Here is a 57,173-nt window from a genome sequence, read left to right on the forward strand (position 1 = left end):
GGAGGAGGGCTTTTTCTTCCCCTCAACCACTTCACCGGTGGCGATGCTCACCACCACCATATCGTCGGCAGTCATTACCCGGTAGTCGACGCCGGACGGTTTAATGACGAACACCCCTGCTTCGCGGTCCACGGCACTGACGTTGCCCCAGGTCAGGGTAACGAGATTATGTTCCGGCAGGGCGAGGTTGGCTTCAAGCACCTGACGTTTGAGATCTTCCAGCATGTATCCTCCAGGAAAAAAGGCCCGCCCTGCGGCAGGCCAAAGGTTCCCCTGTTAACGTTTTGAACCGTAGTAGACTTCGTTCCAGCGCAGCGCTTCTTTAAAGGCTGGCAGACGGGTGTCGTTATCAATGACCGTCAGTTCGATATCGTGCAGTTCCGCGAACTGACGCATGTCGTTGAGATCCAGCGCATGGCTGAAGACGGTATGGTGCGCGCCACCTGCTACGATCCAGGCTTCGGAAGCGGTTGCCAGATCCGGCTGGGCTTTCCACAGGGCGTTCGCCACCGGCAGTTTCGGCAGGGAATGCGGCGTTTCAACGGCGTCGACGCAGTTCACCAGCAGGCGGAAGCGATCGCCCAGATCGATCAGGCTGGCGTTAATGGCCGGACCGGTACGGGTGTTGAAGATCAGACGCGCTGGATCGGCTTTGCCGCCGATGCCGAGATGCTGAACGTCGAGGATTGGTTTTTCATCCACGGCGATCGACGGGCAGACTTCCAGCATGTGCGAACCCAGCACCAGATCGTTGCCGTCCTCGAAGTGGTAGGTGTAATCCTCCATAAAGGAGGTGCCGCCCTGCAGACCGGTCGACATCACTTTCATGATGCGTAGCAGAGCGGCAGTTTTCCAGTCGCCTTCACCGGCAAAGCCGTAGCCCTGCTGCATCAGACGTTGTACCGCCAGGCCCGGAAGCTGCTTCAGGCCGTGAAGATCTTCAAAGGTGGTAGTAAAGGCATGGAAGCCGCCCTGTTCCAGGAAGCGTTTCATGCCCAGCTCAATACGGGCTGCATCCAGCACGTTCTGGCGCTTATCACCATTCACCTGTGCCGCCGCCGTCAGGCGATAGCTGCTTTCGTACTCATCCACCAGCGCATTGACGTCGCCATCGCTGATTTCATTGACGACCTGCACCAGATCGCCCACCGCCCAGGTGTTGACGGAAAAACCAAATTTGATCTGCGCGGCCACTTTATCGCCGTCCGTTACCGCCACTTCACGCATGTTGTCGCCGAAGCGCACCACTTTCAGCTGGCGGGTATCCTGCTTCGATACGGCCTGGCGCATCCAGGAACCAATCCGCTGGTGCGCCTGCTTGTCCTGCCAGTGGCCAGTGACGACAGCATGCTGCTGGCGCATACGCGCGCCGATGAAGCCGAACTCACGGCCGCCGTGCGCGGTCTGGTTCAGGTTCATAAAGTCCATATCAATGCTGTCCCACGGCAGCGCCGCGTTGAACTGGGTATGGAACTGCAGCAGCGGTTTGTTGAGGATGGAGAGGCCGTTGATCCACATCTTGGCCGGAGAGAAGGTGTGCAGCCACACCACCAGACCCGCGCATTTATCGTCGTAGTTAGCATCGCGACAGATATGGGTAATTTCATCCGGGGAGGTGCCCAGCGGCTTCAGCACCAGCTTGCACGGCAATTTTGCTTCCGCATTCAGGGCGTTTACGACATGTTCTGCGTGTTGAGTCACCTGGCGCAGGGCTTCCGGCCCATAAAGATGCTGGCTACCAATCACAAACCACACTTCATAATTATTAAAAATCGTCATTATCGTGTCCTTAATGTGTCAGGGTTGCCGTAGATTCCGGGATGTTCTTAACCGGGGCGGCGACAGGGAGATAGTGCTGCTCAGCGCTCTTCGCCCACTGCTGGTAGCGCTGATAAAGCTGTTCAAAACGTTGCGCCTGCTGCGCGCGCGGCTGCAGGGTACTTTCCACCTTGCTCGCCATATGCTGCTGCGCTGTCGGAATGTCGGTGTGTACGCCCGCCGCCACCGCCGCGAAGATCGCCGCGCCCAGGGCACAGCACTGATCCGAGGCGACAATCTGCAGCGGACGGTTCAGCACGTCGCAGCAGGCCTGCATGATCACCGGGTTCTTACGGGCGATACCGCCCAGCGCCATCACCTCATTGACGGCGATCCCCTGTTCGGTAAAGCACTCCATAATGGCGCGCGCGCCAAAGGCGGTAGCCGCTACCAGCCCGCCAAACAGCGCCGGGGCGTCGGTGGCGAGATTCAGATCGGTAATCACCCCTTTCAGGCGCTGGTTGGCATTCGGCGTACGGCGGCCGTTAAACCAGTCGAGAACGACCGGAAGATGATCGAGGGAAGGATTCTTCGCCCAGGCGTCGGTCAGCTGCGGCAGGAGCTGTTTTTTGCTCTCTGCGATCTGGGTTTTCAGTTCCGGATGGGCGGCGGTCAGTTGATCCAGCGGCCAGCCCAGCAAGCGGCCAAACCAGGCGTAGATGTCGCCAAAGGCGGACTGACCCGCTTCCAATCCGATAAAGTCCGGTACCACGCTGCCGTCAACCTGGCCGCAGATACCTTTTACGGCGCGATCCCCGACGCTGGCTTTATCCGCTGTCAGGATGTCGCAGGTGGAGGTGCCGATCACTTTCACCAGTGTGTTGGGCTGTGCGCCCGCGCCGACTGCGCCCATGTGGCAGTCAAAAGCGCCGCCGGAAATGGCCACCGTCTGGGGCAGGCCCAGGCGTTCCGCCCACTCGGCGCAGAGCGTGCCGACCGGGATATCAGCGGTCCAGGTATCGGTAAAGAGCGGGTAGTCGAGGTTCTGGTTGATGATCGGGTCGAGTTCGTCAAAGAAGGCGGCAGGCGGCAGGCCACCCCAGCTTTCATGCCAGAGGGATTTGTGCCCGGCGCTACAGCGACCGCGACGGATATCCTGCGGACGGGTAGTGCCGGAGAGCAGGGCCGGAACCCAGTCACACAGCTCAATCCAGGAGACTGCCGCTTTTGCCACCTGCGGATCCTGACGGGTAACGTGCAGGATCTTCGCCCAGAACCACTCGCTGGAGTAAATGCCGCCGATGTAGCGGGAGTAGTCGTTTTTGCCTGGCTGATGGCACAAACGGGTGATGGCTTCGGCTTCTTCCACCGCGGTATGGTCTTTCCACAGCACAAACATGGCGTTCGGGTTATCGGCGAATGCCGGATGCAGTGCCAGAACGTGACCATCGGCGTCAATCGGCGCCGGGGTAGAGCCGGTGCTGTCCACGCCAATCCCGACGATCTGAGCGCGCTGCGCCTCGCTTAACTCTGCCAGCACGGTTTTGATTGCCGCTTCCATCGACTCGATATAGTCACGTGGATGATGGCGGAACTGATTGTTTGGCGCATCGCAATAGCGCCCCTCTTGCCAGCGCGGATACCACTCGACGCTGGTTGCTATCTCCTGACCCGTAGTGCATTCCACTGCCAGGGCGCGTACTGAGTCACTGCCAAAATCGAGGCCAATCGCAATTGCCATGGTGTTGCTCCATCAAAAAACAGATATGAATGAACATTAGAGAGTGAGGGGGAAAATCGTCAGGCGGGATCCGCTAATCTTATGGATGATTTTGCTGTGACATGGGAAAGTGTGACGCCGAGCAAATAATCCATGTGGACATTTCTGCCGTGGTTATAGACACTTTTGTTACCGCCGACCCGCTCGATGTTACGGATAAATCGCAACGGAAGCGTTATGATGGCGGATCTGAAAGCGGGCTGATACCTTTTCGATCTTTGTGTAGCCCGTTTTTATGCCGCTTTTGATGATATGGACAAATGGTTTCCTTCAGGACTGCCAGGAGGACTGAAAATATGGCTGAAACGCAAAGCGATCCGCTGCTGCCGGGCTACTCGTTTAACGCGCATCTGGTGGCGGGACTGACGCCCATTGAGGCTGACGGCTATCTCGATTTTTACGTTGACCGACCGCTGGGGATGAAGGGCTATATCCTCAACCTGACCGTGCGCGGAGAGGGGGTGATCAAGAATGGCGATCAGACCTTCGTCTGCCGTCCGGGCGATATTCTGCTCTTCCCGCCGGGTGAAATTCATCACTATGGCCGTCATCCCGATGCCCGGGAGTGGTATCACCAGTGGGTCTACTTCCGCCCGCGCGCTTACTGGCAGGAGTGGCTGGCCTGGCCGTCGATGTTTGCCCATACCGGCTTTTATCGCCCGGATGAAGCGCATCAGCCGCAGTTTCGGGAGCTGTTTGCCCAGATCATCGAGGCCGGGAAGGGCGGGGGGCGCTATGCCGAGCTGCTGGCCATCAACCTGCTGGAACAGCTGCTGCTGCGCCGGATGGAGGCGATCAATGAATCGCTCAACCCGCCGCTGGATCACCGGGTGCGCGAAGCCTGCCAGTACATCAGCGACCACCTGGCGGACAGCCAGTTTGATATCGCCAGCGTCGCCCAGCATGTCTGCCTGTCGCCGTCGCGTCTGTCGCACCTGTTCCGCCAGCAACTGGGGGTGAGCGTACTGAGCTGGCGCGAGGATCAGCGCATCAGCCAGGCCAAGCTGCTGCTCAGCACCACCCGCATGCCAATTGCCACCGTCGGGCGCAACGTGGGCTTTGAGGATCAGCTCTACTTTTCCCGGGTCTTTAAAAAATGCACCGGCGCCAGCCCCAGCGAATTTCGCGCAGGGTGTGAATAGAAAGTAAATAAAACTAAACAAGTTCGCTGGATCCTGTTCACACCCGGTAAACTATTCAGACAATTGTTGTCTTGACGCAGCAGGGCGCTCTTCGCAGAATCCCTGCTTCGTCACCTGACCGGAACTGTTATGCAGGCATTGCTGGAACATTTTATTACCCAGTCCGTTACCTATTCGCTCGTCGCCGTCGCGCTCGTGGCCTTCCTGGAATCTCTGGCGCTGGTTGGACTGATCCTGCCCGGCACGGTGATGATGGCCGGGCTCGGCGCGCTGATTGGCAGTGGCGAGGTTAACTTCTGGCAGGCGTGGCTGGCGGGGATCGTCGGCTGTCTGCTGGGCGACTGGATCTCATTCTGGCTGGGCTGGCGCTTTAAAAAGCCGCTGCACCGCTGGTCATTCATGAAAAAGAACAAAGCCCTGCTCGATAAAACCGAGCATGCCCTGCATCAACACAGCATGTTCACCATTCTGGTGGGGCGATTTGTTGGCCCGACGCGCCCCCTGGTGCCGATGGTGGCGGGGATGCTGGATCTGCCGGTGGCGAAATTTATCGTGCCGAACCTGATTGGCTGTCTGTTCTGGCCGCCAATTTACTTCCTGCCGGGCATCCTGGCCGGCGCGGCAATCGATATTCCTGCCGGTGTACAGAGCGGGGGCTTCCGCTGGCTGCTGCTGGCGACCGCGCTGCTGCTGTGGCTGGCGGCCTGGCTCTGCTGGCGGCTGTGGCGCAGCGGGAAAGCGTCCTCGGATCGCCTCAGCCGCTATCTGCCGCGTGGACGCTTATTCTGGCTGGCTCCCGTCACCCTGGGCGTGGCGCTGGTGGCACTGGTGATGCTGGTCCGTCACCCGATGATGCCGGTGTATGGCGAGATCCTGCTTAAGGTTGTCAGCCGCTGATCGGCATCAGTGGATCCCCAGCAGGCGCGACGCGCTCGCGTTTCCGCTTGCCAGCTGTTCCGTATCGCCATCCCAGGCGATACGGCCATCGGCAATCACCACCGACCGGGGGGCGATCCTGAGCGCATCTTCCACACTGTGCGATACCATCAGCATCGTCAGCTGCTGGCGCCCGCACACCTCTTTGACCAGCAGCAGCATCTCCTGGCGTAAGGCGGGATCGAGTGCCGAAAAGGGCTCGTCCAGCAGCAGGACAGGCTGCTCACGCACCAGACAGCGCGCGAGCGCGACGCGCTGACGCTGACCGCCCGAAAGCTCACCAGGCAGACGTTCCAGCAGATCGCCGATCCCCATCTGCAGCGCGATGTCGCTTAGCTTCTGCTGTTGCACTGCGTTGAGCCTGAGGCCGGGATGCATGCCCAGGCCAATGTTCTGGCGCACGTTCAGATGAGTGAAGAGATTGTTTTCCTGAAACAGCATCGACACCGGGCGCGCAGCAGGCGGCGTGCGGGTGTGATCGTGACCATTAAGGATGATGCTGCCGTTGGCCGGTTGCAGAAAACCGGCGATCAGATTGAGAAGGGTGCTTTTCCCGGCGCCGCTGGGGCCGAGCACGGCGATAAGTTCGCCCCGGCGCACGGACAAGTTGAAGCGCATCGGCAGGTGCTGATAAAGCCAGGTTACATCAGTCAGTTTTAACATCACGCCCCGGTAGTTTTTCGATAACGGTAAATAACGCAAAGCAGAGCAGCAGCAGCAGTAGCGCTGTGACGGCCCCGTCCTGGCTGCGATACGAGCCGATCTGCTGATAGAGCCAGAACGGCAGGGTGCGGAAATCATCATTGCCAAACAGCGCCACCACGCCGAAATCGCCGATCGACAGTACGCAGGCAAAGGCCAGCGCCTGGGCCAGCGGGCGCTTCAGGGCGCGCAGCTCTACCACCTTCAGCCGCTGCCAGCCGTGCATCCCCAGCGAGTCGCAAAGCAGGGTATAGCGGGCGCTGAGGTCGCGCATCGGATTTTCCAGCACTTTCAGCGCGTAGGGGATCGCCATCAGGGCGTTGGTGAAGATGACAATGCCATCGGCCGATTCGGGCAGGCCAATGGTGCTGTTGAACAGCAGGAAAAAGCCGCTCGCCAGCACGATGCCGGGCATCGCCAGGATCAGCATGCCGCTGAGATCCAGCGCCTGTCCGGCCACAATCGCCTGACGGGCATAGAGCTCCCGGCTGCTCCACAGCAACATCATGGTCAGCAGCACGCAAAGCAGCCCGGCGCCCAGGGCAATGCGCAGCGAAGTGCCCAGCGCCTGCCACAGCACCGGCTGTTGCAGCACCGACAGCAAATTCAGGTTCAGACCATCGACCACCACCGCCAGCAGCGGCGGGAGCAACAGCAGCAGGGCGAGGGTGATGAGCAGGCCATCGGTCAGACGGCTGCGCAGGCTATCCTGCGGATCGCGCCAGCCGGCAAGCTGGCTGGCGCCGATGGGGATCGCTTTTCCCAACCGCTGGCTCAGCATCACCAGCCCCAGACAGCAGACCATCTGCACCATCGCCAGTAGCGCCGCGCGGCCCGGATCGTAGTCGTAACTCAGGGCCTGATAGATGGCGAGCTCGATGGTGGTGGCCTGCGGCCCGCCGCCGAGTGAGAGCACGGTGGCGAAGCTGGCAAAGCAGAGCATAAAGATCAGCGCGGCGACGGGGGGGATCTGGCGGCGCAGCCATGGCCATTCGACAAAACGGAAAAATGACCCGCCGCGCATCCCGAGCTGGGCGGCAAGCTGGCGCTGTTCGCCGGGGATATTTTCCAGCGCCTGTAAGAGCAGGCGCGTTGCCATCGGCATGTTGAAAAAGAGGTGCGCCAGCAGTATCCCCTGCAGGCCATAGGGCGAGAAATTCCACTCCAGCCCGAGCGCCTGGAATAGCGCGGCCAGCCAGCCCTGACGCCCGTAAACGCTGAGAATGCCAAATACCGCCACCAGTACCGGCAGGATCAGGGTCATGGCGCACAGGCGTAGCAGCGCCTGCCTGCCAGGGAAGCGACGCCGGTAGAGCGCGCGGGCAAGAAATATCGCGGGCACGACGGAGAGCAGGGCGGAGAGAAACGCCTGCCAGAACGAGAAGCGGATAACGTGCCACAGATAGCTGTCGTGCAGAAGCGCCGCGACGTCGGTGGCTGGCGCGTTAAACCACAGCGCCAGAAATGCGCCCAGGGCGACGGCCACCATCAGCGTGGCGGCCAGCAGCCCCGGCAGCAACCAGCCGGCGATTAACGGCTGACGGCGCGTTGCCATTCACTGACCCATGCTGCACGTTTCCCGGCCACTTCCTGCGGGGTAAATTCCAGCGTGGTTTGCGGTTTCACCAGGGTGTCAAAACCTGCCGGTAACGTCACATTGGTCACCGGGTACATCCAGTTGCCGGTCGGGATGGCGTTCTGGAACGACGGAGAAACCATAAATTTCAGGAACTTCTCAGCCAGCTCCGGCTGTTTGCTGGCTGCGGTCCGGGCGGCGACCTCAACCTGCAGATAGTGACCTTCAGCAAAGTCAGCGGCGGCATAGTTCTCTTTTTTCTCGGCGATGATGTGGTACGCCGGGGAGGTGGTATAGCTCAGCACCAGATCGCTTTCCCCTTTCAGGAACAGACCATAGGCTTCGCTCCAGCCTTTGGTCACGGTGACCGTTTTGGCGGCCAGTTTCTGCCAGGCTTCCGGGGTCTTGTCGCCGTAGACCTTTTGCATCCACAGCAGCAGACCCAGCCCCGGGGTGCTGGTGCGGGGATCTTCGTAGATCACCCGCCACTTCTGGTCGCTCTCAACCAGCTCTTTCAGGCTCTTTGGCGGATTTTTCAGCTTGTTTTTGTCGTAGACGAAGGCGAAATAGCCGTAATCGAAAGGCACAAAGGTGTCGTTCTTCCAGCCGCCAGGGACGTTAACCGCCTCGGCCGCCACACCGCTTTTGGCGAACAGCCCGGTCTGGGTGGCTGCTTCCAGCAGATTGTTATCCAGCCCCAGCACCACGTCGGCTTTGCTGTTTTTGCCTTCCATGCGCAGGCGGTTCAGCAGCGAGACGCCATCCTCCAGCGCCACGAACTTCAGCTCGCACTTGCAGTCGGCCTCAAAGGCTTTTTTGACCGCCGGGCCCGGGCCCCAGTCGGCAGCGAAAGAGTCATAGGTGTAGACCGTCAGGACAGGACTGGCAACGGCAGGCAGCGCAACCAGCGCCAACAGGGGAAGAACAGTTTTGAACACTTTGCACCTCATTGTTTGAGAGTGGCAAAGGATTTTGAGCAACAGCCTCAAATCCCTTCGCCGGCGTTATCCGGATCAGGTTCGACGGGTATTTTCTCAGCACACGCTTTCACGCAGCACCCCGTTGAGAACGGCAGTATTGTAATGATTTGGTGAATATTACGAAAGTGTTATGGTTCCGGCGGCGCAAACCACGCCGATTTAAAATCAAACCACCCCAGCGTATTCATACGCAAGCCGCGCATACTGCGCTGCCCCTGGATCATCAGCCAGTGGTGGATCAGCGGGACGATCGCCTGCTGGGCGAGCAGCTGCTGGCACCAGACCGCAAGATTCATCTCACCCGCGCGCCACTCGGCGGCGTCCTGTTGCCAGTCCCGCTCAATACAGTTTTGCAGAAGCGGCACCTCATAGAGATGTGAGAACAGCGAGAAATCCAGCGGCAGGGTGAAGTTGACGCTGTTGAGCCAGATGTCGCTCACGATCTCGCCGCGATGCCACTCCTCATAGCTGACCTCCTGAATGTTCAGCGTCACCTGTTCGGCGGCGAGCAGCTCGCTCATCATTCTGGCGATCACCCGATGTTCGATATGTTCGCGGTAGAAGGTCAGGGTGAGGCTCTCCAGCCCGGCCGGTTGGTCGCCGCGTCCCGGACGGGCATGGTGCCAGCGCGGCAGCAGGCCATACGCCGGGAACCAGTAGGACTGATATACTTCCTCAGCCTGATAGATCAGGTTCGCCGGGGAGAGGATCCGGCTTACCCACTGGCGCACCTCGGCGCTGGCCCCGAGGTGGGAGCGGGCGTCAAACAGCAGATAGTAACAGCCCTCTTCGAGGCGGCTCTCCACTGCCTTTTCCCCCTCGGTTGGCCCCTCCAGGGTCAGGCCGACGCTAAGCTCTTCGTTGATATCCGGCAACACCCAGACGTTCACCTCGTCAATCAGCGCCCGGTAGCCGAAGTAATCATCGAAGGCGCGGATCTTCAGCTGGTTATTGTTATTACGGGAAACCGCATACGGCCCGGTGCCCACCGGCAGGCTGGCAAAGTTGTGCATGGTTTCCCACTCCCGCGGCAGGATCATAGATGGCACATACCCCAGCAGCCACGGCAGCCAGCGGTCGGGCTGCGTAAGCTGAATATCGAGCGTCCAGGCGGTGGGCGACTGGACCCGGCTGATGTGTGAATAGAGGGGCAATTCGCGGGCGCGCTGTAGCGAGGCGATAACATCAGCCATCTCCAGCTCGCGGCCATGATGGAAATGGATACCAGGCCGCAAAAAAAATCGCCAGTGCAGAGGAGAAAGCTGCTGCCAGTGGTGGGCAATGTCGGCTTCCAGTTCCCCATTTTCCTCATTTATGCGCGTCAGCCCGCTAAAGATTTGCCGCGCCATATGGGTTTCGGAGCGCCGTAATGCACTCCCCGGCAACAGGTTTTTCATCGGGCGATAATAGAGTACCCGCAGGATGTGCTTGCCCTGGCGGAAGCTGCGCCCGAGGTGGGAGACCAGCATCTGGCGCACCGCGGCTTTATCGCCGACCAGCTGCACCAGCTGCTCGATGCGATCCTGCTCCAGCAGATCCTCCGCCCGCTGCTGCTGAAGCGCCAGGCCGGTATACAAAAAGGTGAGACGCGAGCGCTTGCCGCGCCCGGCCTCCGCTTCCCAGCTCAGCCACCCCTGCTGCTGCATGGTGTTGAGCAGGGTGCGCATATGGCGGCGTGAACAGCTGAGCAGGTCGGCCAGTTCGCTGAGCGTGGTCTCCCGGGTCTGGCCGTCACAGCACTGCCACAGGCGAATGAATTGTTGTTGCAGACGACCAGAGGGCATAAAAGAGGAACTCCTGACAAAAAATCAGCAATTTATTAATCCCTATATTAAGCCAATAATTCACTTCGATGAAGCGAGGAGGTAAATATGAAGAGGTCTGCCACAAATCAGTTTTACCAACAGTACTTCTCAGCGACAAAGGGAGTGTCCTGGCTGGCCCGCCGGTGCGCAGAGCAGCGGCTGAAAATACTGGAAGAGCTGATGCAGTGGGAGGTGACAACGTCGACCTCGGAACGCTGAATTGCTTCGATCATGTGTGACTGAGTATTGGTGCTAATCACCACGCCAGCAGGTATCATCTGCTGGCTTTTTTCGTTTTCTCGTGCGCTAAAGGAACAGTGATGCTCTGGTTAATGACGATGGGACGCCGTCTCAACGGTGTGTATGCCGCTTTTTTGATGGTGGCGTTTATGATGGGCGTAGCCGGGGCACTGCAGGCGCCGACCCTGAGTCTGTTCCTGAGCCGCGAGGTGGGCGCCCAACCGTTCTGGGTGGGGCTGTTCTATACCGTCAACGCCGTCGCCGGGATCCTGGTCAGCCTGTGGCTGGCGAAGCGTTCAGACAGCCAGGGCGATCGCCGCAAGCTGATCCTCTTTTGCTGCGCGATGGCGATTGGCAACGCGCTGCTGTTTGCTTTTAACCGCCACTATCTGACCTTATTAACCTGCGGTGTGCTGTTGGCCTCGATTGCCAACACCGCCATGCCGCAGCTGTTTGCTCTGGCGCGGGAATATGCCGACAGCTCTGCGCGTGAGGTGGTGATGTTCAGCTCGGTGATGCGTGCGCAGCTTTCGCTGGCGTGGGTCATCGGTCCGCCGCTGGCGTTTATGCTGGCGCTGAATTACGGCTTTACCACCATGTTCTCTATTGCGGCGGCCATTTTTGCCATCAGCCTGGCGCTGATCGCCTTCGCGCTGCCCTCTGTGGCCAGGGTGGATTCAGCGGCCGCCGTTCCGGTGACGGAGGTCAGCGGCTGGAAAGATAAAAATGTCCGCAGGCTGTTTATCGCGTCCACGCTAATGTGGACCTGCAACACCATGTATATCATCGATATGCCGTTATGGATCAGCAGCGATCTGGGGCTGCCGGACAAGCTGGCCGGGATCTTAATGGGGACTGCCGCCGGGCTGGAGATCCCGGCAATGATCCTTGCGGGATATTACGTCAAACACGTTGGTAAACGGCGGATGATGGTGATGGCGGTGGCGGCAGGGGTGCTCTTTTATCTGGGGCTGATCCTCTTCCATAGCCGCGAGGCCTTGCTTGGCCTGCAACTCTTTAACGCGATTTTTATTGGCATCATCGCCGGGATTGGGATGCTCTGGTTCCAGGATTTGATGCCGGGCAGGGCAGGATCGGCGACCACGCTCTTTACCAACAGTATCTCTACCGGCGTGATCCTGGCGGGGGTGATTCAGGGCGCGCTGGCACAAAGCTACGGCCACTCTGCGGTTTACATGGCTATTGCGGGGATTTCGCTGGTGACGCTGGTGCTCACCTGGCGAGTTAAAGATGTCTGAATAAAAAAGAGTCCATTGACTGTGCAATGGACTCTTTAGCGTGAGGGCTAAGCCATTAGCCCATAAAGGCTGGCTGCTTGCTCTCGTAGGCGGCAATGGCCTCTTCGTGCTGCAGGGTCAGTCCGATGCTGTCAAGGCCGTTAATCATGCAGTGGCGGCGGAACGCGTCGATGTTAAAGCTGTAGATTTTATCCCCGGCTTTTACGACCTGCGCTTCCAGATCCACTTCAAAGGTCATGCCCGGGTTGCCCTGCACCAGGGTAAACAGCTCGTCGACCTGTTCATCACTCAGCGTGACCGGCAGCAGCTGGTTGTTGAAGCTGTTGCCGTAGAAGATGTCGGCAAAGCTCGGGGCAATTACCACTTTGAAACCGTAATCGGTCAGCGCCCACGGCGCATGCTCGCGCGATGAGCCACAGCCGAAGTTTTCCCGCGCCAGCAGGATAGATGCGCCTTTGTACTCAGGAAAGTTCAGCACGAACTCCGGGTTCGGCTGCTGGCCTTTGTCATCCAGAAAACGCCAGTCGTTAAACAGGTGCGCGCCAAAACCGGTGCGGGTTACCTTCTGCAAAAACTGCTTTGGAATGATGGCGTCGGTGTCGACGTTAGCCGCGTCCAGAGGGACCACCAGGCCAGTATGTTGGGTAAATTTCTCTGCCATGATGGTCTCCTTATTTCAGGCTGCGAATATCGGCGAAGTGGCCGGTCACTGCGGCTGCCGCGGCCATCGCCGGGCTGACCAGATGCGTGCGTCCACCGCGCCCCTGACGACCTTCAAAGTTACGGTTACTGGTGGAAGCGCAGCGCTCGCCCGGGTTCAGGCGGTCGTTGTTCATCGCCAGACACATGGAGCAGCCCGGCAGACGCCATTCAAAGCCTGCTTCAATGAAAATCTTATCCAGACCTTCAGCTTCCGCCTGCGCTTTGACCGGGCCGGAGCCTGGAACCACCAGCGCCTGCACACCCGGCGCCACTTTACGGCCTTTCGCCACTTCTGCCGCGGCGCGCAGATCTTCGATGCGCGAGTTGGTGCAGGAGCCAATAAAAACTTTATCAATGCTCACGTCGGTCAACGGTACGCCCGGCTTCAGCCCCATATAGGCCAGCGCTTTCTCTGCGCTGGCGCGCTCAACCGGATCGGCGAACGAGGCCGGATCGGGAACGCTGTCGTTAACGGAGATGACCTGCCCCGGATTCGTGCCCCAGGTGACCTGCGGCGCAATCGCTTCGGCCCGCAGGGTGACCACGGTGTCGAATACCGCACCCTCGTCGGTTTTCAGGGTTTTCCAGTACGCGACCGCGTCGTCAAAATCCTGGCCTTTCGGGGCGTGCAAACGCCCCTTCACATAGTTGAAGGTCGTTTCGTCAGGCGCAACCAGACCAGCTTTCGCACCCATTTCAATCGCCATGTTGCACAGGGTCATACGGCCTTCCATGCTCAGGGCCTGGATTGCGCTGCCGCAGAACTCCACCACATGTCCGGTGCCGCCTGCGCTACCGGTTTTACCGATGATCGCCAGCACGATGTCTTTGGCAGTGATGCCCGGTGCGGCCTCGCCGGTCACCTCAATTTTCATGGTCTTCGCACGGCCCTGTTTCAGGGTCTGGGTCGCCAGCACATGTTCCACTTCGGAGGTGCCGATACCAAAGGCCAGGGCACCAAACGCGCCGTGGGTCGCGGTGTGGGAGTCGCCGCAAACGATGGTCATGCCCGGCAGGGTGATACCCTGTTCAGGGCCCATCACATGGACGATGCCCTGGTAAGGGTGGTTCAGATCGTACAGCTCAACGCCAAACTCGTTGCAGTTCTTGATCAGCTCCTGCATCTGAATGCGCGCCATCTCACCGGAGGCGTTGATGTCTTTAGTCTGGGTTGAGACGTTATGGTCCATCGTCGCGAAGGTTTTGCCCGGCTGGCGCACCGGACGCTTGTGCGCGCGCAGGCCATCGAACGCCTGCGGCGAGGTCACTTCGTGCACCAGATGGCGATCGATATAGAGCAGCGGGGTTTCGTTCTGCGCTTCATAGACCACGTGAGCATCATAAATTTTTTCGTACAACGTCTTCGCCATGATTACACCCCTTCAGCGACATAGCGGGCAATGATATCGCCCATTTCTTCAGTACTGACCGCCGCGTTGCCGCGGGCTAAATCGCCGGTGCGCACACCCTCTTCCAGGGCGCGGTTGATGGCGTTTTCGATCGCGGTAGCTGCCTCGTTAGCATCCAGGCTGTAGCGCAAAAGCAGCGCCAGAGAGAGGATCTGCGCGATCGGGTTGGCGATGTTTTTACCCGCGATATCCGGTGCGGATCCGCCAGCCGGTTCGTACAGGCCAAAACCTTCTTCGTTCAGGCTGGCGGACGGCAGCATCCCCATGGAGCCGGTGATCATCGCGCACTCGTCAGAGAGAATGTCCCCGAACAGGTTGGAACAGAGCAGGACGTCAAACTGGGACGGATCTTTAATCAGCTGCATGGTGGCATTGTCGATGTACATATGCGCCAGCTGAACGTCCGGATACGCCTGAGCAATCTCGTTAACGATTTCGCGCCACAGGATGGAGGATTGCAGCACGTTAGCTTTATCGATCGAGGTCACTTTATGGCCGCGTTTGCGGGCAGATTCGAACGCGATACGGGCGATACGTTCAATCTCAAAACGGTGATACACCTCGGTATCGAACGCTTTTTCGTGCTGACCGCTGCCTTCGCGGCCTTTCGGCTGACCAAAGTAGATACCGCCGGTCAACTCACGGACGCACAGAATGTCGAAGCCGTTGGCGGCGATATCGGCGCGCAGCGGACAGAACTCTTCCAGCCCCTGATAGAGTTTGGCCGGACGCAGGTTGCTGAACAGCTTGAAGTGTTTACGCAGTGGCAGCAGCGCCCCGCGCTCTGGCTGCTCGGCCGGTGGCAGATGTTCCCATTTCGGGCCGCCTACGGAGCCGAACAGGACCGCGTCGGCATTCTCACAGCCGGTCACGGTTGCCTGCGGCAAGGGCGTACCGTGGTTATCGATCGCGATACCGCCTACATCGTAGTGGCTGGTGGTAATTTTCATCGCAAAACGGGTGCGGACAGCGTCCAGCACCTTCAGCGCCTGTGCCATAACTTCGGGGCCAATTCCGTCGCCCGGTAACACAGCAATATGGTAATTCTTCGACATTACACGGTTTCCTTATTGTTCTCTTTATTCTGAGCTTTGCGTTGCAACTCTTTTTCGACTTCCGCGGCGCGCCAGATATTGTTCAGGACGTGAACCATCGCTTTGGCGGAGGATTCGACGATATCGGTCGCCAGGCCCACGCCGTGGAAGCGGCGGCCGTTATAGTTGACCACGATGTCTACCTGGCCCAGCGCGTTTTTACCCTGGCCTTTCGCCGTCAGGTCATATTTCACCAGCTCAACGTCATATTCCGTGACGCGGTTAATGGCCTGGTAGATGGCATCTACCGGACCGTTGCCGTTGGCCGCTTCGGCTTTGATCTCGTCGCCGCAGGCCAGCTTGACGGAGGCGGTCGCGATGTCGCTTGAACCCGACTGCACGCTGAAGTAGTCCAGACGGAAATGCTCTGGCTCTTCCTGCTGCTTGTTGATAAACGCCAGCGCTTCCAGGTCGTAGTCAAATACCTGGCCTTTTTTATCGGCCAGCTTCAGGAAGGCGTCGTACAGATGATCCATGTTGTAGTCGGTCTCTTTATAGCCCATCTCTTCCATGCGGTGTTTAACCGCCGCGCGGCCAGAGCGGGAGGTCAGGTTCAGCTGCACCTGATTCAGACCGATCGATTCCGGGGTCATGATTTCGTAGTTTTCGCGGTTCTTCAGCACGCCGTCCTGGTGAATACCGGAGGAGTGAGCGAAGGCACCGGTGCCGACAATCGCTTTGTTCGCTGGGATCGGCATGTTGCAGATCTGGCTCACGGTCTGGCTGGTGCGCCAGATCTCCTGGTGATTGATGCGGGTATGCACATCCATGATGTCCTTGCGCACCTTGATCGCCATGATCACCTCTTCCAGTGAACAGTTGCCGGCGCGCTCACCGATACCGTTCATGGCACCTTCAACCTGACGCGCCCCGGCGTGGACCGCGGCAATGGCATTGCCGACAGCCAGGCCTAAATCGTCGTGGGTGTGAACGGAGATAATCGCTTTATCAATATTCGGCACACGCTCATACAGACCAGTAATGATCCTGGAGAACTCGAACGGCATGGTGTAGCCGACGGTGTCCGGGATGTTGATAGTGGTGGCACCAGCACGGATGGCCGCTTCAACCACACGGGCCAGATCCTCAATCGGCGTGCGGCCTGCATCTTCACAGGAGAACTCAACGTCGTCAGTATAATTGCGGGCGCGTTTCACCATATAAATGGCGCGCTCGATCACCTCATCCAGGGTGCTGCGCAGCTTGGTGGCGATATGCATCGGCGAGGTAGCAATAAAGGTGTGAATACGGAAGGCTTCGGCGACCTTCAGCGACTCGGCGGCCACATCGATATCTTTCTCGACGCAGCGAGCCAGGGCGCACACACGGCTGTTTTTTACGCTGCGGGCGATGGTCTGAACGGATTCAAAATCCCCCGGGGAAGAGACCGGGAAGCCCACTTCCATTACGTCTACGCCCATACGTTCAAGGGCCAGAGCAATCTGCAATTTCTCTTTAACGCTCAGGCTTGCCTGTAATGCTTGTTCACCGTCACGTAAGGTCGTATCGAAAATAATGACTTGCTGGCTCATGGGTTAGGTCCTTGTCTGAATTTGGGCGCCTTGCTACGAGCATAAAAAAACCCGCGCAGTGGCGCGGGTTTTTTGTCTTAACCAGAGAACGATTCAACGCTGAATTTCGCCCGCCAGTCTACCGCGCACAGTGGATGCGTTTAGTAGTAGTAGACCTGTGAAACGAATGCTGCGAATCATGAATCAAGCTCCAGATAAATAAGATATGCTTTTAGTGGTACTGGATACGCGGAATGATGTCAACCCCTGCCAAGCGAAAACACCTCTTCGCCTTCGCGACCCGGGCAGAAAGAATTAGCTTATTGTGCTGGTTTTTCCCTTTTTTGCCATTTTCTTATTCTGAGTTATGTGTGCGAATTTATCAGTTGAATCGTTTGCATATACTTTATTGCAATTGTTTAAAATCCAGGAATAATAAGCCAGCGTTTTGAATTCCTTAACTTTCATCACGTTACCATAATAATTTGGGTGTTGCAGGTTAGAAGGTGATTGGTCTGATAAGAGAATGTTAACTAATTTAATTAAGTCACTGTTAATATTTCATTAAAACTTAAATAGGCCTTAACGAAATGCCATATTGTTTATTTATGAAATCTATGGTTTCATTCGCAATATAAACTAATCGATATGCTTTCTCGCTTTTTTAAGCATGTTTTCTTATCTTATGCCTGAGCTCTGTCACGGCTGGCGGGTATTTATATATTCCTAATTTGTAACATTTCTCTTTAGCTTGTTTTATATGCGTGATAAATCATATTTTCTAAATTTATTGTTACACACGAGGAAAGGAGTTCAGCGTGACAGTGGAGCAGGGTATGTGTGAAGAAAGTAGCGAAAAATCGTCTGTGTCAGAGGGGGCAAAACCACAGCTCCGTACGGTGGACCTGAATCTTTTAACGGTTTTCGATGCGGTCATGCAGGAACAAAATATTACGCGTGCCGCCCAGTCGCTGGGAATGTCTCAGCCCGCTGTCAGTAATGCCGTTGCAAGACTCAAGGTTATGTTTAATGACGAGTTATTCGTTCGTTATGGCCGCGGTATCCAGCCTACTGCCCGTGCCTATCAGCTGTTTGCATCGGTACGTCAGGCGCTTCAGCTTGTGCAGAATGAACTTCCGGGCTCCGGGTTTGATTCAAGCAGCAGCGAGCGTGTTTTCCATCTGTGCGTTTGCAGCCCTCTGGATAATTATCTGACCTCACTTATTTATAATAAAGTCGAGGAAGTTGCGCCCAATATACATTTGGTTTTCAAGTCATCCCTTAACCAGAATACGGAACATCAGCTGCGATATCAGGAGACGGAGTTTGTTATTGGCTACGAAGAATTTCGTCGCCCCGAATTTTCTTGCGTACCATTATTTAAGGACGAAATGGTACTGGTTACCAGCAAAGCGCATCCGCGCCTTAATGGTATGTTGCAGGAGAGCGATATTTATCGCGAACAGCATGCGGTTGTTGCCCTCGATCGCTACGCCTCTTTTAGCCAGCCGTGGTACGACACGCCAGATAAGCAGGCCTGTGTAGCCTATCAGGGGATGGCAATGGTCAGCGTATTAAATGTTGTCTCGCAAACTCACCTGGTTGCCATCGCCCCGCGCTGGCTGGCTGAAGAGTTTGCCGATCCGTTGAACCTGCGAATTATGGTGTTGCCGCTGAACCTTAACTCACGCACCTGCTATCTCTCATGGCATGAAGCAGCCGGTCGCGATAAAGGCCATCAGTGGATGGAAGAGCTGCTGGTTAACGTCTGCCGGCGATAAATGCGGTCAGGATAAATTTCAGTGTTATTGCTATTTATCCTGACTTTCTTATCGTTTCTGAAATATTATTCTGCTGAAGATATTTTCATTGCCTTTTCCTGGCCGTAAAAATGGATGAATTACTGTGGCGCCGCCTTTTTAAATGATGAACGCTCACTCCCTCCCGTTCTCGCAGTAGATTTATCCATAACAATTATTAATACCTTATCTTTCTTCTTTTGGGATCCCGCGCCAGCCGAGGTTTGCTAATTGCCTGCCTCACGGCTAGCGGTTATGGTAACTGTCACTCTGCACAATAAAAATCGCCAGGGGTAACCCTGACAAAAAAGACGGCGCAGTGCATATTTCTCCTGTCCGTCTGAAACGATAAGCCTGGAGGCAAATCATGGAGATGTTGTCTGGCGCCGAAATGGTCGTCCGATCGTTAATCGATCAGGGCGTGAAGCAAGTGTTCGGTTACCCGGGAGGCGCGGTCCTCGATATTTATGACGCACTACATACCGTTGGCGGTATCGATCACGTCCTGGTGCGTCATGAGCAAGCTGCCGTGCATATGGCTGATGGACTGGCACGCGCGACAGGTGAGGTGGGGGTCGTGCTTGTAACATCCGGTCCTGGCGCGACGAACGCCATTACGGGTATCGCCACCGCCTATATGGACTCCATTCCAATGGTGGTGCTCTCCGGTCAGGTTGCAACCTCGCTGATTGGCTATGATGCCTTTCAGGAGTGTGACATGGTCGGCATCTCCCGTCCGGTAGTGAAACACAGTTTCCTGGTCAAGCAGACGGAAGATATTCCGGGCGTGCTCAAAAAGGCCTTCTGGCTGGCGGCCAGCGGGCGTCCCGGGCCGGTGGTAGTTGACCTTCCGAAAGATATTCTCAACCCGGCCAATAAATTGCCTTATGTCTGGCCGGAGTCGGTCAGCATGCGTTCGTATAACCCCACGACCCAGGGACATAAGGGACAGATTAAGCGCGCCCTGCAAACCCTGATGGCGGCTAAAAAGCCGGTGGTCTATGTTGGCGGCGGGGCGGTGAACGCCCAGTGTGAAGCACAGCTGCGCGCGCTTATCGAAAAGCTGAACCTGCCGGTGGCCTCTTCATTAATGGGGCTCGGGGCGTTTCCTGCCACCCATCGACAGGCGCTTGGCATGCTCGGTATGCACGGCACATATGAAGCCAATATGACGATGCATAACTCCGATGTCATTTTTGCCGTTGGGGTGCGCTTTGACGATCGCACCACCAATAACCTGGCGAAATATTGCCCTGATGCCACGGTGCTGCACATTGATATCGATCCCACCTCGATTTCCAAAACCGTGCCGGCGGATGTGCCCATTGTGGGCGATGCGCGTCATGTGCTGGATCAGATGCTGGAGCTGCTGGCGCAGGAAAATTATGCTCAGCCGCTGGATGAGATTCGTGACTGGTGGCTGCAGATTGAGCAGTGGCGTGCGCGTCAGTGCCTGAAATACGATACCCAAAGTGAGAACATTAAGCCGCAGGCGGTGATCGAAACGCTCTGGCAGCTGACCAAAGGCGACGCTTATGTGACCTCGGATGTCGGCCAGCACCAGATGTTTGCCGCCCTCTATTACCCGTTTGATAAGCCACGTCGTTGGATCAACTCCGGTGGTCTGGGCACTATGGGCTTTGGCCTGCCTGCCGCGCTGGGCGTGAAGCTGGCATTACCGGAAGAGACAGTGGTTTGCGTGACCGGCGATGGCAGTATCCAGATGAATATTCAGGAACTCTCCACCGCGCTGCAGTACGAACTGCCGGTGCTGGTGCTCAATCTGAATAACGGCTATCTGGGGATGGTGAAGCAGTGGCAGGATATGATCTATTCCGGTCGCCATTCGCAATCCTATATGAATTCATTGCCGGATTTTGTGCGTCTGGCAGAGGCTTACGGCCACATTGGTATGCGTATCAGTCATCCGGCAGAGCTGGAAGCGAAGCTCAGTGAAGCCCTTGAGCACGTTAAAAATAACCGCCTGGTCTTTGTCGATGTGGTTGTGGATGGCACCGAGCATGTTTATCCGATGCATATTCGCGGCGGCGGTATGGATGAAATGTGGTTAAGCAAAACGGAGAGAACCTGATGCGCCGGATATTATCTGTATTACTGGAAAACGAGTCCGGTGCGCTGTCGCGCGTGATTGGGCTCTTTGCACAGCGTGGCTACAATATTGAAAGCCTGACGGTAGCGCCGACGGACGATCCCACGCTTTCCCGCATGACCATCCAGACGGTGGGCGATGCCAAGGTGCTGGAGCAGATCGAAAAGCAGCTGCATAAACTGGTGGATGTCTTGCGCGTCAGCGAGCTGGGGCAGGGAGCCTATGTTGAACGTGAGATTATGCTGGTGAAAATTCAGGCCACCGGTTATGGGCGTGAAGAGGTGAAACGCAATGCGGATATCTTCCGCGGGCAGATCATTGATGTCACCCCCTCTATCTACACCGTTCAACTTGCCGGCACCAGCGATAAGCTGGATGCTTTCCTCGCCTCGGTGCGGGATGTGGCAAAAATTGTCGAAGTGGCGCGTTCAGGCGTTGTGGGACTTTCCCGCGGTGACAAAGTGATGCGTTAAAGATAAAAAGTTCGCCTCTCTATTGCCCGGTGCGATTTACCGGGCTTTTTTTTGCGCACCGATGCCGGAGTCGCGACAAAAGCGGTTGCCGCACAGACTATTCTGCGTTTAGATGTTACAAGATTAAGTCATAACCCTGACAAGGTCATGGACTCTTTTATATTTTTTAAGGGGCAATTGTGAAACTGGATGAAATCGCCAGGCTCGCCGGCGTGTCACGAACTACGGCAAGCTATGTGATTAACGGTAAAGCGAAGCAGTATCGGGTCAGCGACAAGACCGTTGAGAAAGTCATGGCAGTGGTTCGTGAACATAACTACCATCCGAATGCTGTCGCCGCGGGCCTGCGTGCCGGACGCACCCGTTCGATCGGCCTGGTGATCCCGGATCTGGAAAACACCAGTTACACCCGGATCGCAAACTATCTTGAGCGCCAGGCGCGTCAGCGCGGCTATCAACTGTTGATCGCCTGCTCAGAAGATCAGCCCGATAACGAAATGCGTTGCATTGAACATCTGCTCCAGCGTCAGGTCGATGCCATTATCGTTTCAACCTCGTTACCCCCGGAGCATCCTTTCTATCAGCGCTGGGCCAATGATTCATTCCCGATTGTCGCCCTCGACCGTGCGTTAGATCGCGAGCATTTCACTAGCGTAGTCGGTGCCGATCAGGACGATGCTGAAATGCTGGCGGCGGAGCTGCGCACCTTCCCGGCGGAAAATGTCCTTTACCTGGGGGCGTTGCCGGAACTCTCCGTGAGCTTCCTGCGCGAGCAGGGTTTCCGCACCGCCTGGAAAGACGATCCCCGTAAAGTGGATTTCCTCTATGCCAATAGCTACGAGCGCGAAGCCTCGGCGCAGCTGTTTGAGAAGTGGCTGGAAACTCATCCGATGCCGCAGGCGCTGTTCACCACCTCTTTTGCCCTGTTGCAGGGCGTGATGGACGTGACGCTGCGCCGCGAAGGTAAGCTGCCTTCCAATTTGGCAATTGCGACCTTTGGCGATCACGAACTGCTCGATTTCCTGCAGTGTCCGGTGCTGGCAGTCGCCCAGCGTCATCGTGACGTGGCAGAGCGGGTGCTGGAGATTGTGCTGGCGAGTCTCGATGAGCCGCGTAAGCCTAAACCGGGGCTGACGCGCATCCGTCGTAACCTCTATCGTCGCGGCATATTGAGCCGGTCATAAGGGACGCAGGGCAGTGGAAACTGCCCTGAATTTATTGCATTTATCCACTCAGCAATTCCCCTACTCTTTTTAAGATAATTCTTTAAAAAGTATCGCCTGAGCGCCTTTTTATTTCACTTTGCTATTTAAAACTTCTTTTCATGTTTATTTAATTGTCATTAATGAGATTATTTGTATTATTTTGTTACATAACCGATCATCATTTCTGAATTATCAGCCATTTTTACCCCGCAAATTTGCCGCCATCCGCTTGCCAGCGTTCGACGCGGCGTCAGCGTTGAATCTGGCGCTGTTCACCCCTGACGATATGGCTTAAAATGCCGCCCGCGTCGCAAACTGACACTTTATATTTGGTTGCGGCGAGATGAGTGATTTTTAACGCTGGTCTGCATATTCGAGTTTTTTCTCACAAATATTCATCACGTTAATTTTGCCTCGCCAGTTGTACGGTTAATAGCCTGATTAACTTCCGTTCGTAAATCAGTAACATTTAGACTGATGTCGCGGAAGTCCTGGCTTGACAAGCTTTTCCATCGCTCCGTAAACTCCCTTAAGTGGGAATTTGTGGGTAAAAGTGGTGAGGAGGGGTGAGACTGGCATGTTCCGTGGAGCGACGTTAGTCAATCTCGACAGCAAAGGGCGTTTGTCGGTACCAACCCGATATCGCGACCAGCTGAACGAGAGCGCTTCTGGTCAAATGGTCTGCACCATTGACATCAACCACGCCTGCCTGCTGCTTTACCCCTTGCCTGAATGGGAAATCATTGAGCAAAAGCTGTCTCGACTGTCGAGCATGAACCCGCAGGAGCGTCGCGTACAGCGGCTGTTATTGGGTCATGCCAGTGAATGTCAGATGGATAGCGCGGGGCGTTTATTGATTGCGCCAGTGCTGCGGCAGCATGCGGGTCTGACAAAAGAAGTGATGCTGGTCGGACAGTTCAATAAGTTTGAACTGTGGGATGAAACGGCCTGGTATCAACGGGTCAAGGAAGATATCGACGCTGAGCAGTCTGATTCCGCGACATTGTCGGAACGATTGCAGGATTTGTCTCTATAAATATGATGGAAAATTATAAACATACGACGGTGCTACTGGATGAGGCCGTCAATGGCCTGAATATTCGTCCTGATGGCATCTATATTGATGGCACTTTTGGCCGGGGTGGCCACTCACGTTTAATCCTCTCCCAACTGGGCGCGGAAGGCCGTTTGCTGGCGATCGATCGCGATCCGCAGGCGATTGCGGTGGCAAAAACTATTGATGACCCACGCTTTTCTATCGTTCATGGTCCTTTCTCCGCGCTGGCTGATTACGTCAGCGAGCGCGATTTAACCGGCAAGATCGACGGCATTCTTCTCGATCTTGGCGTCTCCTCACCGCAGCTTGATGATGCTGAACGTGGCTTCTCCTTTATGCGCGACGGTCCGCTGGATATGCGTATGGATCCGACGCGCGGCCAGTCCGCCGCCGAGTGGCTGCAAACGGCTGATGAAGCGGATATCGCCTGGGTGATCAAAACCTTCGGCGAAGAGCGTTTTGGCAAGCGTATCGCGCGCGCCATCGTTGAGCGCAACCGCATTGAGCCGATGACGCGCACCAAAGAGCTGGCTGAAGTGATCGCGGCGGCAACGCCGGTGAAGGATAAGTACAAACATCCCGCCACCCGTACTTTCCAGGCAATTCGCATCTGGGTGAACAGCGAGCTCGAGGAGATCGAGCAGGCGCTGAAAAGTTCGCTTGGCGTACTCGCGCCGGGTGGTCGCCTGTCGATTATCAGCTTCCACTCGCTGGAAGATCGCATCGTGAAGCGTTTTATGCGCGAGCAAAGCCGTGGTCCGCAGGTGCCGGCCGGGTTACCGATGACGGAAGAGCAGCTCAAAAAGCTGGGGGGCCGTCAGCTGCGCGCATTGGGCAAGTTAATGCCGGGCGAGGCAGAAGTGGAAGAGAATCCCCGCGCCCGTAGTTCAGTGCTGCGCATTGCAGAAAGGACGAGTGCATGATCGGCAAAGTGGCAGGCACCTTAAGCAAGGTCAAAGAGACGTTAGGCAGCAACGAGCGTCATGCGTTGCCGGGCGTGATCTGGGACGATCTGTTGCGTTTCGGCAAGCTGCCACTGTGCCTGTTTATTTGCATCATTGTGTCGGCGGTCACCGTTGTGACCACCGCTCACCATACCCGTTTGTTAACGGCGCAGCGCGAACAGCTGGTGCTGGAGCGTGATGCGCTGGATATCGAGTGGCGAAATCTGATCCTCGAAGAAAATGCGCTCGGCGATCACAGCCGGGTGGAACGGATCGCAACGGAAAAGCTGCAGATGCAGCATGTTGATCCCTCTCAGGAAAATATCGTAGTACAAAAATAAGGAAAAACGCGACGCATGAAATCCGCGGCGAAGGCGCTAAAACCAAAACGTCAGGAAGAACAGGCCAGCTTTATCAGCTGGCGTTTTGCGTTGCTGTGCGGCTGCATTTTACTGGCGCTGGGTTTCCTGCTGGGACGCGTGGCGTGGCTGCAGATCATTGCCCCCGACATGCTGGTGCGCCAGGGCGATATGCGCTCTCTGCGCGTTCAGGAAGTCTCGACATCGCGTGGCCTGATTACCGACCGTTCTGGTCGTCCGCTGGCGGTCAGCGTACCGGTAAAAGCGATCTGGGCGGATCCTAAAGAGCTGCATGACGCTGGCGGGATCTCACTGGATAACCGCTGGAAGGCGCTATCGGATGCGCTGAAAATGCAGCTCGATCAGCTGGCCGCTCGCGTCAATGCTAACCCGAAAGGGCGCTTTATCTATCTGGCACGTCAGGTTAACCCTGACATGGCCGACTACATCAAAAAGCTGAAGCTGCCCGGCATTCACCTGCGTGAAGAGTCGCGTCGCTACTACCCGTCCGGGGAAGTGACCGCCCACCTGATTGGCTTTACCAACGTCGACAGCCAGGGGATTGAAGGCGTTGAGAAGAGTTTCGATAAATGGCTGACCGGTCAACCGGGCGAGCGCGTGGTGCGTAAAGACCGTTATGGTCGCGTGATTGAAGATATCTCTTCAACCGACAGCCAGGCGGCGCACAATCTGGCGTTGAGTATTGACGAGCGTTTACAGGCGCTGGTCTACCGTGAGCTGAATAACGCCGTCGCCTTTAACAAAGCGGAATCCGGCAGCGCCGTGCTGGTGGATGTCAGCACCGGTGAAGTGCTGGCGATGGCCAACAGCCCGTCTTACAACCCGAACAATTTTACCGGCACGGCCAAAGACGCCATGCGTAACCGTGCCATCACCGACGTCTTCGAGCCGGGTTCCACGGTGAAACCGATGGTGGTGATGACCGCCCTGCAGCGCGGTATCGTCAATGAAAACACCGTGCTGAATACCGTGCCTTACCGCATCAACGGTCACGAGATCAAAGACGTGGCGCGTTACAGCGAATTGACCCTCACCGGGGTTTTACAGAAGTCGAGTAACGTTGGTGTTTCTAAGCTGGCGTTAGCGATGCCGTCCTCAGCGTTAGTAGAAACTTACTCACGTTTTGGGCTGGGAAAGGCGACCAATTTGGGGTTGGTCGGAGAACGCAGTGGCTTATATCCTCAAAAACAACGGTGGTCTGACATAGAGAGGGCCACCTTCTCTTTCGGCTACGGGCTAATGGTAACGCCGTTACAGTTGGCGCGTGTCTATGCAACGATTGGCAGCTATGGCGTCTATCGCCCGCTCTCAATTACCAAAGTTGATCCCCCGGTTCCCGGTGAGCGTATCTTCCCGGAATCGATCGTCCGTACCGTCGTTCACATGATGGAAAGCGTGGCGCTGCCCGGCGGCGGCGGCGTGAAGGCGGCGATCAAAGGCTATCGCATCGCCATCAAAACCGGTACGGCGAAAAAAGTCGGGCCAGATGGCCGCTACATCAATAAATACATTGCATATACCGCAGGCGTTGCGCCTGCGAGTAATCCGCGTTTTGCGCTGGTGGTCGTCATCAACGATCCACAGGCGGGTAAATACTACGGTGGCGCCGTTTCCGCGCCGGTCTTCGGTGCCATCATGGGCGGCGTACTGCGCACCATGAACATCGAGCCGGATGCGCTGGCAACGGGCGAGAAAAGTGAATTTGTAATTAATCAAGACGAGGGAACAGGTGGCAGATCGTAATTTGCGCGACCTTCTTGCTCCGTGGGTAACAGGCTTACCTGCGAGAGAACTGCGAGAGATGGTACTCGACAGCCGTGTGGCTGCCTCGGGCGATCTTTTTGTGGCAGTCGTAGGTCATCAGGCGGACGGGCGTCGCTATATCCCGCAGGCGATAGCGCAAGGTGTTGCTGCCATTATTGCTGAGGCAAAAGATGAGGCCACTGACGGTGAAATCCGTGAAATTCACGGCGTGCCGGTCATCTATCTCAGCCAGCTGAATGAACGTCTCTCTGCGCTGGCGGGACGTTTTTATAACGAACCTTCTGACCGGTTGCGTCTGGTTGGCGTGACCGGCACTAACGGTAAAACCACCACCACGCAGCTGATGGCGCAGTGGGCGCAACTGCTGGGTGAAACCAGCGCGGTAATGGGTACCGTGGGCAATGGTCTGCTGGGCAAAGTGAACCCAACGGAAAATACCACCGGCTCTGCCGTTGACGTACAGCACGTGCTGGCCGGTCTGGCGGGGCAGGGTGCGACCTTTGCGGCGATGGAAGTCTCTTCTCACGGGCTGGTACAGCACCGTGTCGCGGCGCTGAAATTTGCCGCCTCTGTGTTCACTAACCTGAGCCGGGATCACCTCGACTACCATGGCGACATGGAGAACTACGAAGCGGCGAAATGGCAGCTCTATGCCACGCATCACTGCGGTCAGGCGATTATCAACGCCGATGACGAAGTGGGTCGCCGCTGGCTGGCTAAACTGCCGGATGCCGTTGCGGTCTCCATGGCCGATCGTATCAACCCGAACTGCCACGGCCGCTGGCTGAAGGCCACCGACGTGACCTATCACGATAGCGGCGCGACCATTCGCTTTGCCTCGAGCTGGGGCGAGGGCGAAATCGAAAGCCGTCTGATGGGGGCGTTCAACGTCAGCAATCTTCTGCTGGCCCTCGCGACCCTGCTGGCGCTCGGCTATCCACTGGCGGAACTGCTCCGTACCTCCGCGCGCCTGCAGCCGGTTTGTGGCCGCATGGAAGTCTTCACCGCCCCAGGCAAACCGACGGTGGTGGTGGATTATGCCCACACGCCGGATGCGCTGGAGAAAGCGCTGGAAGCCGCGCGCCTGCACTGCGCCGGTAAACTGTGGTGCGTCTTTGGCTGCGGCGGCGATCGTGATAAAGGCAAACGTCCGCTGATGGGTGCCATTGCTGAACAGTTCGCGGATATCGCGGTCGTGACCGATGACAACCCGCGCACCGAAGAGCCGCGCGCCATCATCAACGACATTCTGGCCGGTATGCTGGATGCGGGCCGTGCCCGTGTGGTGGAAGGCCGCGCAGAAGCGGTGACCAACGCCATCATGCAGGCTAACGAGAACGATGTGGTGCTGCTGGCCGGTAAAGGCCACGAAGATTATCAGATTGTCGGCACCAACCGTCTGGATTACTCCGACCGTGTAACCGCGGCGCGTCTGCTGGGAGTGGTGGCATGATCAGCGTAACGCTAAGCCAGCTTGCGACGATCCTGCGCGCAGACGTCAGCGGCGATGAGATGAGTTTCGATGCGGTGACCACCGACACGCGTAAAATCACTCCCGGCTGCCTGTTTGTGGCGCTTAAGGGTGAGCGTTTCGATGCCCACGATTTCGCCGAACAGGCGAAAGCCGCCGGGGCAGGTGCGCTGCTGGTAAGCCGTAAACTGGATATCGACCTGCCGCAGGCGGTGGTAAAAGATACCCGTCTGGCGTTTGGTGAACTGGCGGCATGGGTTCGCCAGCAGGTTCCGACGCGCGTTGTGGCGCTGACCGGCTCCTCTGGTAAAACGTCCGTTAAAGAGATGACGGCCGCCATCCTCACCCAGTGTGGCAATACCCTCTATACCGCAGGCAATCTGAACAACGATATTGGCGTACCGATGACGCTGCTGCGTCTGACCCGCGAGCATGAGTTTGCGGTAATCGAACTCGGTGCCAATCACCAGGGTGAAATCGCCTGGACCGTTAGCCTGACGCAACCGGAAGCGGCGCTGGTGAATAACCTGGCGGCGGCGCACCTCGAAGGCTTCGGCTCGCTCGAAGGCGTGGCAAAAGCGAAGGGCGAGATCTACACCGGCCTGCCGGCCAACGGTATCGCCATTATGAATGCCGATAATAACGACTGGCTGAACTGGCAAAGTGTTATCGGGGATCGCAAAACCTGGCGCTTTTCGCCTAATGCCGCGAACAGCGACTTCACCGCCAACAACATTCACGTGACCTCTCACGGCACCGAATTTACGTTGCAGACCCCAACGGGGAATGTGGAGGTGCTGCTGCCTCTGCCGGGTCGCCACAACATCGCCAATGCCCTGGCGGCGAGTGCACTGGCGATGGCCGTCGGCGCGCCGCTGTCTGCTATCAAAAGCGGGCTGGCAAACCTGAAAGCCGTTCCCGGACGCCTGTTCCCGATCCCGCTGGCGGAAAACAAACTGCTGCTGGACGACTCCTACAACGCCAACGTCGGCTCCATGACTGCCGCCGTACAGGTGCTGTCTGAGATGCCTGGCTATCGCGTGATGGTGGTTGGCGATATGGCCGAGCTGGGCGATGAAAGCGAAGCCTGCCACCAGCAAGTGGGTGAGGCGGCAAAAGCCTCCGGTATCGATCGCGTGTTAAGCGCGGGACATCTCAGCAATTTTATCAGCCAGGCCAGCGGCGTCGGTGAGCATTTTGCCGATAAAGCGGCGTTGATCGCTCGCCTTAAGGCACTGGTTGCAGAACAACAAATTGTGACAGTTTTAGTGAAAGGTTCACGCAGTGCCGCCATGGAAGAGGTCGTGCACGCTTTACAGGAGAACAGGACATGTTAGTTTGGCTGGCCGAGCATTTGGTCAAATATTATTCCGGCTTTAACGTCTTTTCCTATCTGACGTTTCGCGCCATCGTCAGCCTGCTGACTGCGCTGTTCATCTCATTGTGGATGGGTCCGCGCATGATTGCCCGTCTGCAAAAACTCTCTTTCGGCCAGGTCGTGCGTAACGACGGTCCGGAATCACACTTCAGTAAACGCGGTACGCCGACCATGGGCGGCATTATGATCCTCACCGCGATTGTGGTGTCGGTGCTGCTGTGGGCTTACCCGTCAAACCCGTACGTCTGGTGCGTGCTGGTGGTACTGGTGGGGTACGGGATTATCGGTTTTGTTGATGACTACCGCAAAGTGGTGCGTAAAGACACCAAAGGTCTGATCGCCCGCTGGAAATATTTCTGGATGTCGGTGATTGCACTGGGCGTGGCCTTCGCGCTCTATCTGGCAGGAAAAGACACCCCGGCCACCGAGCTGGTGGTGCCGTTCTTTAAAGATGTCATGCCGCAGCTGGGCCTGTTCTACATCCTCTTGTCCTACTTTGTGATTGTCGGTACCGGCAATGCCGTCAACCTGACCGACGGCCTGGATGGCCTGGCCATTATGCCAACCGTCTTTGTCGCAGCGGGCTTTGCTCTGGTGGCGTGGGCGAGCGGCAACATGAACTTCGCCAGCTATCTGCATATTCCTTATCTGCGTCACGCCGGTGAGCTGGTGATCGTCTGCACGGCGATTGTCGGCGCAGGTTTAGGCTTCCTGTGGTTCAACACCTACCCGGCGCAGGTCTTTATGGGGGACGTCGGTTCTCTGGCACTGGGCGGCGCGCTGGGCATTATCGCCGTGCTGCTGCGCCAGGAGTTCCTGCTGGTGATCATGGGCGGTGTGTTCGTGGTTGAAACCCTGTCGGTGATCCTGCAGGTAGGCTCCTTCAAGCTGCGCGGTCAGCGCATCTTCCGGATGGCACCTATCCATCACCACTATGAACTGAAAGGCTGGCCGGAACCGCGCGTCATCGTGCGCTTCTGGATTATTTCGCTGATGCTGGTGCTGATTGGCCTGGCAACGCTGAAGGTACGTTAATCATGGCAGATTACCAGGGTAAAAAAGTCGTTATCATCGGGTTAGGCTTAACCGGCCTCTCCTGCGTGGACTTTTTCCTCGCGCGGGGCGTGACGCCGCGTGTGATGGACACGCGTGTCTCTCCGCCTGGTCTGGATAAACTGCCGGAACAGGTTGAACGCCACCTTGGTGGTCTGAATGATGACTGGCTGCTGGCAGCCGATCTGATTGTGGCCAGCCCCGGTATGGCGCTGGCGCACCCTTCACTGAGCGCCGCGGCCGATGCGGGCGTTGAGATTGTCGGTGATATCGAGCTGTTCTGCCGTGAAGCGCAGGCGCCTGTTATCGCCATTACCGGCTCTAACGGAAAAAGCACCGTCACCACCCTGGTGGGTGAGATGGCGAAAGCGGCGGGCAAAAATGTCGGCGTTGGCGGCAACATTGGTTTGCCGGCGCTGATGCTGCTGGACAAAGGCTGCGAGCTGTACGTACTGGAACTCTCCAGCTTCCAGCTGGAGACCACCTCCAGCCTGCATGCAGCCGCGGCCACGATCCTGAACGTGACCGAAGATCATATGGACAGGTATCCGTTTGGTCTGCAGCAGTATCGCGCAGCCAAACTGCGTATTTACGAAAATGCGAAAGTCTGCGTCGTTAACGCCGATGATGCCCTGACCATGCCAGTACGCGGCGCTGATGACCGCTGCATCAGTTTTGGTATCACCATGGGTGATTATCATCTGAACCGGCAGTTGGGTGAAACCTGGCTGCGGGTGAAAGGTGAGAAAGTGCTGAACGTGAAGGAGATGAAGCTTTCCGGTCAGCATAACTACACCAATGCGCTGGCGGCGCTGGCGCTGGCGGATGCCGTCGGTCTTCCACGTTCCTCCAGCCTGCAGGCGTTAACCACCTTTACCGGACTGGCGCACCGTTTCCAGCTGGCGCTGGAGAATAACGGGGTACGCTGGATCAATGATTCCAAAGCCACCAACGTCGGCAGCACCGAAGCGGCGCTGAACGGCCTGCACGTCGACGGCACTCTGCATCTGCTGCTGGGTGGCGACGGTAAATCTGCCGATTTCACCTCCCTGAAGCAGTATCTCTCCGGCGATAACATCCGTCTCTACTGCTTTGGTCGTGACGGCAGGGAACTGGCTGAACTGCGTCCTGAGATTGCCGAGCAGACCGAAACCATGGAACAGGCAATGCGCCTGATTGCCCCTCGCGTGAAGCCGGGCGATATGGTGCTGCTCTCTCCGGCCTGCGCCAGCCTCGATCAGTTTAAGAATTTCGAACAGCGGGGCGATCTCTTTACCCGCCTGGCGAAGGAGTTAGGCTGATGCGTTTCTCTCTCCCTCGCCCAAAAATGCCGCGCCTGCCAGGATTTGGCATCCTGGTCTGGATCTCGTCGGCATTAAAAGGCTGGGTCATGGGCTCCCGGGATAAAGACTCCGATAGCCTGGTGATGTACGACCGCATGCTGCTCTGGCTCACGCTGGGGCTGGCGGCGATTGGTTTTATTATGGTGACCTCGGCATCGATGCCTGTCGGGCAACGACTGGCGAACGATCCTTTCCTGTTTGCCAAGCGTGATGGGCTCTACATCATCCTGGCGTTCTGTCTGGCAATGGTGACGTTACGCCTGCCGATGGCGTTCTGGCAGCGCCACAGTACCGCCATGCTCATCGCCTCGATCGTGATGCTGCTGATCGTGCTGGTGGTCGGGAGCTCGGTGAACGGGGCATCGCGCTGGATTGCTTTTGGCCCGCTGCGTATTCAGCCGGCGGAATTTACCAAGCTGTCGCTCTTCTGCTATCTCGCCAACTACCTGGTGCGTAAGGTGGATGAGGTGCGTAACAACCTGCGCGGCTTCTTAAAACCGATGGGCGTAATTCTGGTGCTGGCGGTACTGCTGCTGGCCCAGCCGGACCTCGGTACCGTGGTGGTACTGTTCGTCACCACGCTGGCGATGCTGTTCCTGGCGGGGGCGAAACTGTGGCAGTTCATCGCCATCATCGGGATGGGGATCTCCGCGGTCGTGCTGCTGATCCTCGCCGAGCCGTATCGTATCCGCCGCGTGACCTCTTTCTGGAACCCCTGGGAAGATCCGTTCGGCAGCGGTTATCAGCTGACACAGTCGCTGATGGCGTTTGGCCGCGGTGAAATGTGGGGCCAGGGGCTGGGGAACTCGGTCCAGAAACTGGAATATTTACCCGAAGCGCATACCGACTTCATCTTCTCCATTATTGGGGAAGAACTGGGTTATATCGGTGTGGTATTAGCGCTATTAATGGTATTCTTCGTCGCTTTCCGTGCGATGTCGATTGGCCGAAAAGCGCTGGTTATCGATCACCGTTTTTCAGGCTTTTTAGCCTGCTCAATCGGGATCTGGTTTAGCTTCCAGGCGCTGGTTAACGTAGGTGCCGCAGCAGGTATGCTGCCAACCAAAGGTCTGACGTTGCCGTTAATCAGTTACGGTGGTTCGAGTCTGTTGATCATGTCGACCGCCATTATGTTCTTGTTACGCATAGATTATGAAACGCGTCTGGAAAATGCCCAGGCGTTTACACGAGGTTCACGATGAATCAACCGAAGCGGTTAATGGTGATGGCGGGCGGTACTGGCGGGCATGTGTTCCCCGGGCTCGCGGTTGCGCACCATTTAATGGATCAGGGCTGGCAGGTACGCTGGCTGGGAACCGCCGACCGCATGGAGGCCGATCTGGTGCCGAAGCACGGGATTGAGATCGACTTTATTCGTATTTCTGGCCTGCGCGGCAAGGGGATCAAAGCGTTGCTGCTGGCGCCGGTGCGTATTTTCAACGCCTGGTGTCAGGCGCGGGCGATCATGAAGCGTTTTAAGCCGGACGTGGTGCTGGGGATGGGCGGTTATGTCTCCGGCCCAGGCGGACTGGCGGCGTGGTCGCTCGGTATTCCGGTTGTGCTTCACGAGCAGAACGGTATCGCGGGCCTCACCAATAAATGGCTGGCGAAAATTGCCAGCAAAGTGATGCAGGCTTTTCCAGGGGCATTCCCGAAAGCCGACGTGGTAGGCAACCCGGTGCGTGTTGACGTGCTGGCCCTGCCGTTGCCGCAGGAGCGACTCGTTGGCCGTGAAGGGCCGGTGCGGGTGCTGGTCGTGGGCGGCTCACAGGGCGCGCGCGTGCTGAACCAGACCCTGCCGCAGGTGGCGGCGAAGCTCGGCAGCGCGGTGACCATCTGGCATCAAAGCGGAAAAGGCGCGCAGCAAACGGTAGAGCAAGCTTATGCCGAAGCCGGACAGCCGCAGCATAAAGTGACCGAATTTATCGACGACATGGCGGCGGCGTATGCCTGGGCCGATGTCGTGGTCTGCCGCTCCGGCGCGCTGACGGTGAGCGAGATCGCCGCCGCTGGCTTGCCGGCGCTGTTTGTGCCGTTCCAGCACAAAGACCGTCAGCAGTACTGGAATGCGCTGCCGCTTGAAAAAGCCGGTGCCGCGAAAATTTTTGAACAGCCGCAGTTTACCGCCGACGCGGTCGCCACCACCCTGGCGGGCTGGGACCGGGAGACATTGCTGGCGATGGCGCAGCACGCACGTGCCGCCGCGATCCCGGATGCAACGGAGCGGGTGGCGAAAGAAGTGAGCCTGGCAGCCCAGGCGTAACCCTCGCAGCGCGTGTTGCGCTGCACGATTTTTTTGAAGTAGTCGATGGCGTTTAGAGAATGAATACACAACAACTGGCGAAACTGCGTTCAATCGTGCCCGAGATGCGTCGCGTCCGGCACATTCACTTTGTTGGCATCGGCGGCGCCGGTATGGGCGGTATTGCCGAGGTGCTGGCGAATGAAGGCTACCAGATCAGCGGGTCCGATCTGGCGCCGAACCCTGTTACGCAACAGTTGGCGTCGCTGGGTGCGACCATCTATTTTAATCACCGTCCGGAAAATGTGCTGGATGCGAGCGTGGTCGTGGTCTCCAGCGCCATTCCCGCCGATAACCCGGAAATCGTTGCCGCACATGAAGCGCGTATCCCGGTGATCCGCCGCGCGGAGATGCTGGCCGAGCTGATGCGTTTTCGTCACGGTATTGCCATTGCCGGTACGCACGGTAAAACCACCACCACGGCGATGGTCTCCAGTATTTATGCCGAAGCGGGTCTCGATCCGACCTTCGTGAACGGCGGCCTGGTCAAAGCGGCGGGCGTGCATGCTCGCCTGGGGCACAGCCGTTATCTCATCGCGGAAGCGGATGAGAGTGACGCCTCGTTCCTGCATTTGCAGCCGATGGTGGCGATTGTGACCAACATCGAAGCCGACCATATGGATACCTACCAGGGCGACTTCGAAAATTTAAAGCAAACCTTTATAAACTTTTTGCACAACCTGCCGTTTTATGGACGTGCGGTCATGTGCGTTGACGATCCGGTGATCCGCGAGCTGCTGCCGCGTGTCGGACGTCAGATCACCACATACGGTTTCAGCGAAGATGCTGATGTCCGCATAGAGAGCTTCAAACAGATTGGTGCGCAGGGTCATTTCACCCTGGCACGTCAGGATAAAGAGCTGCTGCATGTGACGCTTAACGCGCCAGGACGTCATAACGCCCTTAACGCTGCGGCAGCCGTTGCGGTCGCCACAGAGGAAGGCATTGACGACGAGGCGATTCTGCGGGCCCTGGAAAGCTTCCAGGGAACCGGGCGCCGTTTTGATTTCCTCGGCGAGTTTCCGCTGGAGGGGGTTAACGGCAAAAGCGGCACCGCGATGCTGGTGGATGACTACGGACACCACCCGACAGAAGTGGATGCCACGATCAAAGCGGCGCGCGCGGGCTGGCCGGACAAAAATCTGGTTATGCTGTTCCAGCCACACCGTTACACCCGTACCCGTGACCTGTACGATGATTTCGCGAATGTGCTCTCGCAGGTTGATACGTTGCTGATGCTCGAAGTGTACTCAGCGGGTGAGGCGGCCATTCCGGGTGCCGACAGCCGTTCGCTGTGCCGTACCATTCGTGGGCGCGGCAAGGTCGACCCGATTCTGGTCTCCGATCATGCACAGGCGGCAGCCATGCTTGCCCCAGTGTTGACCGGCAATGATTTGATTCTGGTGCAGGGGGCAGGAAATATCGGCAAAATCGCCCGTACACTGGCCGAAATCAAACTTAAGCCGCAAATTTCGGAGGAAGAGCATCATGGCTGATAAGATTGCGGTCCTCGCTGGCGGCACCTCGGCTGAGCGCGAGGTCTCCCTGAACTCTGGCGCCGCGGTGTTGGCCGGGTTGCGGGAAGGCGACGTTGATGCGCACCTGGTCGATCCGAAAGAGATCGACGTGACGCGCCTGAAAGAGATGGGTTTTGACAAAGTGTTTATCGCGCTGCACGGTCGCGGCGGTGAAGACGGCACGTTGCAGGGCTTGCTGGATATCATTGGCCTGCCTTATACCGGCAGCGGCGTGATGGCGTCGGCCATCTCTATGGACAAACTGCGCAGCAAGCTGCTCTGGCAGGGCGCCGGGTTACCGGTTGCGCCTTGGGTGGCACTGACACGCCGTGAATTTGAGCAGGGCCTTGACGCCAGCGTCACTGAACGTATTGCAGCGCTGGGATTGCCAGTGATTGTGAAACCCAGCCGTGAAGGCTCAAGCGTAGGAATGTCTAAAGTAGACGAAGCAGGCGATATATCATCTGCATTAGCGCTGGCATTTCAACATGATGAAGAAGTTCTGGTTGAAAAATGGCTAAGCGGACCGGAATTTACCGTTGCGATGCTCGGGGAAGAAATTTTACCGTCAATTCGTATCCAACCTGCCGGAACCTTCTATGATTATGAGGCGAAGTATCTCTCTGATGAGACGCAATATTTCTGCCCAAGTGGTCTGGATGCCGGGCGTGAAGCATTATTAAGCGCTCTGGTGCTAAAAGCCTGGCATGTTCTTGGCTGCCGTGGTTGGGGAAGAATCGACGTCATGCAGGATAGCGACGGGCAATTTTATCTGCTGGAAGCCAATACCTCACCGGGTATGACCAGCCACAGTCTGGTGCCGATGGCGGCTCGCCAGGCGGGAATGAGCTTCTCGCAGCTGGTGGTCCGCATTCTGGATCAGGCGGGCTGATATGTCTCAGGCTGCGCTGAACACGCGAAACCGCGACGAGGAAGAAGAATATACTTCCCGGCGGAGTAATGGAACGCGTCTTGCAGGGATTACCTTCCTGCTCGCCGTGCTGTGTACTGTGTTTGTTAGCGGCTGGATGGTGCTCGGCTGGATGGAAGATGCACAACGTCTGCCTCTGTCGAAACTGGTGGTAACGGGTGACCGTCACTACACGCGTAATGATGATATCCGTCAGTCGATCCTGGCATTGGGATCGCCTGGCACCTTCATGACGCAGGATGTGAACATTATTCAGAGTCAGATTGAGCGCCTGCCGTGGATTAAACAGGCAAGCGTCAGAAAGCAATGGCCTGATGAATTGAAGATTCATCTGGTTGAATATGTACCCATTGCGCGTTGGAATGATCAGCATATGGTTGACGTAGAGGGAGTTTCTTTCAGCGTCCCGGCCGATCGTGTCAGCAAGCAAAATTTACCTATGTTATATGGGCCGGAAGGCAGCGAAAACGAAGTGCTGGAAGGTTTTCGTAGCATGGGGAAGGTGCTGGCTAAGGATCGTTTTACCCTGAAACAGGCTGCAATGACGGCGCGTCGTTCCTGGCAGTTGACGCTGACGAACGATATTAAGCTGAACCTGGGGCGGGGTGACACGATGAAGCGTCTGGAACGTTTTGTAGAACTCTATCCCGTTCTGCAGCAGCAGGCGCAGGCTGAAGGCAAAAGGATTAGCTACGTTGATTTGCGCTATGACTCAGGCGCATCGGTCGGGTGGACCCCGGCCCCGGTTGAGGAACCTAATCAGCAACAGAATCAGGCTCAGGTACAGGCAGAATAACAATGATCAAGGCGACGGACAGAAAACTGGTAGTAGGACTGGAGATTGGCACTGCGAAGGTTGCTGCTTTAGTAGGGGAAGTTCTGCCCGACGGTATGGTCAATATCATTGGTGTGGGTAGCTGCCCCTCCCGTGGTATGGATAAAGGTGGGGTAAACGACCTCGAGTCGGTGGTGAAATGCGTACAGCGCGCCATCGATCAGGCCGAACTGATGGCAGATTGCCAGATTTCCTCCGTGTATCTGGCACTCTCTGGCAAACATATCAGCTGCCAGAACGAGATCGGTATGGTGCCGATCTCAGAAGAAGAAGTCTCGCAGGAAGACGTCGAGAACGTAGTGCATACTGCGAAGTCGGTGCGTGTCCGCGATGAACATCGCGTACTGCATGTGATCCCGCAGGAATACGCCATCGATTATCAGGAAGGCATTAAAAATCCGGTGGGGCTTTCAGGCGTGCGTATGCAGGCAAAAGTGCACTTGATCACATGTCACAACGATATGGCGAAGAACATTGTTAAAGCCGTGGAACGTTGTGGCCTGAAAGTTGACCAACTTATTTTCGCCGGTCTGGCGGCAAGTTATTCGGTGCTGACTGAAGACGAACGTGAGCTGGGCGTCTGTGTCGTCGATATCGGCGGTGGTACTATGGACATGGCCGTCTACACCGGCGGAGCGCTGCGCCACACCAAAGTTATCCCTTATGCAGGGAATGTGGTCACCAGCGATATCGCGTATGCCTTTGGTACGCCACCGAGCGATGCTGAGGCGATTAAAGTGCGCCACGGGTGTGCGCTGGGCTCTATCGTTGGTAAAGATGAGAGCGTCGAAGTGCCGAGCGTCGGTGGTCGTCCGCCGCGCAGCCTGCAGCGCCAGACGTTGGCCGAGGTCATTGAGCCGCGTTATACCGAGCTGCTCAACCTCGTGAACGAAGAGATTTTGCAATTACAGGAACAGCTTCGCCAGCAGGGGGTTAAACATCATCTTGCGGCGGGGATTGTATTAACCGGCGGCGCGGCGCAAATTGAAGGTCTTGCGGCTTGCGCTCAGCGCGTGTTCCATACGCAGGTGCGCATTGGGGCACCGCTGAACATCACCGGTCTGACGGATTATGCTCAGGAGCCGTATTACTCAACGGCAGTGGGCTTGCTTCATTACGGGAAGGAAACCCATCTTAGTGGCGAAGCAGAAGTAGAAAAACGCACGTCGGTGGGTTCGTGGTTTAAACGAATCAACACCTGGCTGCGAAAAGAGTTTTAATTTTTGTAAGAGACCGGAGAGAATTAACGGTTTCAGGCGACAGGCACAAAACGGAGAGAAACTATGTTTGAACCTATGGAACTGACCAACGACGCGGTGATTAAAGTCATCGGCGTCGGTGGCGGCGGCGGTAATGCTGTAGAGCACATGGTGCGCGAGCGCATCGAAGGCGTTGAATTCTTCGCGGTGAACACCGATGCGCAGGCACTGCGTAAGACGGCTGTTGGCCAGACAATTCAGATCGGCGGCGGCATCACCAAAGGGCTGGGCGCTGGGGCAAACCCGGAAGTCGGCCGTAACGCTGCAGAAGAAGATCGTGAAGCACTGCGTGCGGCACTTGATGGTGCAGACATGGTGTTTATTGCCGCAGGCATGGGCGGTGGTACCGGAACCGGTGCTGCGCCAGTTGTTGCTGAAGTGGCTAAAGATTTAGGTATCCTGACTGTTGCCGTTGTGACCAAGCCTTTCAACTTTGAAGGCAAGAAGCGTATGGCGTTTGCAGAGCAGGGTATCACCGAGCTGTCCAAGCATGTGGACTCGCTGATCACTATTCCAAACGACAAACTGCTGAAAGTGCTGGGTCGTGGCATCTCTCTGCTGGACGCTTTTGGCGCGGCGAACGATGTTCTGAAAGGCGCAGTCCAGGGTATCGCCGAGCTGATCACCCGTCCAGGCCTGATGAACGTCGACTTTGCTGACGTGCGCACCGTGATGTCCGAAATGGGCTACGCGATGATGGGTTCCGGCGTGGCGAAAGGTGAAGACCGTGCAGAAGAAGCCGCTGAAATGGCGATCTCTTCTCCGCTGCTGGAAGATATCGATCTGTCTGGCGCGCGCGGCGTGCTGGTTAACATCACTGCGGGCTTCGACCTGCGTCTGGATGAGTTCGAAACCGTGGGTAACACCATTCGTGCGTTCGCCTCTGATAACGCAACCGTGGTAATCGGTACTTCCCTTGATCCGGAAATGAACGATGAGCTGCGCGTAACGGTTGTTGCGACCGGTATCGGTATGGACAAACGTCCTGAGATCACCCTGGTGACCAACAAAACTGCACAGCAGCCGGTGATGGATCGCTACCAGCCGCACGGCATGGCACCATTGACCCAGGAGCAGAAACCCGCAGCTAAGGTGGTGAATGACAATACGCCACAAACGCAGAAAGAGCCGGATTATCTGGACATTCCAGCATTCCTGCGTAAACAAGCTGATTAAGAATTAGCTGGAATTAGGGAATTTACGCTCTTTGTGCTAAACTGGCCGCCCGATAGTGATGTACACTCTCGGTTGGATAAGTAACTTGGCGAGATTATACGATGATCAAACAAAGGACATTAAAACGTATCGTTCAGGCGACAGGTGTCGGTTTACATACCGGCAAGAAAGTCACCCTGACGTTGCGCCCTGCGCCGGCCAATACCGGGGTCATCTATCGTCGCACCGACTTGAATCCACCGGTAGATTTCCCGGCTGATGCCAAATCTGTGCGTGATACCATGCTCTGTACTTGCCTGGTGAATGAGCATGACGTGCGGATCTCTACCGTAGAGCACCTGAATGCCGCCCTGGCGGGTCTGGGTATCGACAACATTATTGTTGAAGTCGATGCGCCGGAAATCCCGATTATGGATGGCAGTGCTGCACCGTTCGTCTACCTGTTGTTGGACGCCGGCATCGAAGAACTGAACAGTGCGAAGAAATTCGTACGTATCAAAGAGACCGTTCGTGTCCAGGATGGCGACAAATGGGCTGAATTCAAGCCGTTTAATGGTTTTTCGTTGGATTTCACCATCGACTTCAACCATCCGGCGATTGATTCCAGCACCCAGCGCTATGCGATGAACTTCTCTGCTGATGCGTTTATGCGTCAGATCAGTCGAGCGCGTACGTTTGGTTTCATGCGTGATATCGAATATCTGCAGTCCCGCGGCCTGTGCCTGGGCGGCAGCTTCGATTGTGCCATCGTTGTTGACGATTATCGCGTACTGAACGAAGACGGCCTGCGTTTTGAAGACGAATTCGTTCGTCACAAAATGCTGGATGCGATCGGCGACCTGTTCATGTGTGGTCACAACATCATTGGTGCGTTTACCGCGTATAAATCCGGTCACGCACTGAACAACAAATTGTTGCAGGCTGTTCTGGCAAAACAGGAAGCCTGGGAATATGTGACCTTCGAAGACGAAGCTGAACTGCCTCTGGCATTCAAAGCACCGAGCACGGTTCTGGCGTAACGGTAAATTCCGTTATGTAAATTCGACTGGTTGACCTGGCACTCTCTCCGGCCAGGAAGACCAGTCGTTTTTGTTTTTATCTTCCCCGTATTGCTGTAGTCAATGGCTCGTTTGCTGATTTCATCACCATTTTTAACCTCCTCTGTGGCGCATTACTGCTGCTGCAACCCGGCTTTAGTGTTACTATCTGGGCGCGAAAATATAAAAATCATACGGTGAGCCTGAAGGTTCACTTACTTGTGGTGGGGCAATTGAGCGGAATTCTGACGCGCTGGCGACAATTTGGCAGACGTTACTTCTGGCCGCATCTCCTTCTGGGGATGGTCGCGGCGAGTCTTGGCCTGCCCGCGCTCAGCAGTAACACCGAAACCGCAAATCCGGCAAAGACCACCACCACCCGCCACGATCTGAGCACGCGGGTCAATTTCACGAATCTCGCCCTGCTGGAAGCGAACCGCCGACCCAATTTCACGGTGGATTACTGGCATCAGCATGCGATTCGTACCGTCATCCGGCATCTCTCCTTTGCCATGGCGCCGCAGGCGTTACCTGTTGTCGAAGAGCCTTTACCGGTACAGGCGCACCATCTGGCGCTGCTCGATACACTCACCACGCTGCTTACGCAGCAAAGCAAGCCGCCGGTTATTGTCCGTCAGGTCGCGCTTGCCACACTTTATCCACAAACCGCTTTCTCTGTGTCCGCCTGGATTAGCCAGGTGCAGGGCATCCGCGCCGGACCTCAACGCCTCAGCTAAATTAACCGTTGTTCAATACCTTAATTTAACTGCCCATCATGGGGCGTTTGAGAATTTATTATGTTAATCAAATTACTAACAAAAGTTTTCGGTAGTCGTAACGATCGTACCCTGCGCCGCATGCGCAAAGCCGTCAGCGTCATCAACAGCCTTGAGCCGGCGATGGAAAAACTCTCTGATGAAGAGCTGAAAGCCAAAACCGCTGAATTCCGTGCCCGCCTTGAAAAAGGTGAAACCGTTGAAAGCCTGATCCCGGAAGCGTTCGCCGTGGTGCGTGAAGCGAGTAAGCGCGTGTTTGGCATGCGTCATTTCGACGTGCAGCTGCTGGGCGGGATGGTGCTGAACGACCGCTGCATCGCTGAGATGCGTACCGGTGAAGGTAAAACCCTGACCGCAACCCTGCCTGCCTATCTTAACGCCCTGTCGGGTAAAGGTGTGCACGTGGTTACCGTCAACGACTATCTGGCGCAGCGTGATGCCGAAAACAACCGTCCACTGTTCGAATTCCTCGGTATGACCGTCGGGATCAACATGTCTGGTTTGCCGGCCCCTGCGAAACGCGAAGCCTATAACGCCGACATCACCTACGGGACCAACAACGAATACGGCTTTGACTACCTGCGTGACAACATGGCCTTCAGCCCGGAAGAGCGCGTACAGCGTAAGCTGCACTATGCGCTGGTGGATGAGGTGGACTCCATTCTGATCGACGAAGCGCGTACGCCGCTGATCATCTCTGGTCCGGCTGAAGACAGCTCCGAGATGTATCGCAAAGTCGATAAAATCATTCCGCACCTGATCCGTCAGGAAAAAGAGGACTCCGACACCTTCCAGGGTGAAGGTCACTTCTCCGTTGATGAAAAAGCCCGCCAGGTGAACCTGACCGAGCGCGGTCTGGTGCAGATCGAAGAGCTGCTGGTTGCCCAGGGCATTATGGAAGAGGGCGAGTCACTCTATTCCCCAGGCAATATCATGCTGATGCACCACGTCACTGCCGCCCTGCGCGCCCACGTGTTGTTTACCCGTGACGTGGACTACATCGTTAAGGATGGCGAAGTTATTATCGTCGACGAACATACCGGCCGTACCATGCAGGGTCGTCGCTGGTCCGACGGTCTGCATCAGGCCGTTGAAGCCAAAGAAAATGTCGATATCCAGAACGAGAACCAGACGCTGGCATCCATTACCTTCCAGAACTACTTCCGTCTGTACGAGAAGCTGGCAGGGATGACCGGTACGGCGGATACCGAAGCCTTCGAATTCAGCTCCATCTATAAGCTGGATACCGTCGTCGTTCCAACCAACCGTCCAATGATCCGTAAGGATATGCCGGACCTGGTCTACATGACCGAAGCGGAAAAAATTCAGGCCATCATCGAAGATATTCGCGACCGTACCGCCGCAGGCCAGCCGGTTCTGGTGGGGACTATCTCCATCGAAAAATCGGAAGTGGTCTCCAATGAGCTGACCAAAGCCGGGATCAAACACAACGTCCTGAACGCCAAGTTCCACGCTAAAGAGGCCGATATCGTTGCCCAGGCGGGCTATCCGGCAGCCGTGACCATCGCCACCAACATGGCGGGTCGTGGTACCGACATCATGCTGGGCGGTAGCTGGCAGGCTGAAGTGGCTGCGCTGGAAAACCCAACCCCGGAACAGATCGCGCAGATCAAAGCCGACTGGCAGGTTCGTCACGATGCGGTTCTGGCTGCGGGCGGTCTGCACATCATCGGTACGGAACGTCACGAATCCCGTCGTATTGACAACCAGCTGCGTGGCCGTGCGGGTCGTCAGGGTGATGCCGGTTCTTCACGCTTCTATCTGTCGATGGAAGATGCGTTGATGCGTATTTTCGCCTCTGACCGTGTGTCGGGCATGATGCGTAAACTGGGTATGAAACCGGGCGAAGCGATTGAACACCCGTGGGTGACCAAAGCCATCGCCAACGCCCAGCGTAAAGTGGAAAGCCGTAACTTCGATATTCGTAAGCAGCTGCTTGAGTATGATGATGTGGCCAACGACCAGCGTCGCGCTATCTACACCCAGCGTAACGAACTGCTGGACGTTTCCGACGTGAGCGAAACCATTAACAGCATTCGCGAAGATGTCTTCAAAGCGACTATCGATAACCATATTCCACCGCAATCTCTGGAAGAGATGTGGGATGTTGAAGGTCTGCAGGCGCGTCTGAAAAACGACTTCGACCTGGATCTGCCGATTCAGGAGTGGCTGGATAAAGAGCCGGAGCTGCATGAAGAGACCCTGCGCGAGCGTATTTTCGCTAACGCCCTTGAGGTCTATAAGCGTAAGGAAGAGGTGGTTGGCGCTGAGATGATGCGTCATTTCGAAAAAGGCGTGATGCTGCAAACCCTGGACTCCCTGTGGAAAGAGCACCTGGCAGCGATGGACTATCTGCGTCAGGGTATTCACCTGCGTGGCTATGCGCAAAAAGATCCGAAGCAGGAGTACAAGCGTGAATCCTTTGCGATGTTTGCCTCTATGCTTGAATCACTGAAGTACGAAGTGATCAGCACCCTGAGCAAAGTCCAGGTGCGCATGCCGGAAGAAGTGGAAGAGATGGAACAGCAGCGTCGTGAAGAAGCGGAGCGTCTGGCTCAGATGCAGCAGCTTAGCCATCAGGACGACGAAGAAGCCGCCGCCGCCGCAATTGCCGCGCAGTCCGGTGATCGTAAGGTCGGTCGTAACGATCCGTGCCCGTGCGGTTCCGGTAAAAAATACAAACAGTGCCATGGCCGTCTGAGCTAAGCCTGTAAAACACGTAAAAGGCGCAGATATCTGCGCCTTTTTTATGGATGCAAGACAATGAAAATACTGCAAATCGCTGTCGGGATCATTCGTAATTCCGATAACCAAATCTTTATTACCCAGCGCGCGGCCGATGCGCACATGGCGAATAAGTGGGAGTTTCCTGGCGGTAAGATTGAGTCCGGCGAGACGCCGGAACAGGCGCTTATCCGCGAGCTTCAGGAAGAGGTGGGCATCACGCCGCGCGGTGCGACCCTGTTCGATAAACTGGAATATACCTTTCCCGATCGCCATATCACGCTGTGGTTCTGGCTGGTGGAAAACTGGGAGGGGGAACCCTGGGGCAAAGAGGGACAGCCTGGAAACTGGGTGACGCTGAACGCGCTGGATGCCGATAAATTCCCACCGGCAAATGCGCCTGTCATTGCGCGTTTAGTGGCGGACTGACTGGCCTGCGAGCGAGGTGCCGGCAGGCCATGGGGACATTACTGCTGCTCTTCGCTCCAGTCATCGCTGTCGGACATATCGCCTGAGCTTGGAATGCGTTTCTCTTCCGCAGCCCACTCGCCCAGATCGATTAGCTGGCAGCGCTTGCTGCAAAAAGGGCGGAACGGGCTCTGTTCGCCCCAGACAACGGGCTTGCCACAGGTGGGGCAGTTCACGGTGGTGACTTCAGACATCTTAACTCCTTAGCAGCACGCCAGTTCAAAGTCGAGGCGTTCCGGCACCAGACCATGTTCACTGTCGAGCGGCATGAAACGGATCGCAAAGCGGCTCTTATGGCCTGAAATTTGCGGGTAAAGCTGATCGGCAAGGGAGAGCTGCAGGCGCAGGAGATCCGCATCTTCACCGTTATCCTGATAAAAACCATTCAGGCTGGTTTGCTTGCGGAATGGCGCTGAATTGCGGATTAAATCCAGGATCAGCGACAGCGCCTGGTTCAGCGGCTCAAGGCTGTTCAGCCAGCTTTGCACCTGCATATCGCGCTGTTCCTGCGGCATATGCAGCCAGATATGCAAGGTCGGTAAATCGAAACTGCAGCAGCCGCCGGGAATGCTCAGACGCTGACGCACCAGGGCGACCAGGCGGTCTTCACGCAAAAACTGGCCGATACGCGGCGCCGCCATTAATACGCCGCTGCTGTTTTTCAGCTGCTGGCGCAGGCTGTCGATGCGGCTGTTATCCACCCCCGGCACTTCTGCCCAGGCCTGCAGTTTACGCTGCTGGCGCTCCAGCTCTTTCAGTAATTCTGTGCGGACTTCGCCACGCTCTAACACATCCAGCAGATCGCTCACGTTGCGGAAAAAGTGCAGCGCCGTGGTGTGGTCATGAACCGGAAGCAGGCCGGAAAGCTGCTGGATCAAAAATTCGATGCGCAGCCAGGTGCGCATTTTTTCATTGAGGGGATGCTCGAAAAGAACATGGGTGTGCATTAGGCTTTTTCCTGTAAAACGGCCTGCGCCAGATATTGCTGATGCAGGCGAGCCACATCCGATGCAATGGCATCCGGTGAGCCGTTATTATCAATCACATCATCCGCGACGGCCAGGCGCGCTTCACGCGTGGCCTGCGCGGCAAGAATTTGTTCCGCATGTTCACGCCCGACGTTATCACGGGCGATGGTGCGCTGAATTTGTGTTGCCGGAGAGACATCCACAACCAGTACCCGGTCCGCTTTGTCATGGAGATTATTTTCCACAAGAAGCGGGACAACCCAGAGCACATAGGGTGAAGTCGCGTGTGCTATCTGTTTCTGCGTCTCCTGCTGGATAAGCGGGTGAAGCAGGGCGTTAAGCCAGGCTTTCTCTTCAGGATGCGTGAAAATGCGTTCGCGCAGCATTCGACGATTAAGGGTGCCGTCAGGCTCGATAATGTCGCTGCCGAAATGGTCTGCAATAGCGCGTAGTGCGGGTGTACCTGGCTCTACCACCTGGCGGGCAAGGATGTCGGCATCAATTATCGTGATACCCAGACGAGAGAAGGCGTCAGCCACAGTGCTTTTGCCACTGCCAATGCCTCCCGTTAATGCAACGATGTACCCCATTAAATAAAATCCTGGGAAATATTCATTATTGATATCAATTGCTTAAGATTTAATCTTTTATCAGCGAAGATTAAGCCCTGCTTACGTACTTTTTACCAGGTAAATTTATAGGATTGTAGCGTAAAAAAAGTGATTTTCGCAGTCTTGCGCAACAGGTATTAGTGCGTATGATAGCGTCACTGGAGTTGTGTGTTACGTTTTTCGACATTTACCCCAGTACCCCAGGAATCCGCAAATGCGTATCGAAGAAGATTTGAAGTTAGGTTTCAAAGACGTTCTTATCCGCCCTAAACGTTCTACTCTGAAAAGTCGCTCCGACGTTGAACTTGAACGTCAATTCACCTTTAAGCATTCCGGTCAGACCTGGTCTGGCGTACCTGTTATCGCCGCTAACATGGATACCGTCGGAACGTTTGCGATGGCAAAAGCGCTGGCTTCCTTCGACATTCTGACCGCTGTACACAAGCACTACAGCGTGGAAGAGTGGAATGCGTTTGCAGGCTCCGTATCTGAAAACGTGCTGAAGCACGTGATGGTCTCTACCGGCACCTCTGATGCCGATTTCGAAAAAACGAAACAGATCCTGATTGCTAACCCAAACCTTAACTTCATCTGTATTGATGTTGCGAATGGTTATTCTGAACACTTCGTTCAGTTCGTCAGCAAGGCGCGTCAGGCCTGGCCGACCAAAACCATTATTGCAGGTAACGTGGTTACCGGTGAAATGTGTGAAGAGCTGATCCTCTCCGGGGCAGATATCGTGAAAGTGGGGATTGGTCCGGGTTCTGTCTGCACCACGCGCGTTAAAACCGGCGTTGGTTATCCGCAGCTGTCAGCAGTGATCGAGTGTGCTGACGCAGCCCACGGTCTGGGTGGTCAGATCATCAGTGACGGTGGATGCACCATGCCGGGCGACGTGGCAAAAGCATTCGGCGGCGGCGCAGACTTCGTGATGCTGGGCGGTATGCTGGCTGGCCACGAAGAGAGCGGCGGTACCGTTGTTGAAGAAAACGGTGAAAAATTCATGCTGTTCTACGGCATGAGCTCTGAATCGGCCATGAACCGCCACGTGGGTGGTGTTGCGCAGTATCGTGCCGCTGAAGGTAAAACCGTTAAGCTGCCTCTGCGTGGCCCGGTTGAAAATACCGCGCGTGATATCCTGGGTGGCCTGCGTTCAGCATGTACCTATGTGGGGGCGTCCCGCCTGAAAGAGCTGACCAAGCGCACGACCTTTATCCGCGTTCAGGAGCAGGAAAACCGCGTTTTCAACAGCCTGTAATGCTTCTCGCTGGCGCGTTTTCGCGCCAGCGTTATCCCGCACTCATCGCATCCCCCAGATGGAAAATCGGTAGATACATCGCGACCACCAGCGTGCCGATAATCAATCCCGTCACAATCAGCAGTACTGGCTCCAGCAGTGAGGCTAAATTGTCGGCCTGCTGAAAGGTCTGCTCATTATGATGCTGCGCCAGGTTGCTCAGCATGGTGTCCAGCGCGCCCGATGCTTCGCCTGTGCGTACCAGCTGAATGCAGAGTGGCGTAAAAATTTCTGCCTCATTCAGGGCTGACCAGATGGGCAACCCCTGCATAATGCGATGCCGTATCGCCTGTAATTTCTCCTGCCAGAAGGGGCACTCCAGCGTCTCCTCCGTACTTTCCAGCCCTTGTATAAAGGCGATGCCCGCCTGTTGCGTGAGCGAGAGAACGGTGAATATCTGGCTGAGCTTTTGCCCCCGTACCAGCGGACCAATCACCGGGCTATTCAGCAGCAGACGCTGGGTGGCATATCGCCATCGTCGTTTGCGGCGAAGAAACAGCAGGCCGGATGTTATCGCTATAAGACTGAACAGTAGCGCCGCCCCCCGCTCCTGAAGCACGTTTGCCAGCCCCATCACTGCCCGCGTCAGGGCAGGTAACGGGGTGTTAAAGGTTTTATAGATAGCGGCAAACTCCGGCAGCACGAGCGTCACCATCGCCAGCACTACGGCGAAAGCCAGACCGAGAATGATTACCGGATAACGCAGCGCTTTTATTACCTTTGCGCTGAGTTGTTGCTGGGTTTTTTGCTGCTGCGCGAGCTGGCGACAACATTCGTCCAGCTTGCCGGTCAGCTCCCCGGTTTTGATCATCGAAACATAAAGCGGCGGAAAAACATGCGGCCATTTTTTCAGGGCGTCAGAGAAGGCACACCCGGCACTGAGATCGTCGGCGACGCTTTGCAACAACGCCTGCCATTGTCTGGCCGGGTGCTGCTGCGCCAGAAGCGCCAGCCCTGCCGACAGGGTTAACCCCGCCTGTAGCAATGTCGCCAGCTGATGGATAATGTCGTAGCGATGCTGCGCCTGCCACCGTGTCTGTTGCACGCATCGCCTGAGTTCCAGGGGAACGAGCGCTTTGCCATGCAGGATAGCCCATGCCGTTTGTTTGTCGGGTGCCCAAAGCGCGCCCGCCTGCCGCTCCCCCTGCGGGCTGAGTGCCCGCCAGCGCCAGAGTTGATTACCTGCCATCGGGCGCGCCCAGCATCTGCACCAGCTCTTCGAGGGTGGTGTGCCCCTGTTCTACCGCCATGCAGCCATGCTCAAACAGCGTGGTCATACCCGTCTGTCGGGCCAGCTTTTCGATCTCTTCCACCGACGCTCCGCTGGCAATGGCGGTGCGCAGCTCGCGGGTGATTACCATCACCTCGAAGATTGCCACCCGGCCATAAAAACCGTGGTAGCAGCGGTCGCAACCCACCGGCAGCCAGTGCGGCAAAGGGCGAGGCCACAACGCCTGGGGCAGGGGGGCATCCCGGCGGGCCTCCTGACGACAGTGCGGGCACAGCCGACGTACCAGCCGCTGGGCGATCACCAGAGACAATGCCGAAGAGATCATCCAGCGCGCCACGCCCATCTGCTGCAGGCGAACGAGCGTTTCGGCGGTAGAGTTGGTATGCAGCGTCGACAGCACAAGATGGCCAGTCTGGGCGGCATTGATCGCGATCCCGGCCGTTTCGCCATCACGTATTTCGCCCACCATGATGATGTCTGGATCCTGGCGTAGAAATGCACGCAATACGCTCTGGAAGGTTAACCCCGCCCGGGGGTTTATGGGGGTCTGGTTTAGCCCCTCGAGCGGGATTTCGACAGGATCTTCTACGCTGCAGATGTTCACAGCGGGCGTATTCCGGGCCTGTAACGCGCTGTAAAGGGTAACGGTTTTACCGCTGCCGGTGGGGCCCGTCACCAGAATCAGCCCCTGGGATTTATGCAGCGCTTCGGCGAATAATCGCTGCTGGATGGTGCTCATGCCCAGCTGATCCAGCAGGAGCGCCTGCTGCTCCTGCTGCAAAAGCCGCAGCACGATTTTTTCTCCATTGCGACAGGGAAGCGTGGCAATTCGAAACGAGACGGGGGCGCCGGAGAGCTCAACCGTAAATTGTCCATCCTGGGGTAAGCGCCGCTCGGCGATATCCAGATTGCCCAGCACCTTCAGCCTGGCGATCAGCGTAGTGCCCAGTTCGGACGAAAGAGGCTGTTGCGGATACAACACGCCGTCGATGCGTAACCGGATCTGCCAGCTCTCGTCGGCGGGCTCGATGTGAATATCCGATGCCCGCTGGCTCATCGCCTGCATCAGGGTGCGGTTGAGGATCTCAATGGCGGAGCGGGTTGAGATGGCGGCCACAGGCAGATGCGAGTCTGACGCGGTTTGCCGGTGCTTTTCCATTCTCTCGCTGGTCCAGCATTCGATATCTATCCTTTTCTGCGTCGCGAAACGTAACGCCTCCAGCAGCCCAACAGGCGGGTTACCCACCACGGCAATCGTGATGCTGTCCGGGGCGCTGGTCAGCAACAAAGCGTTGTGACGCTGACACAGCGCGGTGAGCTGGTCAGAATTCATTGCACGTTCTCCTCGCCAGCCGTAAAGCGGAACACCTCTTCACAGGCCTGCTTCAGCGCGCTGTCGTTGGCAATGGTGCAAACGCGCGTCCAGCCGGTGATGCCGTTGCCGTTATTCCATTGCGGCGTCATCACGACCTCCAGACCGTTCAGGCTCTCCTGACCCGTCAGGGTAACGGTACCCTTGACAATGCTCATGGCTGAGACATAGCGGGAGGTGGCAGGGGAGGGAACGCCGTTGACGCCCGCGTCGCAGCTTTCTGTCCCGCCATGATCGAGCGCGCAGAGTTCGACGGCGATACGGTAGGGCAGGAAGGTTTGCAGCATGTCAGTGAGGGCGGCTTTTCGCAGGTAGTTCTGATAGGCCGGAATGCCGATGGCGCTAAGAATGGCGACGATGCCGATGACGACCATTAGCTCGATGAGGGTAAATCCTTTTTGTCTTTCCATGAGTCGCTCCTTGTGTGAACTGGCGCTACTGTGGCAGCACGGCAGAGCAGGGGCGAGCGGCAAAAATCATTTTGGGAAGCAGGATTCAGCGAGGAGTGTTGATGTTACAGCGTGATACAAGGGGGTTGCGAGAAGGGTCGGAAATCGGGGGAGCCCGGCCTCGGCAGACCGGGCTGAAGTCAGCTAGCGAAAGCGCATCGACAGATCGAGGGCGCGAATGTGTTTAGTCAGTGCGCCAACGGAGATGAAATCGACGCCGGTTTCGGCAAATTCACGTAAGGTTTCACGCGTCACGTTGCCAGAGACCTCGAGACGGACCTGACCATTGGTACGCTTCACGGCTTCACGCATCTGCTCAGTTTCGAAGTTATCCAGCATGATGATGTCGGCACCCGCTTTCAGGGCGTCTTCCAGTTCCTGCAGGCTTTCTACTTCTACTTCGACCGGCACATCCGGGTGCAGCCAGAAGGCTTTTTCTACCGCCTGGCGAACGGAGCCGGAGGCGATAATGTGGTTCTCTTTAATCAGGAAGGCATCGGACAACCCCAGGCGATGGTTGGCGCCGCCGCCGCACAGCACGGCATATTTCAGCGCGGTACGCAGGCCGGGCAGGGTTTTGCGCGTATCCAACAGCTGGGTGTTTGTGCCTTCCAGCAGGTTGACGTAGCGGCGCACTTCGCTTGCCACGCCCGAGAGCGTCTGGACAAAGTTCAGCGCGGTGCGTTCACCGGTGAGCAGGACGCGCGATGGCCCTTCCAGTTCAAAGAGCGGCTGGTTAGCCACAATGCTGTCGCCATCTTCGACATGCCACGTCACCTGAACGCCATCCCCGGCCAGTTGCGTAAAGACCTCTTCCACCCAACGTTTGCCACAGAAAACGCCATCCTCACGGGTGATGACAACCGCATGGGAACGGGCATCCTCCGCCAGCAGCTGGGCGGTAATGTCGTTGTCTGCGTTGACGTCTCCACCCAGATCTTCGCGCAGCGCATTGGCGACGCTTGCCGGAATATCCATATTTATACGTTCCAGCAGTACGTTACGTCTGTGGTCGGGGTTGTAGCGGCGTGGCGGCATGTTAAAACTCCAAATTGGTAACGAATCATAAGATTGAAACATGCTACTCTGAACCGGGAATCAGCACCATATATAAGGAGATCCTGCATGCACTCAGAACATGGCTGGCTGGTGGAGGCTCGGCGTGTTCCTTCGCCACACCATGATTGCCGTCCAGAGGATGAAATCCCGTCGCTGCTGGTTGTGCATAACATCAGCCTGCCGCCCGGCGAGTTCGGCGGCCCGTGGATTGACGCGTTATTCACCGGGACAATCGATCCCGATGCTCACCCCTTTTTCGCAGAAATTGCCCACCTGCGCGTTTCTGCCCATTGTCTGATTCGTCGTGACGGCGAGATCGTCCAGTATGTTCCTTTCGATAAACGCGCCTGGCATGCGGGCGTTTCTCAGTATCAGGGGCGTGAACGCTGCAACGATTTTTCCATCGGTATTGAGCTCGAAGGGACAGATACGCTGCCCTACACCGATGCCCAATATCAGCAACTGGCTGCGGTAACGCGCACGCTGATTTCACTCTACCCGGGTATCGCCCACAACGTGACTGGGCACAGCGATATTGCGCCGCAGCGCAAGACCGATCCCGGCCCGGCGTTTGACTGGGAACGATTCAAAACCCTGCTTACCGCCCTGTCAGAAAAGGAGATGACATGACGTTATTTACCATGCTGCTGGTGTTGATTGCCGAGCGTTTGTTTAAGCTGGGCGAGCACTGGCATCTGGATCATCGGATGGAAGTGCTGTTTCGTCGCATCCGCCACTTTTCCATGATTCGCACACTGCTGATGACGGCGGGCGTGATGGTGGTGGTATTCCTGCTGCTGCGGTCGCTGTATGGCCTCTTCTTCAACGTGCCGCTGCTGGTGGTGTGGATCCTGCTCGGTGTACTCTGTATTGGCGCAGGTAAGGTTCGTCTGCACTACCATGCCTACCTGAAGGCGGCCACTAACGGTGACCTGCATGCCCGTGGGGCGATGGCCAGCGAGCTGACCTTAATTCACGGTATTCCGCCGGAGTGCGATGAACGCGAGTTTTTACGCGAACTGCAGAATGCGCTGCTGTGGATTAACTACCGCTTCTATCTGGCGCCGTTGTTCTGGTTTGTGGTGGGCGGCGCGTGGGGCCCGGTTCTGCTGATGGGCTATGCGTTTTTACGCGCCTGGCAGAGCTGGCTGGCACGTTATCTGACCCCGCACGAGCGGTTGCAGTCTGGTATCGATGCGATCCTGCACGTGGTGGACTGGCTGCCGGTGCGGCTGTTCGGCGTGGTGTATGCCCTGATCGGCCACGGCGAGAAAGCCCTGCCGGCATGGTTCGCCTCGCTGGGCGATCGCCACACCTCGCAATATCTGGTGTTAACACGTCTGGCCCAGTTCTCCCTGGCCCGCGAGCCGCACACGGATAAGATCGCAACGCCGAAAGCGGCGGTCTCGATGGCTAAGAAAACCTCTTTTGTGGTGGTGGTGATTGTGGCGCTGCTGACCATCTACGGCACGCTGATCTAAACCAGCGCGCCGCAGGCTTCAGAGTGTATCAGCTGACGGGATGCCGAAATCGGGCATCCCGTTTTCGTTCCAGTTTACGGTTTTCAGGCGGGTGTGGCGGTTTGGATCGTACAGCGGATCGCCTTCGATTTCGGTGTAGTTGCGCGCATGGTAAACCAGCACGTCTTCCCCCTCCGGCGTTTGGGTAAAGCTGTTATGTCCCGGTCCGTACTGGCGATTCTCGTAGCTGGTGGTGAACACCGGCTGCGGGGATTTATGCCAGTTCGCCGGGTTACGTGGGTCAGCATTGAGGTCGATCCAGAGCAGTCCCATGCAGTAGTTTTCATCGGTGGCGCTGGCGGAGTAGCTGATAAATAGCCGATCGCCGTGGAACAGCACCGCCGGACCTTCGTTGACCCAGAAACCGCGGCACTCCCAGTCATATTCCGGTTTGCTGAGCATCACCGGATCGCCTTTGAGCGTCCATGGGTTTTCCATTTCGCACAGATAAAGGTTCGAGTTACCGGTGATATCCGGGGCTTTTTGCGCCCAGAGATACCAGCGTTTACCCTGATGGACAAAGGTGGTGGCATCCAGCGCAAAGGTATCAAAGTGCGTTTTGATCTGCCCCTTCTCTACCCATTTGCCGGTGAGCGGGTCGCTGTCGGCGCACTCCAGGGCATACATCCGGTGCTGGAACATGCCCAGCTCGTCCAGCGCCTGGGTGTGGGCCGCCGCGAAGTAGATGTACCATTTGCCGTCGATAGCATGCAGTTCCGGGGCCCAGATCAGATTACCCATCGGGCCGCTGTCGGGCTTATGCCAGACCACGACCTCTTGTGCGCTGCGCAGCCCTTCCAGCGAGTCGGCGCGGCGGATTGCCAGCCGGTCATACTCCGGAACCGAGGCAATAAAGTAGTACTGCCCTTCATGATGAAGAATGTACGGATCGGCGCGTTGTTCAATAAACGGGTTTGGCCAGGTTTGCATTCGGCTCTCCTTATTTCGTCTCAGCGGCGCTGAGTTCCTGATACTCGTTCAGCTCGCGGTAGTTATTGCGACGCTTCTCCAGGTCTTCCTGGATCCGCTTCATCGTTTCGCGGTCGACCTTCAGCAGACGCACCACGCCTGCGGTAATGAGGTATCCGATGCCAGGGATAACGGTGAAGAGCAGGACGATACCGTTGATGGCGTCAGCGCTTTGCGCTTTTGCGCCGGCATCATAACCGTACCAGGAGAGCAGGAAGCCCACCATGGCACCGGCAATGGCCAGACCCAGCTTGAGGAAGAAGATATTGCCGGAGAAGCTGATCCCGGTGATACGTTTCCCGGTTTTCCATTCGCCGTAGTCATCCACGTCGGCCATCAGGGACCAGTGCAGCGGGGATGGGATCTGGTGCAGGATGTTCAGCAGGAAGTAGAGCACCACAATGGTCACGGTGGCTTTTGGATCGAAGAAATAGAAGGCGCAGGAGAAGATCGCCAGCGCAATGTTGGTCCAGAAGAAGACCTTCAGTTTACACCAGCGGTCGGTCAGCACTTTTGCCATAACGCTGCCGAGCATCATGCCCACCACACCCAGGCTGATAAACAGGGTCGCAAAGTGGGTGCTTTGGCCCATCACCCAGGTGACGTAATACATGGTGGCCGCCATGCGGATAAAGCCAGGGCAGACGTTACACAGGGTCAGCAGCAGGATGCGCACCCACTGGTCGTTCTTCCAGACATCTTTCAGATCGTTTTTCAGTTCGTCATGGGTCTGTACCGCCGGGCGCACACGTTCGCGCACCGTGGCGAAGCAGAACAGGAACATGCAGGTGCCAATCAGCGCCAGCACGGTCATGGCCATCTGATAACCTTTGGCTTTGTCCTCGCCGCCGAACCAGTCGGCCATCGGCAGCAGCGTCAGCGACAGCAGCAGCGTGGCAATACCCACCAGCACAAAGCGGTAGGACTGGCAGGCAACACGCTCTTTAGGATCGTTGGTGATCACCCCGCCCAACGAGCAGTAGGGAATGTTAATCGCCGTATAGGTCAGAGAGAGCAGGAAGTAGGTGACGAAGGCATAGATAACTTTGCTGTTGTAGGTCCAGTCCGGGGTGGTGAACATCAGGATGCTGAAGAGCGCATAGGGGAAGGCGATCCACAGCAGCCATGGACGAAATCGCCCATACTTACTGCGGGTACGGTCGGCAATAGCCCCCATAATCGGGTCGGTAACGGCATCAATTACGCGTACCGAGAGCAGCAGTACGCCCACCAGGGCCGGTGCCAGGCCAAAAATATCCGTATAAAAATAATTCACAAACAACATGATGGCGCCAAAGATGATGTTGCACCCGGCATCACCCATCCCATAGCCGATCTTTTCTTTCACTGATAATTTATTGTTATCCATCGACGTTTCTCCGAGTAGCGGTATGGAGAGAATTATTCGCTGGCAAAGGAAAATATGCGTTGCAATATAACGTCGCTGATATGGATAAAATTGCTGTTGAAGGGAAAGTGTGAGGAAGGTAACAACCCTCTGCGTCCGGGAGGACGCAGAGGGGAGAGGATTAGTGCGCTTTTACCGTTTTAGCATTTTTCTGCTTACACATGTAGCCCACCCCGAGGATCACAATCCATACCGGGATCAGGTAGACCGAAATGGCCATGCCTGGGGTCATCAGCATAATAACCAGTACGGCGGCCATGAACAGCAGGCAAACCCAGTTACCCAGCGGGTAGAGCAGGGCAGGGAAACGTGTTTTCACGCCCTGCTGCTGCTTGGCACGACGGAACTTCATGTGCGCCAGGCTAATCATCGCCCAGTTGATCACCAGGGCAGAGACCACCAGCGCCATCAGCAGGCCGAAGGCCGATTCCGGCGCCAGGTAGTTGATGAGCACGCAGAGTGCGGTCACCACAGCCGACACCAGGATGGTGTTCACCGGTACGCCACGTTTATCCACAGAGAGCAGCGCTTTCGGGGCGTTGCCCTGCTGGGCCAGGCCGAACAGCATACGGCTGTTGCAGTAGACGCAGCTGTTGTAAACCGACAGCGCCGCGGTCAGTACTACTACGTTCAGCGCGTTCGCTACTAAAGTGTCGCCCAGCTCGTGGAAGATGAGGACAAACGGGCTGGTATCTGCGGTGACGCGGGTCCATGGCAGCAGGGAGAGCAGCACGGCCAGCGAGCCCACATAGAAGATCAGGATACGGTAGATAACCTGGTTGGTCGCTTTCGGGATGCTCTGCTCCGGGTTGTCTGCTTCCGCGGCGGTGATACCCACCAGCTCCAGCCCCCCGAAGGAGAACATGATGATCGCCATCATCATCACCAGTCCGGTCATGCCGTGCGGCAGGAAGCCGCCCTGATCCCACAGGTTGCTGACGCTTGCCTGCGGGCCGCCATTGCCGCTGAAGAGCAGCCAGCCGCCGAACAGGATCATCGCCACAACGGCGATAACTTTAATAATGGCAAACCAGAACTCCATCTCGCCGAACACTTTCACGTTGGTCAGGTTAATGGCGTTGATGACCACAAAGAAGACTGCCGCTGAGGCCCAGGTTGGGATTTCAGGCCACCAGAACTGGATATATTTACCGACCGCGGTCAGTTCCGCCATCGCGACAAGAACATAGAGGACCCAGTAGTTCCAGCCGGACGCGAAGCCGGCAAAACTGCCCCAATATTTATAAGCAAAATGGCTGAAGGAACCGGCTACCGGTTCTTCAACCACCATCTCGCCCAACTGACGCATAATAAGGAATGCGATAAAACCGGCAATGGCATAGCCCAGAATAATACCCGGCCCGGCAGACTG

The 57,173-nt window shown here is 56.7% G+C and carries 52 protein-coding genes and 1 riboswitch (2 of these 53 running past the window's edge); of the genes, 30 read left to right on the top strand and 22 right to left on the bottom strand.

Features of this window, described 5'->3' with window-relative positions; all coding sequences use genetic code 11:
• The 3 genes in view from araD to araB are tightly spaced (at most 51 nt apart) and all read right to left on the bottom strand, a layout consistent with a single transcriptional unit that may run on beyond the window.
• Nucleotides 1-225: the start of an L-ribulose-5-phosphate 4-epimerase gene (gene araD / locus C2U54_RS08575; RefSeq protein WP_032616482.1), read on the bottom strand. 471 nt of this gene lie to the left of the window's left edge; 225 of the gene's 696 nt are visible here — the first part of the coding sequence; its start codon is at nucleotides 223-225; its stop codon lies beyond the left edge, outside the window.
• Between the two features lie 51 nt (nucleotides 226-276).
• Complete coding sequence (gene araA / locus C2U54_RS08580) at nucleotides 277-1,779, bottom strand: L-arabinose isomerase (RefSeq protein ID WP_103178244.1); 1,503 nt, start codon at nucleotides 1,777-1,779, stop codon at nucleotides 277-279.
• A 10-nt stretch (nucleotides 1,780-1,789) separates the two neighbouring features.
• On the bottom strand, nucleotides 1,790-3,499 hold the full coding sequence (araB, locus tag C2U54_RS08585; protein ID WP_103178245.1) for a ribulokinase: 1,710 nt from the start codon (nucleotides 3,497-3,499) through the stop codon (nucleotides 1,790-1,792).
• A 335-nt stretch (nucleotides 3,500-3,834) separates the two neighbouring features.
• Between araB and araC the strand changes: the two genes are divergently transcribed.
• The gene (gene araC, locus C2U54_RS08590; protein WP_103178246.1) at nucleotides 3,835-4,680 is read left to right on the top strand and encodes an arabinose operon transcriptional regulator AraC; all 846 of its coding nucleotides are present in this window, start codon (nucleotides 3,835-3,837) and stop codon (nucleotides 4,678-4,680) included.
• Between the two features lie 129 nt (nucleotides 4,681-4,809).
• Nucleotides 4,810-5,577: a DedA family protein gene (locus C2U54_RS08595; protein WP_103178247.1), complete on the top strand. Its 768-nt coding sequence runs from the start codon at nucleotides 4,810-4,812 to the stop codon at nucleotides 5,575-5,577.
• A 6-nt stretch (nucleotides 5,578-5,583) separates the two neighbouring features.
• Here C2U54_RS08595 and thiQ read toward each other — a convergent pair whose 3' ends face one another.
• From thiQ to sgrR, 4 genes are all read right to left on the bottom strand, one after another.
• A complete protein-coding gene (thiQ, locus tag C2U54_RS08600) occupies nucleotides 5,584-6,279 on the bottom strand; it encodes a thiamine ABC transporter ATP-binding protein ThiQ (protein WP_103178248.1) in 696 nt (231 codons plus the stop codon).
• Nucleotides 6,263-7,873 (bottom strand): thiamine/thiamine pyrophosphate ABC transporter permease ThiP, encoded by a 1,611-nt coding sequence (gene thiP, locus C2U54_RS08605; RefSeq protein WP_103178249.1) that lies wholly within the window; start codon nucleotides 7,871-7,873, stop codon nucleotides 6,263-6,265. Before thiP ends, thiQ begins: the two co-directional genes overlap by 17 nt.
• Nucleotides 7,849-8,832 (bottom strand): thiamine ABC transporter substrate binding subunit, encoded by a 984-nt coding sequence (thiB, locus tag C2U54_RS08610; protein WP_103178250.1) that lies wholly within the window; start codon nucleotides 8,830-8,832, stop codon nucleotides 7,849-7,851. Before thiB ends, thiP begins: the two co-directional genes overlap by 25 nt.
• Before the next feature lie 34 nt (nucleotides 8,833-8,866).
• Nucleotides 8,867-8,966: riboswitch (TPP riboswitch) on the bottom strand.
• Between the two features lie 36 nt (nucleotides 8,967-9,002).
• On the bottom strand, nucleotides 9,003-10,658 hold the full coding sequence (gene sgrR, locus C2U54_RS08615) for an HTH-type transcriptional regulator SgrR (RefSeq protein ID WP_103178251.1): 1,656 nt from the start codon (nucleotides 10,656-10,658) through the stop codon (nucleotides 9,003-9,005).
• Between the two features lie 87 nt (nucleotides 10,659-10,745).
• Between sgrR and sgrT the strand changes: the two genes are divergently transcribed.
• Together sgrT and C2U54_RS08625 are read left to right on the top strand one after the other, a co-directional pair.
• On the top strand, nucleotides 10,746-10,898 hold the full coding sequence (gene sgrT, locus C2U54_RS08620) for a glucose uptake inhibitor SgrT (RefSeq protein WP_103178252.1): 153 nt from the start codon (nucleotides 10,746-10,748) through the stop codon (nucleotides 10,896-10,898).
• A 101-nt stretch (nucleotides 10,899-10,999) separates the two neighbouring features.
• Nucleotides 11,000-12,178 carry a sugar efflux transporter gene (locus C2U54_RS08625; RefSeq protein ID WP_103178253.1) on the top strand — a complete coding sequence of 393 codons (1,179 nt, stop codon included), beginning with the start codon at nucleotides 11,000-11,002 and terminating at the stop codon, nucleotides 12,176-12,178.
• A 55-nt stretch (nucleotides 12,179-12,233) separates the two neighbouring features.
• On the opposite strand, the gene leuD is transcribed toward C2U54_RS08625, so the two are convergent.
• From leuD to leuL, 5 genes are all read right to left on the bottom strand, one after another.
• On the bottom strand, nucleotides 12,234-12,839 hold the full coding sequence (gene leuD / locus C2U54_RS08630; protein WP_103178254.1) for a 3-isopropylmalate dehydratase small subunit: 606 nt from the start codon (nucleotides 12,837-12,839) through the stop codon (nucleotides 12,234-12,236).
• A gap of 10 nt (nucleotides 12,840-12,849) precedes the next feature.
• Nucleotides 12,850-14,250: a 3-isopropylmalate dehydratase large subunit gene (gene leuC, locus C2U54_RS08635; protein ID WP_103178255.1), complete on the bottom strand. Its 1,401-nt coding sequence runs from the start codon at nucleotides 14,248-14,250 to the stop codon at nucleotides 12,850-12,852.
• A 2-nt stretch (nucleotides 14,251-14,252) separates the two neighbouring features.
• Entirely contained in the window at nucleotides 14,253-15,344 is a 1,092-nt protein-coding gene (gene leuB / locus C2U54_RS08640; RefSeq protein WP_103178256.1) for a 3-isopropylmalate dehydrogenase, read from the bottom strand.
• Nucleotides 15,344-16,915, bottom strand: a complete 1,572-nt coding sequence (gene leuA, locus C2U54_RS08645) for a 2-isopropylmalate synthase (protein ID WP_103178257.1) — start codon at nucleotides 16,913-16,915, stop codon at nucleotides 15,344-15,346. Before leuA ends, leuB begins: the two co-directional genes overlap by 1 nt.
• A gap of 93 nt (nucleotides 16,916-17,008) precedes the next feature.
• A complete protein-coding gene (gene leuL, locus C2U54_RS28080) occupies nucleotides 17,009-17,095 on the bottom strand; it encodes a leu operon leader peptide (RefSeq protein WP_103178258.1) in 87 nt (28 codons plus the stop codon).
• A gap of 635 nt (nucleotides 17,096-17,730) precedes the next feature.
• Between leuL and leuO the strand changes: the two genes are divergently transcribed.
• The 23 genes from leuO (at nucleotide 17,731) to mutT (ending at nucleotide 44,878) form a co-directional block, all read left to right on the top strand.
• Nucleotides 17,731-18,675 carry a transcriptional regulator LeuO gene (leuO, locus tag C2U54_RS08655; protein ID WP_103178259.1) on the top strand — a complete coding sequence of 315 codons (945 nt, stop codon included), beginning with the start codon at nucleotides 17,731-17,733 and terminating at the stop codon, nucleotides 18,673-18,675.
• A 385-nt stretch (nucleotides 18,676-19,060) separates the two neighbouring features.
• The gene (ilvI, locus tag C2U54_RS08660; protein ID WP_103178260.1) at nucleotides 19,061-20,785 is read left to right on the top strand and encodes an acetolactate synthase 3 large subunit; all 1,725 of its coding nucleotides are present in this window, start codon (nucleotides 19,061-19,063) and stop codon (nucleotides 20,783-20,785) included.
• Nucleotides 20,785-21,276: an acetolactate synthase small subunit gene (gene ilvN / locus C2U54_RS08665; RefSeq protein ID WP_032616525.1), complete on the top strand. Its 492-nt coding sequence runs from the start codon at nucleotides 20,785-20,787 to the stop codon at nucleotides 21,274-21,276. Before ilvI ends, ilvN begins: the two co-directional genes overlap by 1 nt.
• A gap of 179 nt (nucleotides 21,277-21,455) precedes the next feature.
• Complete coding sequence (gene cra / locus C2U54_RS08670) at nucleotides 21,456-22,460, top strand: catabolite repressor/activator (protein WP_103178261.1); 1,005 nt, start codon at nucleotides 21,456-21,458, stop codon at nucleotides 22,458-22,460.
• Between the two features lie 598 nt (nucleotides 22,461-23,058).
• On the top strand, nucleotides 23,059-23,517 hold the full coding sequence (gene mraZ / locus C2U54_RS08675) for a division/cell wall cluster transcriptional repressor MraZ (protein WP_103178262.1): 459 nt from the start codon (nucleotides 23,059-23,061) through the stop codon (nucleotides 23,515-23,517).
• A gap of 2 nt (nucleotides 23,518-23,519) precedes the next feature.
• The gene (rsmH, locus tag C2U54_RS08680; protein WP_103178263.1) at nucleotides 23,520-24,461 is read left to right on the top strand and encodes a 16S rRNA (cytosine(1402)-N(4))-methyltransferase RsmH; all 942 of its coding nucleotides are present in this window, start codon (nucleotides 23,520-23,522) and stop codon (nucleotides 24,459-24,461) included.
• The gene (gene ftsL, locus C2U54_RS08685; RefSeq protein ID WP_103178264.1) at nucleotides 24,458-24,823 is read left to right on the top strand and encodes a cell division protein FtsL; all 366 of its coding nucleotides are present in this window, start codon (nucleotides 24,458-24,460) and stop codon (nucleotides 24,821-24,823) included. The genes rsmH and ftsL overlap by 4 nt, the downstream gene beginning before the upstream one ends.
• A gap of 15 nt (nucleotides 24,824-24,838) precedes the next feature.
• Nucleotides 24,839-26,605 (top strand): peptidoglycan glycosyltransferase FtsI, encoded by a 1,767-nt coding sequence (locus C2U54_RS08690; RefSeq protein WP_103178265.1) that lies wholly within the window; start codon nucleotides 24,839-24,841, stop codon nucleotides 26,603-26,605.
• The gene (gene murE, locus C2U54_RS08695; RefSeq protein WP_103178266.1) at nucleotides 26,592-28,079 is read left to right on the top strand and encodes a UDP-N-acetylmuramoyl-L-alanyl-D-glutamate--2,6-diaminopimelate ligase; all 1,488 of its coding nucleotides are present in this window, start codon (nucleotides 26,592-26,594) and stop codon (nucleotides 28,077-28,079) included. The genes C2U54_RS08690 and murE overlap by 14 nt, the downstream gene beginning before the upstream one ends.
• Entirely contained in the window at nucleotides 28,076-29,434 is a 1,359-nt protein-coding gene (gene murF / locus C2U54_RS08700; protein ID WP_103178267.1) for a UDP-N-acetylmuramoyl-tripeptide--D-alanyl-D-alanine ligase, read from the top strand. The genes murE and murF overlap by 4 nt, the downstream gene beginning before the upstream one ends.
• Complete coding sequence (mraY, locus tag C2U54_RS08705) at nucleotides 29,428-30,510, top strand: phospho-N-acetylmuramoyl-pentapeptide-transferase (protein WP_103178268.1); 1,083 nt, start codon at nucleotides 29,428-29,430, stop codon at nucleotides 30,508-30,510. The genes murF and mraY overlap by 7 nt, the downstream gene beginning before the upstream one ends.
• 2 nt (nucleotides 30,511-30,512) lie before the next feature.
• Entirely contained in the window at nucleotides 30,513-31,829 is a 1,317-nt protein-coding gene (murD, locus tag C2U54_RS08710) for a UDP-N-acetylmuramoyl-L-alanine--D-glutamate ligase (RefSeq protein ID WP_103178269.1), read from the top strand.
• Nucleotides 31,829-33,073, top strand: coding sequence for a cell division protein FtsW (ftsW, locus tag C2U54_RS08715; RefSeq protein ID WP_039030375.1), 1,245 nt, complete (start codon nucleotides 31,829-31,831; stop codon nucleotides 33,071-33,073). Before murD ends, ftsW begins: the two co-directional genes overlap by 1 nt.
• Entirely contained in the window at nucleotides 33,070-34,134 is a 1,065-nt protein-coding gene (murG, locus tag C2U54_RS08720; RefSeq protein WP_103178270.1) for an undecaprenyldiphospho-muramoylpentapeptide beta-N-acetylglucosaminyltransferase, read from the top strand. The genes ftsW and murG overlap by 4 nt, the downstream gene beginning before the upstream one ends.
• A gap of 59 nt (nucleotides 34,135-34,193) precedes the next feature.
• Nucleotides 34,194-35,669 (top strand): UDP-N-acetylmuramate--L-alanine ligase, encoded by a 1,476-nt coding sequence (gene murC / locus C2U54_RS08725; protein ID WP_103178271.1) that lies wholly within the window; start codon nucleotides 34,194-34,196, stop codon nucleotides 35,667-35,669.
• The gene (locus tag C2U54_RS08730; RefSeq protein ID WP_103178272.1) at nucleotides 35,662-36,582 is read left to right on the top strand and encodes a D-alanine--D-alanine ligase; all 921 of its coding nucleotides are present in this window, start codon (nucleotides 35,662-35,664) and stop codon (nucleotides 36,580-36,582) included. Before murC ends, C2U54_RS08730 begins: the two co-directional genes overlap by 8 nt.
• A gap of 1 nt (nucleotide 36,583) precedes the next feature.
• On the top strand, nucleotides 36,584-37,417 hold the full coding sequence (gene ftsQ / locus C2U54_RS08735) for a cell division protein FtsQ (protein WP_103178273.1): 834 nt from the start codon (nucleotides 36,584-36,586) through the stop codon (nucleotides 37,415-37,417).
• A gap of 2 nt (nucleotides 37,418-37,419) precedes the next feature.
• Nucleotides 37,420-38,676 carry a cell division protein FtsA gene (gene ftsA, locus C2U54_RS08740; protein WP_103178274.1) on the top strand — a complete coding sequence of 419 codons (1,257 nt, stop codon included), beginning with the start codon at nucleotides 37,420-37,422 and terminating at the stop codon, nucleotides 38,674-38,676.
• 63 nt (nucleotides 38,677-38,739) lie between these two features.
• On the top strand, nucleotides 38,740-39,891 hold the full coding sequence (ftsZ, locus tag C2U54_RS08745; RefSeq protein ID WP_103178275.1) for a cell division protein FtsZ: 1,152 nt from the start codon (nucleotides 38,740-38,742) through the stop codon (nucleotides 39,889-39,891).
• Between the two features lie 101 nt (nucleotides 39,892-39,992).
• Nucleotides 39,993-40,910, top strand: coding sequence for a UDP-3-O-acyl-N-acetylglucosamine deacetylase (lpxC, locus tag C2U54_RS08750; protein WP_103178276.1), 918 nt, complete (start codon nucleotides 39,993-39,995; stop codon nucleotides 40,908-40,910).
• A gap of 251 nt (nucleotides 40,911-41,161) precedes the next feature.
• A complete protein-coding gene (gene secM / locus C2U54_RS08755) occupies nucleotides 41,162-41,665 on the top strand; it encodes a secA translation cis-regulator SecM (protein WP_139156317.1) in 504 nt (167 codons plus the stop codon).
• Nucleotides 41,666-41,725: 60 nt separating this feature from the next.
• The gene (secA, locus tag C2U54_RS08760; RefSeq protein WP_103178277.1) at nucleotides 41,726-44,431 is read left to right on the top strand and encodes a preprotein translocase subunit SecA; all 2,706 of its coding nucleotides are present in this window, start codon (nucleotides 41,726-41,728) and stop codon (nucleotides 44,429-44,431) included.
• A gap of 57 nt (nucleotides 44,432-44,488) precedes the next feature.
• Nucleotides 44,489-44,878: an 8-oxo-dGTP diphosphatase MutT gene (gene mutT, locus C2U54_RS08765; RefSeq protein WP_103178278.1), complete on the top strand. Its 390-nt coding sequence runs from the start codon at nucleotides 44,489-44,491 to the stop codon at nucleotides 44,876-44,878.
• A 38-nt stretch (nucleotides 44,879-44,916) separates the two neighbouring features.
• Here mutT and yacG read toward each other — a convergent pair whose 3' ends face one another.
• The 3 genes from yacG to coaE are packed head-to-tail and all read right to left on the bottom strand — an operon-like array spanning nucleotide 44,917 to nucleotide 46,475.
• A complete protein-coding gene (yacG, locus tag C2U54_RS08770) occupies nucleotides 44,917-45,111 on the bottom strand; it encodes a DNA gyrase inhibitor YacG (protein WP_103178279.1) in 195 nt (64 codons plus the stop codon).
• Between the two features lie 9 nt (nucleotides 45,112-45,120).
• Nucleotides 45,121-45,864 (bottom strand): cell division protein ZapD, encoded by a 744-nt coding sequence (gene zapD / locus C2U54_RS08775; RefSeq protein ID WP_103178280.1) that lies wholly within the window; start codon nucleotides 45,862-45,864, stop codon nucleotides 45,121-45,123.
• The gene (gene coaE, locus C2U54_RS08780) at nucleotides 45,864-46,475 is read right to left on the bottom strand and encodes a dephospho-CoA kinase (protein ID WP_103178281.1); all 612 of its coding nucleotides are present in this window, start codon (nucleotides 46,473-46,475) and stop codon (nucleotides 45,864-45,866) included. Before coaE ends, zapD begins: the two co-directional genes overlap by 1 nt.
• 235 nt (nucleotides 46,476-46,710) lie before the next feature.
• Between coaE and C2U54_RS08785 the strand changes: the two genes are divergently transcribed.
• Nucleotides 46,711-47,754 (top strand): GMP reductase, encoded by a 1,044-nt coding sequence (locus C2U54_RS08785; protein ID WP_103178282.1) that lies wholly within the window; start codon nucleotides 46,711-46,713, stop codon nucleotides 47,752-47,754.
• A gap of 31 nt (nucleotides 47,755-47,785) precedes the next feature.
• Here the strand turns inward: C2U54_RS08785 and hofC are convergent, their stop codons facing one another.
• The 4 genes from hofC to nadC all read right to left on the bottom strand — a co-directional run bounded on the left by hofC (nucleotide 47,786) and on the right by nadC (nucleotide 51,883).
• Complete coding sequence (gene hofC / locus C2U54_RS08790; RefSeq protein WP_103178283.1) at nucleotides 47,786-48,982, bottom strand: protein transport protein HofC; 1,197 nt, start codon at nucleotides 48,980-48,982, stop codon at nucleotides 47,786-47,788.
• Nucleotides 48,972-50,357 carry a type II secretion system protein GspE gene (gspE, locus tag C2U54_RS08795; RefSeq protein WP_103178284.1) on the bottom strand — a complete coding sequence of 462 codons (1,386 nt, stop codon included), beginning with the start codon at nucleotides 50,355-50,357 and terminating at the stop codon, nucleotides 48,972-48,974. Before gspE ends, hofC begins: the two co-directional genes overlap by 11 nt.
• Entirely contained in the window at nucleotides 50,354-50,806 is a 453-nt protein-coding gene (gene ppdD / locus C2U54_RS08800) for a prepilin peptidase-dependent pilin (RefSeq protein WP_103178285.1), read from the bottom strand. The genes gspE and ppdD overlap by 4 nt, the downstream gene beginning before the upstream one ends.
• 183 nt (nucleotides 50,807-50,989) lie before the next feature.
• Nucleotides 50,990-51,883: a carboxylating nicotinate-nucleotide diphosphorylase gene (gene nadC / locus C2U54_RS08805; RefSeq protein ID WP_103178286.1), complete on the bottom strand. Its 894-nt coding sequence runs from the start codon at nucleotides 51,881-51,883 to the stop codon at nucleotides 50,990-50,992.
• 87 nt (nucleotides 51,884-51,970) lie between these two features.
• Here nadC and ampD point away from each other — a divergent pair, with 87 nt between their 5' ends.
• Nucleotides 51,971-52,534 carry a 1,6-anhydro-N-acetylmuramyl-L-alanine amidase AmpD gene (gene ampD, locus C2U54_RS08810; protein ID WP_103178287.1) on the top strand — a complete coding sequence of 188 codons (564 nt, stop codon included), beginning with the start codon at nucleotides 51,971-51,973 and terminating at the stop codon, nucleotides 52,532-52,534.
• The gene (gene ampE / locus C2U54_RS08815; RefSeq protein ID WP_103178288.1) at nucleotides 52,531-53,385 is read left to right on the top strand and encodes a beta-lactamase regulator AmpE; all 855 of its coding nucleotides are present in this window, start codon (nucleotides 52,531-52,533) and stop codon (nucleotides 53,383-53,385) included. The genes ampD and ampE overlap by 4 nt, the downstream gene beginning before the upstream one ends.
• An 18-nt stretch (nucleotides 53,386-53,403) precedes the next feature.
• Here the strand turns inward: ampE and C2U54_RS08820 are convergent, their stop codons facing one another.
• The 3 genes from C2U54_RS08820 to aroP form a co-directional block, all read right to left on the bottom strand.
• Nucleotides 53,404-54,354, bottom strand: coding sequence for a glycoside hydrolase family 43 protein (locus C2U54_RS08820; RefSeq protein ID WP_103178289.1), 951 nt, complete (start codon nucleotides 54,352-54,354; stop codon nucleotides 53,404-53,406).
• A 10-nt stretch (nucleotides 54,355-54,364) separates the two neighbouring features.
• Nucleotides 54,365-55,762, bottom strand: coding sequence for a glycoside-pentoside-hexuronide (GPH):cation symporter (locus C2U54_RS08825; protein ID WP_103178290.1), 1,398 nt, complete (start codon nucleotides 55,760-55,762; stop codon nucleotides 54,365-54,367).
• Between the two features lie 160 nt (nucleotides 55,763-55,922).
• On the bottom strand, nucleotides 55,923-57,173 hold the 3' portion of the coding sequence (aroP, locus tag C2U54_RS08830; protein WP_139156318.1) for an aromatic amino acid transporter AroP. Its footprint extends 120 nt past the window's final position; only the last 1,251 of its 1,371 coding nucleotides appear in the window; its start codon lies beyond the right edge, outside the window — the gene reads right to left on this strand; it ends in the stop codon at nucleotides 55,923-55,925.

The organism is Leclercia sp. LSNIH1, assembly GCF_002902985.1.
Lineage (GTDB): Bacteria > Pseudomonadota > Gammaproteobacteria > Enterobacterales > Enterobacteriaceae > Enterobacter.

Excerpts from the sequence above, each read along its gene's own strand:
- thiQ (WP_103178248.1), bottom strand. The coding sequence starts at position 6,279 with ATGTTAAAACTGACTGATGTAACCTGGCTTTATCAGCACCTGCCGATG.
- sgrR (WP_103178251.1), bottom strand. The coding sequence starts at position 10,658 with ATGCCCTCTGGTCGTCTGCAACAACAATTCATTCGCCTGTGGCAGTGC.
- ppdD (WP_103178285.1), bottom strand. The coding sequence starts at position 50,806 with ATGGAAAGACAAAAAGGATTTACCCTCATCGAGCTAATGGTCGTCATC.
- hofC (WP_103178283.1), bottom strand. The coding sequence starts at position 48,982 with ATGGCAGGTAATCAACTCTGGCGCTGGCGGGCACTCAGCCCGCAGGGG.
- leuL (WP_103178258.1), bottom strand. The coding sequence starts at position 17,095 with ATGATTCGCAGCATTCGTTTCACAGGTCTACTACTACTAAACGCATCC.
- araB (WP_103178245.1), bottom strand. The coding sequence starts at position 3,499 with ATGGCAATTGCGATTGGCCTCGATTTTGGCAGTGACTCAGTACGCGCC.
- C2U54_RS08825 (WP_103178290.1), bottom strand. The coding sequence starts at position 55,762 with ATGGATAACAATAAATTATCAGTGAAAGAAAAGATCGGCTATGGGATG.
- C2U54_RS08730 (WP_103178272.1), top strand. The coding sequence starts at position 35,662 with ATGGCTGATAAGATTGCGGTCCTCGCTGGCGGCACCTCGGCTGAGCGC.
- C2U54_RS08690 (WP_103178265.1), top strand. The coding sequence starts at position 24,839 with ATGAAATCCGCGGCGAAGGCGCTAAAACCAAAACGTCAGGAAGAACAG.
- mraY (WP_103178268.1), top strand. The coding sequence starts at position 29,428 with ATGTTAGTTTGGCTGGCCGAGCATTTGGTCAAATATTATTCCGGCTTT.
- ilvN (WP_032616525.1), top strand. The coding sequence starts at position 20,785 with ATGCGCCGGATATTATCTGTATTACTGGAAAACGAGTCCGGTGCGCTG.
- lpxC (WP_103178276.1), top strand. The coding sequence starts at position 39,993 with ATGATCAAACAAAGGACATTAAAACGTATCGTTCAGGCGACAGGTGTC.
- ftsZ (WP_103178275.1), top strand. The coding sequence starts at position 38,740 with ATGTTTGAACCTATGGAACTGACCAACGACGCGGTGATTAAAGTCATC.
- leuC (WP_103178255.1), bottom strand. The coding sequence starts at position 14,250 with ATGGCGAAGACGTTGTACGAAAAAATTTATGATGCTCACGTGGTCTAT.
- gspE (WP_103178284.1), bottom strand. The coding sequence starts at position 50,357 with ATGAATTCTGACCAGCTCACCGCGCTGTGTCAGCGTCACAACGCTTTG.
- leuB (WP_103178256.1), bottom strand. The coding sequence starts at position 15,344 with ATGTCGAAGAATTACCATATTGCTGTGTTACCGGGCGACGGAATTGGC.
- murG (WP_103178270.1), top strand. The coding sequence starts at position 33,070 with ATGAATCAACCGAAGCGGTTAATGGTGATGGCGGGCGGTACTGGCGGG.
- ilvI (WP_103178260.1), top strand. The coding sequence starts at position 19,061 with ATGGAGATGTTGTCTGGCGCCGAAATGGTCGTCCGATCGTTAATCGAT.
- nadC (WP_103178286.1), bottom strand. The coding sequence starts at position 51,883 with ATGCCGCCACGCCGCTACAACCCCGACCACAGACGTAACGTACTGCTG.
- ftsL (WP_103178264.1), top strand. The coding sequence starts at position 24,458 with ATGATCGGCAAAGTGGCAGGCACCTTAAGCAAGGTCAAAGAGACGTTA.
- ftsQ (WP_103178273.1), top strand. The coding sequence starts at position 36,584 with ATGTCTCAGGCTGCGCTGAACACGCGAAACCGCGACGAGGAAGAAGAA.
- C2U54_RS08625 (WP_103178253.1), top strand. The coding sequence starts at position 11,000 with ATGCTCTGGTTAATGACGATGGGACGCCGTCTCAACGGTGTGTATGCC.
- rsmH (WP_103178263.1), top strand. The coding sequence starts at position 23,520 with ATGATGGAAAATTATAAACATACGACGGTGCTACTGGATGAGGCCGTC.
- zapD (WP_103178280.1), bottom strand. The coding sequence starts at position 45,864 with ATGCACACCCATGTTCTTTTCGAGCATCCCCTCAATGAAAAAATGCGC.
- coaE (WP_103178281.1), bottom strand. The coding sequence starts at position 46,475 with ATGGGGTACATCGTTGCATTAACGGGAGGCATTGGCAGTGGCAAAAGC.
- leuO (WP_103178259.1), top strand. The coding sequence starts at position 17,731 with ATGTGTGAAGAAAGTAGCGAAAAATCGTCTGTGTCAGAGGGGGCAAAA.
- C2U54_RS08595 (WP_103178247.1), top strand. The coding sequence starts at position 4,810 with ATGCAGGCATTGCTGGAACATTTTATTACCCAGTCCGTTACCTATTCG.
- murC (WP_103178271.1), top strand. The coding sequence starts at position 34,194 with ATGAATACACAACAACTGGCGAAACTGCGTTCAATCGTGCCCGAGATG.
- ftsW (WP_039030375.1), top strand. The coding sequence starts at position 31,829 with ATGCGTTTCTCTCTCCCTCGCCCAAAAATGCCGCGCCTGCCAGGATTT.
- ampD (WP_103178287.1), top strand. The coding sequence starts at position 51,971 with ATGCACTCAGAACATGGCTGGCTGGTGGAGGCTCGGCGTGTTCCTTCG.
- leuA (WP_103178257.1), bottom strand. The coding sequence starts at position 16,915 with ATGAGCCAGCAAGTCATTATTTTCGATACGACCTTACGTGACGGTGAA.
- yacG (WP_103178279.1), bottom strand. The coding sequence starts at position 45,111 with ATGTCTGAAGTCACCACCGTGAACTGCCCCACCTGTGGCAAGCCCGTT.
- murF (WP_103178267.1), top strand. The coding sequence starts at position 28,076 with ATGATCAGCGTAACGCTAAGCCAGCTTGCGACGATCCTGCGCGCAGAC.
- mutT (WP_103178278.1), top strand. The coding sequence starts at position 44,489 with ATGAAAATACTGCAAATCGCTGTCGGGATCATTCGTAATTCCGATAAC.
- sgrT (WP_103178252.1), top strand. The coding sequence starts at position 10,746 with ATGAAGAGGTCTGCCACAAATCAGTTTTACCAACAGTACTTCTCAGCG.
- secA (WP_103178277.1), top strand. The coding sequence starts at position 41,726 with ATGTTAATCAAATTACTAACAAAAGTTTTCGGTAGTCGTAACGATCGT.
- leuD (WP_103178254.1), bottom strand. The coding sequence starts at position 12,839 with ATGGCAGAGAAATTTACCCAACATACTGGCCTGGTGGTCCCTCTGGAC.
- C2U54_RS08820 (WP_103178289.1), bottom strand. The coding sequence starts at position 54,354 with ATGCAAACCTGGCCAAACCCGTTTATTGAACAACGCGCCGATCCGTAC.
- mraZ (WP_103178262.1), top strand. The coding sequence starts at position 23,059 with ATGTTCCGTGGAGCGACGTTAGTCAATCTCGACAGCAAAGGGCGTTTG.
- ampE (WP_103178288.1), top strand. The coding sequence starts at position 52,531 with ATGACGTTATTTACCATGCTGCTGGTGTTGATTGCCGAGCGTTTGTTT.
- C2U54_RS08785 (WP_103178282.1), top strand. The coding sequence starts at position 46,711 with ATGCGTATCGAAGAAGATTTGAAGTTAGGTTTCAAAGACGTTCTTATC.
- murD (WP_103178269.1), top strand. The coding sequence starts at position 30,513 with ATGGCAGATTACCAGGGTAAAAAAGTCGTTATCATCGGGTTAGGCTTA.
- araA (WP_103178244.1), bottom strand. The coding sequence starts at position 1,779 with ATGACGATTTTTAATAATTATGAAGTGTGGTTTGTGATTGGTAGCCAG.
- araC (WP_103178246.1), top strand. The coding sequence starts at position 3,835 with ATGGCTGAAACGCAAAGCGATCCGCTGCTGCCGGGCTACTCGTTTAAC.
- ftsA (WP_103178274.1), top strand. The coding sequence starts at position 37,420 with ATGATCAAGGCGACGGACAGAAAACTGGTAGTAGGACTGGAGATTGGC.
- thiP (WP_103178249.1), bottom strand. The coding sequence starts at position 7,873 with ATGGCAACGCGCCGTCAGCCGTTAATCGCCGGCTGGTTGCTGCCGGGG.